This is a genomic window from Nesterenkonia flava, assembly GCF_031432335.1.
GTDB classification, from domain to species: Bacteria; Actinomycetota; Actinomycetes; order Actinomycetales; family Micrococcaceae; genus Nesterenkonia; species Nesterenkonia flava.
Genome location: NZ_JAVKGT010000018.1, coordinates 1 through 57,671, shown reverse-complemented (window position 1 = coordinate 57,671; position 57,671 = coordinate 1). Strand labels below are relative to the sequence as shown.

At 66.5% G+C, this 57,671-nt stretch carries 49 protein-coding genes (1 of these 49 running past the window's edge); 28 read left to right on the top strand and 21 right to left on the bottom strand.

Annotated elements, in window-relative coordinates; genetic code table 11:
• Together RH857_RS08235 and RH857_RS08230 are read right to left on the bottom strand one after the other, a co-directional pair.
• Nucleotides 1-326, bottom strand: partial view of a GNAT family N-acetyltransferase gene (locus RH857_RS08235; RefSeq protein ID WP_310537497.1) — the 5' portion only. The gene continues 307 nt to the left of window position 1, outside the view; 326 of the gene's 633 nt are visible here — the first part of the coding sequence; the start codon lies at nt 324-326; its stop codon lies beyond the left edge, outside the window.
• A 71-nt stretch (nt 327-397) separates the two neighbouring features.
• Nucleotides 398-1,531 (bottom strand): DNA alkylation repair protein, encoded by a 1,134-nt coding sequence (locus RH857_RS08230; RefSeq protein ID WP_310537496.1) that lies wholly within the window; start codon nt 1,529-1,531, stop codon nt 398-400.
• Between the two features lie 111 nt (nt 1,532-1,642).
• On the opposite strand from RH857_RS08230, the gene RH857_RS08225 reads away from it, so the two are divergent.
• The 7 genes from RH857_RS08225 (at nt 1,643) to RH857_RS08195 (ending at nt 8,343) form a co-directional block, all read left to right on the top strand.
• Entirely contained in the window at nt 1,643-2,515 is an 873-nt protein-coding gene (locus RH857_RS08225) for a helix-turn-helix transcriptional regulator (RefSeq protein ID WP_310537495.1), read from the top strand.
• Nucleotides 2,512-3,969: a Fe-S cluster assembly protein SufB gene (sufB, locus tag RH857_RS08220; RefSeq protein ID WP_310537494.1), complete on the top strand. Its 1,458-nt coding sequence runs from the start codon at nt 2,512-2,514 to the stop codon at nt 3,967-3,969. The genes RH857_RS08225 and sufB overlap by 4 nt, the downstream gene beginning before the upstream one ends.
• Before the next feature lie 241 nt (nt 3,970-4,210).
• A complete protein-coding gene (gene sufD / locus RH857_RS08215) occupies nt 4,211-5,422 on the top strand; it encodes a Fe-S cluster assembly protein SufD (RefSeq protein ID WP_374761141.1) in 1,212 nt (403 codons plus the stop codon).
• Nucleotides 5,423-5,502: 80 nt separating this feature from the next.
• Entirely contained in the window at nt 5,503-6,264 is a 762-nt protein-coding gene (gene sufC / locus RH857_RS08210; RefSeq protein WP_310537492.1) for a Fe-S cluster assembly ATPase SufC, read from the top strand.
• 8 nt (nt 6,265-6,272) lie between these two features.
• A complete protein-coding gene (locus RH857_RS08205; RefSeq protein ID WP_310537491.1) occupies nt 6,273-7,553 on the top strand; it encodes a SufS family cysteine desulfurase in 1,281 nt (426 codons plus the stop codon).
• Between the two features lie 8 nt (nt 7,554-7,561).
• Complete coding sequence (gene sufU, locus RH857_RS08200) at nt 7,562-8,020, top strand: Fe-S cluster assembly sulfur transfer protein SufU (RefSeq protein WP_310537490.1); 459 nt, start codon at nt 7,562-7,564, stop codon at nt 8,018-8,020.
• Nucleotides 8,017-8,343, top strand: coding sequence for a metal-sulfur cluster assembly factor (locus RH857_RS08195; protein ID WP_310537489.1), 327 nt, complete (start codon nt 8,017-8,019; stop codon nt 8,341-8,343). The genes sufU and RH857_RS08195 overlap by 4 nt, the downstream gene beginning before the upstream one ends.
• Before the next feature lie 148 nt (nt 8,344-8,491).
• Here the strand turns inward: RH857_RS08195 and RH857_RS08190 are convergent, their stop codons facing one another.
• Together RH857_RS08190 and RH857_RS08185 are read right to left on the bottom strand one after the other, a co-directional pair.
• The gene (locus RH857_RS08190; RefSeq protein WP_310537488.1) at nt 8,492-9,172 is read right to left on the bottom strand and encodes an energy-coupling factor ABC transporter ATP-binding protein; all 681 of its coding nucleotides are present in this window, start codon (nt 9,170-9,172) and stop codon (nt 8,492-8,494) included.
• Nucleotides 9,173-9,222: 50 nt separating this feature from the next.
• Nucleotides 9,223-11,193 (bottom strand): ABC1 kinase family protein, encoded by a 1,971-nt coding sequence (locus RH857_RS08185; RefSeq protein ID WP_310537487.1) that lies wholly within the window; start codon nt 11,191-11,193, stop codon nt 9,223-9,225.
• A 68-nt stretch (nt 11,194-11,261) separates the two neighbouring features.
• On the opposite strand from RH857_RS08185, the gene RH857_RS08180 reads away from it, so the two are divergent.
• Both RH857_RS08180 and RH857_RS08175 read left to right on the top strand, forming a co-directional pair.
• Entirely contained in the window at nt 11,262-12,860 is a 1,599-nt protein-coding gene (locus RH857_RS08180) for an ABC-F family ATP-binding cassette domain-containing protein (protein WP_310537486.1), read from the top strand.
• Nucleotides 12,861-12,881: 21 nt separating this feature from the next.
• Nucleotides 12,882-14,027, top strand: a complete 1,146-nt coding sequence (locus RH857_RS08175; protein WP_310537485.1) for a hypothetical protein — start codon at nt 12,882-12,884, stop codon at nt 14,025-14,027.
• 25 nt (nt 14,028-14,052) lie between these two features.
• Here the strand turns inward: RH857_RS08175 and RH857_RS08170 are convergent, their stop codons facing one another.
• From RH857_RS08170 to RH857_RS08160, 3 genes are read right to left on the bottom strand one after another with little or no spacing between them, the layout of a single operon-like run.
• Nucleotides 14,053-14,958, bottom strand: a complete 906-nt coding sequence (locus RH857_RS08170; protein WP_310537484.1) for an SURF1 family cytochrome oxidase biogenesis protein — start codon at nt 14,956-14,958, stop codon at nt 14,053-14,055.
• Nucleotides 14,955-15,218 carry an acetone carboxylase gene (locus RH857_RS08165; RefSeq protein ID WP_310537483.1) on the bottom strand — a complete coding sequence of 88 codons (264 nt, stop codon included), beginning with the start codon at nt 15,216-15,218 and terminating at the stop codon, nt 14,955-14,957. The genes RH857_RS08170 and RH857_RS08165 overlap by 4 nt, the downstream gene beginning before the upstream one ends.
• Nucleotides 15,218-15,694 (bottom strand): DUF3099 domain-containing protein, encoded by a 477-nt coding sequence (locus RH857_RS08160; protein WP_310537482.1) that lies wholly within the window; start codon nt 15,692-15,694, stop codon nt 15,218-15,220. The genes RH857_RS08165 and RH857_RS08160 overlap by 1 nt, the downstream gene beginning before the upstream one ends.
• A gap of 170 nt (nt 15,695-15,864) precedes the next feature.
• Here RH857_RS08160 and fabG point away from each other — a divergent pair, with 170 nt between their 5' ends.
• The gene (fabG, locus tag RH857_RS08155; protein ID WP_310537481.1) at nt 15,865-16,572 is read left to right on the top strand and encodes a 3-oxoacyl-ACP reductase FabG; all 708 of its coding nucleotides are present in this window, start codon (nt 15,865-15,867) and stop codon (nt 16,570-16,572) included.
• Between the two features lie 102 nt (nt 16,573-16,674).
• Nucleotides 16,675-17,430 (top strand): SDR family oxidoreductase, encoded by a 756-nt coding sequence (locus RH857_RS08150; RefSeq protein ID WP_310537480.1) that lies wholly within the window; start codon nt 16,675-16,677, stop codon nt 17,428-17,430.
• Between the two features lie 75 nt (nt 17,431-17,505).
• Here RH857_RS08150 and RH857_RS08145 read toward each other — a convergent pair whose 3' ends face one another.
• From RH857_RS08145 to RH857_RS08135, 3 genes are all read right to left on the bottom strand, one after another.
• On the bottom strand, nt 17,506-18,501 hold the full coding sequence (locus RH857_RS08145) for a M56 family metallopeptidase (RefSeq protein WP_310537479.1): 996 nt from the start codon (nt 18,499-18,501) through the stop codon (nt 17,506-17,508).
• 374 nt (nt 18,502-18,875) lie between these two features.
• Nucleotides 18,876-19,214 (bottom strand): BlaI/MecI/CopY family transcriptional regulator, encoded by a 339-nt coding sequence (locus RH857_RS08140; protein WP_310537478.1) that lies wholly within the window; start codon nt 19,212-19,214, stop codon nt 18,876-18,878.
• A 111-nt stretch (nt 19,215-19,325) separates the two neighbouring features.
• Nucleotides 19,326-21,851 (bottom strand): DNA gyrase/topoisomerase IV subunit A, encoded by a 2,526-nt coding sequence (locus tag RH857_RS08135; protein WP_310537477.1) that lies wholly within the window; start codon nt 21,849-21,851, stop codon nt 19,326-19,328.
• A gap of 82 nt (nt 21,852-21,933) precedes the next feature.
• Between RH857_RS08135 and RH857_RS08130 the strand changes: the two genes are divergently transcribed.
• The 3 genes from RH857_RS08130 (at nt 21,934) to RH857_RS08120 (ending at nt 26,615) form a co-directional block, all read left to right on the top strand.
• Entirely contained in the window at nt 21,934-24,672 is a 2,739-nt protein-coding gene (locus RH857_RS08130) for a GNAT family N-acetyltransferase (RefSeq protein ID WP_310537476.1), read from the top strand.
• Nucleotides 24,673-24,735: 63 nt separating this feature from the next.
• The gene (gene metK, locus RH857_RS08125; RefSeq protein WP_310537475.1) at nt 24,736-25,968 is read left to right on the top strand and encodes a methionine adenosyltransferase; all 1,233 of its coding nucleotides are present in this window, start codon (nt 24,736-24,738) and stop codon (nt 25,966-25,968) included.
• Between the two features lie 41 nt (nt 25,969-26,009).
• The gene (locus tag RH857_RS08120) at nt 26,010-26,615 is read left to right on the top strand and encodes a YybH family protein (protein ID WP_310537474.1); all 606 of its coding nucleotides are present in this window, start codon (nt 26,010-26,012) and stop codon (nt 26,613-26,615) included.
• Here the strand turns inward: RH857_RS08120 and RH857_RS08115 are convergent.
• A complete protein-coding gene (locus RH857_RS08115) occupies nt 26,606-27,493 on the bottom strand; it encodes an ATP-grasp domain-containing protein (protein ID WP_310537473.1) in 888 nt (295 codons plus the stop codon). The two genes, RH857_RS08120 and RH857_RS08115, sit on opposite strands and share 10 nt — an antisense overlap.
• A gap of 134 nt (nt 27,494-27,627) precedes the next feature.
• Between RH857_RS08115 and RH857_RS08110 the strand changes: the two genes are divergently transcribed.
• On the top strand, nt 27,628-29,661 hold the full coding sequence (locus RH857_RS08110; RefSeq protein WP_310537472.1) for a primosomal protein N' family DNA-binding protein: 2,034 nt from the start codon (nt 27,628-27,630) through the stop codon (nt 29,659-29,661).
• Between the two features lie 18 nt (nt 29,662-29,679).
• On the opposite strand, the gene RH857_RS08105 is transcribed toward RH857_RS08110, so the two are convergent.
• Entirely contained in the window at nt 29,680-30,681 is a 1,002-nt protein-coding gene (locus tag RH857_RS08105) for an alpha/beta fold hydrolase (RefSeq protein ID WP_310537471.1), read from the bottom strand.
• Between the two features lie 112 nt (nt 30,682-30,793).
• Here RH857_RS08105 and leuS point away from each other — a divergent pair, with 112 nt between their 5' ends.
• The 4 genes from leuS to RH857_RS08085 all read left to right on the top strand — a co-directional run bounded on the left by leuS (nt 30,794) and on the right by RH857_RS08085 (nt 37,821).
• Nucleotides 30,794-33,292: a leucine--tRNA ligase gene (gene leuS, locus RH857_RS08100; RefSeq protein WP_310537470.1), complete on the top strand. Its 2,499-nt coding sequence runs from the start codon at nt 30,794-30,796 to the stop codon at nt 33,290-33,292.
• The gene (locus RH857_RS08095; protein WP_310537469.1) at nt 33,292-34,335 is read left to right on the top strand and encodes a DegV family protein; all 1,044 of its coding nucleotides are present in this window, start codon (nt 33,292-33,294) and stop codon (nt 34,333-34,335) included. The genes leuS and RH857_RS08095 overlap by 1 nt, the downstream gene beginning before the upstream one ends.
• Before the next feature lie 71 nt (nt 34,336-34,406).
• Nucleotides 34,407-35,258, top strand: coding sequence for a ComEA family DNA-binding protein (locus RH857_RS08090; protein ID WP_310537468.1), 852 nt, complete (start codon nt 34,407-34,409; stop codon nt 35,256-35,258).
• Between the two features lie 94 nt (nt 35,259-35,352).
• Entirely contained in the window at nt 35,353-37,821 is a 2,469-nt protein-coding gene (locus RH857_RS08085; protein ID WP_310537467.1) for a ComEC/Rec2 family competence protein, read from the top strand.
• Here the strand turns inward: RH857_RS08085 and rpf are convergent.
• Nucleotides 37,814-38,560 (bottom strand): resuscitation-promoting factor Rpf, encoded by a 747-nt coding sequence (rpf, locus tag RH857_RS08080; protein ID WP_310537466.1) that lies wholly within the window; start codon nt 38,558-38,560, stop codon nt 37,814-37,816. The two genes, RH857_RS08085 and rpf, sit on opposite strands and share 8 nt — an antisense overlap.
• 400 nt (nt 38,561-38,960) lie before the next feature.
• Complete coding sequence (locus RH857_RS08075) at nt 38,961-40,253, bottom strand: MFS transporter (protein WP_310537465.1); 1,293 nt, start codon at nt 40,251-40,253, stop codon at nt 38,961-38,963.
• A 99-nt stretch (nt 40,254-40,352) separates the two neighbouring features.
• Between RH857_RS08075 and RH857_RS08070 the strand changes: the two genes are divergently transcribed.
• A complete protein-coding gene (locus tag RH857_RS08070) occupies nt 40,353-40,823 on the top strand; it encodes an NUDIX hydrolase (RefSeq protein ID WP_310537464.1) in 471 nt (156 codons plus the stop codon).
• On the opposite strand, the gene RH857_RS08065 is transcribed toward RH857_RS08070, so the two are convergent.
• Nucleotides 40,803-41,714 carry a LysR family transcriptional regulator gene (locus tag RH857_RS08065; protein WP_310537463.1) on the bottom strand — a complete coding sequence of 304 codons (912 nt, stop codon included), beginning with the start codon at nt 41,712-41,714 and terminating at the stop codon, nt 40,803-40,805. The two genes, RH857_RS08070 and RH857_RS08065, sit on opposite strands and share 21 nt — an antisense overlap.
• A gap of 69 nt (nt 41,715-41,783) precedes the next feature.
• On the opposite strand from RH857_RS08065, the gene RH857_RS08060 reads away from it, so the two are divergent.
• Entirely contained in the window at nt 41,784-42,791 is a 1,008-nt protein-coding gene (locus RH857_RS08060) for an EamA family transporter (protein WP_310537462.1), read from the top strand.
• Between the two features lie 33 nt (nt 42,792-42,824).
• Here the strand turns inward: RH857_RS08060 and RH857_RS08055 are convergent, their stop codons facing one another.
• The 4 genes from RH857_RS08055 to RH857_RS08040 all read right to left on the bottom strand — a co-directional run bounded on the left by RH857_RS08055 (nt 42,825) and on the right by RH857_RS08040 (nt 49,186).
• On the bottom strand, nt 42,825-44,210 hold the full coding sequence (locus RH857_RS08055) for a GntP family permease (protein ID WP_310537461.1): 1,386 nt from the start codon (nt 44,208-44,210) through the stop codon (nt 42,825-42,827).
• 88 nt (nt 44,211-44,298) lie between these two features.
• Nucleotides 44,299-45,342, bottom strand: coding sequence for an NAD-dependent epimerase/dehydratase family protein (locus RH857_RS08050; RefSeq protein WP_310537460.1), 1,044 nt, complete (start codon nt 45,340-45,342; stop codon nt 44,299-44,301).
• A gap of 2 nt (nt 45,343-45,344) precedes the next feature.
• Nucleotides 45,345-48,149: an alpha/beta fold hydrolase gene (locus RH857_RS08045; protein ID WP_310537459.1), complete on the bottom strand. Its 2,805-nt coding sequence runs from the start codon at nt 48,147-48,149 to the stop codon at nt 45,345-45,347.
• Nucleotides 48,146-49,186 carry a 3-oxoacyl-ACP synthase III gene (locus RH857_RS08040; RefSeq protein WP_310537458.1) on the bottom strand — a complete coding sequence of 347 codons (1,041 nt, stop codon included), beginning with the start codon at nt 49,184-49,186 and terminating at the stop codon, nt 48,146-48,148. Before RH857_RS08040 ends, RH857_RS08045 begins: the two co-directional genes overlap by 4 nt.
• Before the next feature lie 119 nt (nt 49,187-49,305).
• Here RH857_RS08040 and RH857_RS08035 point away from each other — a divergent pair, with 119 nt between their 5' ends.
• A complete protein-coding gene (locus RH857_RS08035; protein WP_310537457.1) occupies nt 49,306-49,947 on the top strand; it encodes a DUF5998 family protein in 642 nt (213 codons plus the stop codon).
• Nucleotides 49,937-51,184, top strand: a complete 1,248-nt coding sequence (locus RH857_RS08030) for an alkaline phosphatase family protein (protein ID WP_310537456.1) — start codon at nt 49,937-49,939, stop codon at nt 51,182-51,184. Before RH857_RS08035 ends, RH857_RS08030 begins: the two co-directional genes overlap by 11 nt.
• A gap of 134 nt (nt 51,185-51,318) precedes the next feature.
• Here RH857_RS08030 and sepH read toward each other — a convergent pair whose 3' ends face one another.
• Nucleotides 51,319-52,665 carry a septation protein SepH gene (gene sepH, locus RH857_RS08025; RefSeq protein ID WP_310537455.1) on the bottom strand — a complete coding sequence of 449 codons (1,347 nt, stop codon included), beginning with the start codon at nt 52,663-52,665 and terminating at the stop codon, nt 51,319-51,321.
• A 235-nt stretch (nt 52,666-52,900) separates the two neighbouring features.
• On the opposite strand from sepH, the gene RH857_RS08020 reads away from it, so the two are divergent.
• Complete coding sequence (locus tag RH857_RS08020; protein ID WP_310537454.1) at nt 52,901-53,197, top strand: DUF4193 domain-containing protein; 297 nt, start codon at nt 52,901-52,903, stop codon at nt 53,195-53,197.
• 162 nt (nt 53,198-53,359) lie between these two features.
• Here RH857_RS08020 and RH857_RS08015 read toward each other — a convergent pair whose 3' ends face one another.
• The gene (locus tag RH857_RS08015) at nt 53,360-53,866 is read right to left on the bottom strand and encodes a DUF3093 domain-containing protein (protein WP_310537453.1); all 507 of its coding nucleotides are present in this window, start codon (nt 53,864-53,866) and stop codon (nt 53,360-53,362) included.
• Between the two features lie 32 nt (nt 53,867-53,898).
• Here RH857_RS08015 and dut point away from each other — a divergent pair, with 32 nt between their 5' ends.
• Genes dut through RH857_RS07995 form a run of 4 tightly spaced genes read left to right on the top strand, consistent with a single transcriptional unit; the run spans nt 53,899 to nt 57,584 of the window.
• Nucleotides 53,899-54,351: a dUTP diphosphatase gene (dut, locus tag RH857_RS08010; RefSeq protein ID WP_374761139.1), complete on the top strand. Its 453-nt coding sequence runs from the start codon at nt 53,899-53,901 to the stop codon at nt 54,349-54,351.
• A gap of 31 nt (nt 54,352-54,382) precedes the next feature.
• The gene (locus tag RH857_RS08005) at nt 54,383-55,240 is read left to right on the top strand and encodes a DUF3710 domain-containing protein (protein ID WP_310537451.1); all 858 of its coding nucleotides are present in this window, start codon (nt 54,383-54,385) and stop codon (nt 55,238-55,240) included.
• The gene (locus tag RH857_RS08000) at nt 55,237-56,073 is read left to right on the top strand and encodes a DUF3159 domain-containing protein (RefSeq protein ID WP_310537450.1); all 837 of its coding nucleotides are present in this window, start codon (nt 55,237-55,239) and stop codon (nt 56,071-56,073) included. The genes RH857_RS08005 and RH857_RS08000 overlap by 4 nt, the downstream gene beginning before the upstream one ends.
• Complete coding sequence (locus RH857_RS07995; RefSeq protein WP_310537449.1) at nt 56,070-57,584, top strand: class I SAM-dependent RNA methyltransferase; 1,515 nt, start codon at nt 56,070-56,072, stop codon at nt 57,582-57,584. Before RH857_RS08000 ends, RH857_RS07995 begins: the two co-directional genes overlap by 4 nt.
• Nucleotides 57,585-57,671: the final 87 nt, after the last annotated feature.

Sequence of the window (57,671 nt, the reverse complement as noted above, 5' to 3'; positions counted from 1 at the left end):
TAGACACGCGCCTGAGTGACCAGGTGCGTCAGAGCAGACAGCGGCGGCGTCTTAGACGTCGGAGGCTCCCATACCGCCACACCCAGGGGCGGGACACTGCTGTCCTCAGAATCCACCGCCAAATACACGTGGCCGCTGCCGCGCAGGGCGCTGCGCACGCCGGAGCCGAACAGGCGCCGCAGCTGCCCTGCGGTGTCGCCCGTGGGCAACGACCCGGTCATATGAGGATCAGCAAGGAACGCCTGCACCAGGGTTTCGGCGGCGCCGTCAGCGTCGGCCGGTGCCGCAGGTGTGATCAGAACATCGGAAGAAGGTGAACTGCCCATAGTCCGACCCTACCGGTGGGGGTTCAGCGATGTCAGGGGTGAGGATGAGTCCACCGCAGCCATTTCTCGCGTCAGGGAGCGCGCAGCTGGAACGGCGCCGGTTCACTCGGCACGCCATTGATCTGCAGGGAGACGGCATGCTCCCCGGGGTAGTAGCGTCGCGTGGAGATCTGCCGGAAGGAATGGGCCTTCTCCATGCGCAGCTCCTCCCCGGGTGACAGGGTCCGCGTGGTGAGCTTGAAGGTCTTGGCGCTGAGGCTCCCGTTGGCCCGCTGGTGGTGGATCACGTAATCCACCACCAGCTGCGCGGGCTCGCTGCCCGTATTGCGTACTGCCGCCCGCAGGGTGACGACGCCGCCCCACGGCACCTCATCCGTTGACAGATGAGGTCCGTCCACCTCCACCTCAGCGGGCCCGTAGCCCAGCAGTTCCAGCGCCCCCGGGTGCCCCTTCTTGATCAGGGTGCGAAGGCCGTGGCGGACTACCCAGGCCGTGTTCTCATCCGGTTCCGCAAGCCAACGACGTGCGGTACCGACCACCAGCTCCGGGACATCCCGGCTGAGATCGTTGAGATGGTTGGCCACCGAGCGCCGCACGTAGTCGCTGGAATCCCTGTACAGAGCGTCCAGGAGCGGAACGGTCACCCCGGGGCTGTCCGTGATGCCGGCCACCTTTACCGCCCAGGGCAGGTACGGCCGGGTGCCTTCGCTGGCTAAGCGGCGAACGTGCTCATCTGGCGAGGTCGTCCAGTCAAAGACGATCTCCAGCGCCCGCGCCAGATCGTGGCGCAACAGCGTCCGGATGGCGAACTCAGAGGTGAGCCGACCCGTGAGCTCGGCCAGGAGCGCCAGCGCGTCATCGAACGCCGCCGGCTGTAGTCCTGAGGCGTCGTCGTCCACTGCGCGCAGTGCCAGAGCGCTGGTCACGGGCCAGACCATCCACCCTGTGAGGCTCGAAGGATCGCTCACGCCGGTGCGCACTACTGAGGCTAGCTCCCAGTAGTCTCCGGGAATATCGGCCAGGAGTGCATCTCTCAGATGATCCGCACGCTCCCGCAGGGAGAGACCCTCTAAGGTCAGCGCGGCGCGGGGGAGCGCGGTCAGTTCAATGTTCTCCGCGGCTTCCCCTACGACACTCACCAGGCGTTCTGCCACCTCGGAGCCCAGCAGCTCATCGGCGGAGGGCATGTGCGCCTCGGTGGTCAACAGTGATCATGGAAGAATCCTAAGTCCAGGGCGGTGAGGCGCTCGTCACAGGGGCGTCGACTTAGGTGCGCCTTGCTGGCGGCTTAATTCTGAATAGGTCAGAATAGAGTCATGAAATTGGACGCCGGAACCCCTGGTGCGACTGCCGAGGCAGCCCGCGAGTCAGACGGCTCCACCCGCGAGCGAGTGCTGCAGCTCGTGGTCGAGGAAGGCCCTATCAGCGCCGCGGCGCTGGGCCGCAAGCTCAACCTCACCGCCGCAGCAGTGCGCCGACACTTGGATGCGATGACCGATCAGGGCATCGTTGAGGTGAAGAACGTCACCACTCGCAAGCGCGGGGCCGGACGGCCTTCCCGCCGCTATGTGCTGTCCTCGCGTGGTCAGCGCGTGCTGGGCGACGACTACCTGAACCTCGTCCGCTCCGCACTCTCGGTGCTTGAGCAGCACACCGTCGGAGCCACCGAGGTGGAGAACGACGGCGTGGGCGCTGGAGACGAGGGCAGTCGCGACTCCGAGGCTGCCCGCGCCCTGGCGCGCGAGTACTTTGCGCGATTCGAGGCTCGGCACGAGTCTGAGCTGAAAGGCCTCGAGGACCTCGATGATCGCACAGAGAAGCTGGCGGCCCTCTTCAACGCCGAGGGATTCGCCGGATTCACACGTTTGGTCGGCCGGGACAACCCCCTGCTGGCCATGCAGTCCACCCAGCTGTGCCAAGGCCATTGCCCCATCCGGGAAATAGCTGCGGCCCATCCGGTGTTCTGCGAGGAAGAGACCGCGATGATCTCCCGACTGCTGGAAGTTGATGTGCGGCGGCTCTCCACCCAGGCGGCAGGAGCACATGTGTGCACCACGCACGTCCCCGTCGGACGCGAGAAGCTCGCCGCAGAACGTCGAGCACGTGCCGCCGGCCGCACCCCACAGACCACCGGCCCAGGCCGGAAGAGAATCGTCATTTCCCCCCGTCAACAAGAGAGGTTGTCATGACCGAGCAGATCCAGAAGACAGAGGACCCGGGGGTCATCCAGGAAGTCCTCGATGCCAACCCCGAGCTGAACGCCATCGGCGCCTATGAGTACGGGTGGGCCGACAAGGACGACGCCGGCGCCAACGCCAAGCGCGGACTCGACGTAGAAGTCGTCGAGGATATCTCCGCCAAGAAGAGCGAGCCCGAGTGGATGCTGAAGCTGCGCAAGAAGGGACTGAAGTACTTCGAGCGCAAGCCCATGCCCACCTGGGGCCCCGATCTCTCCGAGATCGACTTCGACAACATCAAGTACTTTGTGCGCTCCACCGAGAAGCAGGCCCAGACCTGGGAAGACCTGCCCGAGGACATTCGCAACACCTACGAGCGGCTGGGTATCCCGGAGGCTGAGCGCGAGCGCCTGGTGGCCGGTGTGGCCGCCCAGTACGAGTCCGAGGTTGTCTACCACCAGATCCGCGAGGACCTGGAGGAGCAGGGTGTCATCTTCATGGACACCGACACCGCGCTGAAGGAGCACCCCGAGTTCTTCGAAGAGTACTTCGGCTCCGTGATCCCGGTCGGCGACAACAAGTTCGCCGCGCTGAACACCGCAGTGTGGTCCGGAGGCTCCTTCGTGTACGTGCCCAAGGGCGTCCACGTCGAGATCCCGCTGCAGGCCTACTTCCGCATCAACACGGAGAACATGGGTCAGTTCGAGCGGACCCTGATTATCGCCGACGAGGACTCCTACGTCCACTACATCGAAGGCTGCACCGCGCCCATCTACAACACCGACTCCCTGCACTCCGCTGTGGTGGAGATCGTGGTGAAGAAGAACGCCCGCGTGCGCTACACCACCATTCAGAACTGGTCCACCAACGTCTACAACCTGGTGACCAAGCGCGCCGTGGTCGACGCCGGCGGCACCATGGAGTGGATCGACGGCAACATCGGCTCGAAGGTCACCATGAAGTACCCGGCCGTCTACCTCACCGGTGAGCACGCCAAGGGCGAGACTCTCTCCGTGGCCTTCGCCGGGGAGAACCAGCACCAGGACACCGGCTCCAAGATGGTGCACATGGCCCCGAACACCTCCTCCTCGATCGTGTCGAAGTCTGTGGCCCGCTCCGGCGGCCGCGCCTCCTACCGAGGTCTGGTTCAGGTCAACGCAGAGGCCAAGAACTCCGCTAACTCGGTGGTCTGTGATGCTCTGCTGGTGGACACGATCTCCAAGACAGACACCTACCCCTACATCGACATCCGCGAGGATGACGTGACCCTGGGGCACGAGGCCACCGTCTCCAAGGTGTCCGAGGAGCAGCTGTTCTACCTGATGTCCCGCGGCCTGGCCGAGGACGAGGCCATGGCCATGATCGTGCGCGGCTTCATCGAGCCGATCGCTCGTGAGCTGCCCATGGAGTACGCCCTGGAGCTCAACCGCCTCATCGAACTGCAGATGGAAGGCTCGGTCGGCTAAGTCCGACAGGCCTCACCGCACGACGACGACGTCGCCTCCCCGGTCTGTGTCAGGTCAGCCACCGCTGGCCGGCACAGAGCGGGGAGAGCGTGCGTGTCTCCGCGGTGCCCGCGACCCGCATACTTCACCGAAATCTCACAGACAGATAAGGGACGAGAAACTGATGACGAATACTCCCGCTGAGCAGGCGGAGAAGGTTGCCGGAGTAGAGGTCGGCGAACGCCGCATCTCCATTCCGGGCATGACCGAGGAGGGCGAGAACCTCGCCGCCGCAACCAACGCCGCCGCTGATCACTCCCACGGCGGGCTGGGCGAGTCCAAGGACCTGAAGTCCGGCTCGGGATCCCGCGCCAACCGCCGCACCGGCTTCGACCTCGAGAGCTTCCCCGAGCCGACCGGACGCGAGGAGGAGTGGCGCTTCACGCCGCTGAAGAAGCTGGCCGGCGTGCTCAGCGACGCCCCCACCGTGGACGAGACGGTCACCTACGAGGTCACCGCCGAGGACGCCGTCGTCGTCTCCTCCCTCGCTGAGGGCACCGCGCCGCGCAACTCTGTGCTGCAGCCGGCCGACCGGGCCGCCGTCGTCGCCTCCAAGAACGCCCCGGAGGCGCTCTACGTGCAGGTACCCGCAGACGCCGAGGTGGCAGACCCCATCCGTGTTGACATCACCGGAAACGCTGCCGGACAGCGCGCCAACAGCCACATCGTGCTGGAGGCCGGTCCCCACTCCAAGGCTGTCTTCGTCATCGAACACCGCGGCAGCGCCGACTTCAACGGCAACGTCGAGGTCATCGTGCGCGACGGTGCCGATGTGAAGGTCATCTCCCTGCAGCGCTGGGAGGACGACGCGATTCACGTGGGCCAGCACGACGCCGAAGTCGGCCGCGACGCCAGCTACAAGCACGTCGCAGTGACCCTGGGCGGCTCCGTAGTGCGCCTGAACGCCAACTTCCGCTACGCCGCCGAGGGCGCCGAGGCAGAGATGTACGGCCTGTACTTCGCCGACTCCGGCCAGCACCTGGAGCACCGGACCTTCGTGGACCACAACTCCCCGCGCAACACCTCCAACGTGCTCTACAAGGGCGCCCTGCAGGGAGAGTCCGCGCGCACCGTGTGGATCGGTGACGTTCTGATCCGCAAGGCGGCTGAAGGCACCGACTCCTACGAGAAGAACCAGAACCTGGTGCTCACCGACGGTGCCCGTGCTGACTCGGTGCCCAACCTGGAGATCGAGACCGGTGTCATTGAGGGTGCCGGACACGCCTCCTCGACTGGCCGGTTCGACGAGAACCACCTGTTCTACCTCATGGCACGCGGCATCCCCGAGAAGGAGGCCCGCCAGCTGGTGGTCCGCGGCTTCCTCAACGAGATCATCCAGAAGATCGGCGTGGAGTCCATCGAGGAGTCCCTGCAGGAAGCTCTCGAAAACGAGCTGCAAATCCACGGCCACTAAGCCCGCATCCTTCGCCGGGCTGGACGGCTCGGCACCCCACGACCTGACTGACGAATTTTCAAGCAAAGGACACGCGAAGAATGTCTACTCTCGAGATCAAGGACCTGCACGTCTCCATCGAGACCGACCAGGGCACCAAGGAGATCCTCAAGGGCGTCTCCCTGACCATCAACTCCGGGGAGAAGCACGCCATCATGGGCCCCAACGGCTCCGGCAAGTCCACTCTGGCCTCCACCATCGCGGGCCACCCCCGCTACGAGGTGACCTCTGGCTCCATCACCCTGGACGGCGAGGACGTCCTGGAGATGGAGGTCGACGAGCGCGCACAGGCCGGCCTGTTCCTGGCGATGCAGTACCCCGTCGAGGTTCCCGGCGTCACCATGACCAACTTCCTGCGCACGGCTAAGACCGCGCTGGATGGCGAAGCTCCCAAGCTGCGCACCTGGACCAAGGAGGTCAAGGACGCGATGGAGCAGCTCAAGATCGACGCCGACTTCGCCAGCCGCAACGTCAACGAGGGCTTCTCCGGCGGTGAGAAGAAGCGCGTGGAGATCCTGCAGCTGGAGCTGTTCAAGCCCAAGTTCGCCGTGCTGGATGAGACCGACTCCGGCCTGGACATCGATGCCCTGCGCATCGTCTCCGAGGGTGTGAACCGCGCACACGATGCCAACAACATGGGCACCCTGCTGATCACCCACTACACCCGCATCCTCAACTACATCAAGCCCGACTACGTCCACGTGTTCGTGGACGGCAAGGTCGCTGAACAGGGCGGACCCGAGCTGGCCGATGAGCTCGAGGCCAACGGATACGACCGCTTCCTGGCCGCAGCAAAGGCCTGATCGCCCACGTGTTTGATCCGCAGAGCATCCGGGCTGACTTCCCGCTCCTGAACCGCAGCGTCAGGGGCGGGAAGCGCCTGGTGTACTTGGACACCGGCGCCACTTCGCAGAAGCCTGCCGCTGTGCTGGAGGCCGAGAAGCGCTTCTACGAGTGCTCCAACGCTGCCGTGCACCGTGGCGCCCACGAGGTTGCCGAGGAAGCCACCGAGGCCTACGAGGCCGCTCGGGGTGCCGTAGCCGAGTTCGTCGGCGCCGACTTCGGTGAGATCGTCTGGGCTAAGAACGCCACCGAGGCCCTGAACCTTGTGGCCTACGGGTTCCTCAATGCGACTCTGAACCATCGAGCTGGCCGCGGCGACGCCGAAGCCAGGCGTTTTGTGCTTCAGCCCGGTGACGAGATCGTGGTGACCGAACTGGAGCACCACGCCAACCTCGTGCCCTGGCAGGAGCTTGCCGCGAAGACCGGTGCGACGCTCCGTTGGATCTCCGTGACCCCGGAGGGACGCCTGGCCCCCGAGACCTTCAGCGTCATCAATGCGCGGACTCGGATCGTGGCCTTCACCCACGCCTCTAATGTGACCGGCGCGGTGTCCCCGGTGGCCGAGATTGTGCGGCTCGCAGCAGAGCACGGGGCCTACACCGTGCTCGATGCCTGCCAGTCCGCCGCGCATATGCCGGTGAACTTCCGAGAACTGGGCGTGGACTTCGCCGCGTTCTCCGGGCACAAAATGCTCGCACCCACCGGAGTGGGCGCCCTCTACGGACGCCGTGAGCTCCTGGAGGCGCTGCCCCCGTTCCTCACCGGCGGGTCCATGGTGGAGATCGTCACCATGGAGGAGACCACCTTCATGCCCCCGCCGCAGCGGTTTGAGGCCGGAACACAAATGGTGGCGCAGACAGTCGGCATGCACGCCGCGGTCGACTACCTCAGCGGACTGGGAATGCAGAACCTCGCCGCCCATGAAGACACCCTCGCCCAGCAGATGCTGGACGGGATGGCTGACATCCCCGGAGTGCGCGTGCTGGGTCCCCTGGACGCCACAGACCGGCTTGCCGTGGTCGCCTTCGACGTTGACGGTGTCCATCCCCACGACGTCGGGCAAGTGCTGGATGACCAGGGGGTAGCCGTGCGAGTGGGTCACCACTGCGCCCAACCCGTTCACCGGGCCTTCGGCGTCCACGCCTCCACCCGAGCATCCGCGGGGATCTACACCAGCGCGGACGACGTGGAGGCGTTCCTCGCCGGTCTGCACACAGTCATCGAGTTCTTCGGGGTGAGTGGCCGATGAGCAGCGCCATGGAACAGCTCTACCAGCAGGTCATCCTTGACCACTCCCGGCAGCGCTCCGGCGAGGGCGAGCTGGAACATCCCGACGGGGAGTCCTTTCAGGTCAACCCCACCTGTGGTGACGAGTGCCGGGTCAAGGTTGCTCTGGAGGGTGACACCATCACCACGCTGGCATGGTCCGGCCGCGGATGCTCCATCTCCCAGGCCTCCCTATCGATCATGCACGAGATGCTCGAAGGACACAGTCTCACCGAGGCGGAGGACCTGGGAGAGACCTTCCGGGAACTCATGCACGGCCGCGGCAAAGAGCTGTCGGCACCGAAGCAGGAGAAGCTTGAAGATCTCAGCGCCTTCACAGGCGTGGCTCGCTACCCGGCTCGCATCAAATGTGCTCTGCTGGGATGGATGGCCTTGCGAGATGCGTTACTCCAAGCGCAGTATGGACACAAGGAAGGAGCGGCCGAATGACTGACACCGCGACACAGACTCCACTGGAGGACATCGAAGAGGCCCTGAAGGAGGTCATTGACCCCGAACTGGGCATCAACGTGGTCGACCTGGGGCTGCTCTACGGCCTGAACTACGCCGAGGACGGAGCGCTCATCATCGATATGACGCTCACCACGGCAGCCTGCCCGCTCACTGACGTGCTCGAGGAGCAGGTTGGTCAGCACATCGGCACCATGGTCGACGAGTGGCGCCTCAACTGGGTGTGGATGCCGCCGTGGGGCCCCGAGAAGATCACCGACGACGGCAAGGAGCAGATGCGAGCCCTGGGCTTCAACATCTGAGTTCTCCCGGACGCGGGCAAAGCCCGGGTCCTCTCGGCCGACTAACGTCGGCCTTTACGCCTGAAGTACTCCCGGACGCGGGCAAAGCCCGGGTCCTCTCGGCCGACTAACGTCGGCCTTCACACCTGATGAAGTGAGCCCCTTCGGCTCACGAGCGCAGGGCGAGCCTGCGGTAGCGAGCAATCGCCGCCGCGGGCTCGTCGTCTTCTACGAGCCTGCCGTGGTCGAAGACCAGTACGCGCTGGGCCGCGGCGGCGAATTCCAAGTCGTGCGTGGCGTAGACCAACGGCACCTCTAATTGGAGGAGCCGACGCTGAAACTCCGCCGCATTGCGCAGGTCCAGAAGCGTCGTGGGCTCATCGGCGAGCACCAGCTCCGGCTCCGCCGCGAGGACCCCGGCCAGCGCGACCTTCTGCCGTTCACCGGATGAGAGCTCATAGACGCTGGAGTCAACGCGATCCGCCAACTCAAGGGACTCCAGGATCTGCATGACCCGGGCTCTGCGCTCCCGGCGTCCCGACGTCGTCGTGCGCAGGGAGAAGTCAATGTCCTCGCCCACGACCGGCATGATCAGCTGAGCCGTGGGATTGGCGAAGATGAAACCCGATGTGGGTGCCTCCGGGGAGAAGGACACCGTGCCAGAGGTCGGCTCAGCCAAACCAGCGATGAGCCGCAGCAACGTTGACTTTCCGGACCCGTTGGCTCCGACGACCGCCACCACCCTCTCCGAGATGCTCACACTGGTGGGGTGCAGGATCCTGCGCCGCTCACCGGTGGGCGTGTCTACGTCGAGGCATACGTTGCTGAGGGAAATGCGTAAGCTCTTCACGCCGGTCAGCGTAGCGGAGCGACCGCTGCAGCGCCCTTGTGCACTGTGTACTAGGGTCGGATGGTTCGCTGATAGACCCTGAGGATCGGGCGCAGCGCCAGAACCACGCCGCTGAAGGCGAAGACAGCCCCGGTGACGTCGTAGAGCGACAACGCGCCCACCACAGGCTCCCCCTGACCTGCCGTGAGCAGAATCGCGGCCGTGATCAGGGAGGCTACGGCCACCGCGGTGCTGATGGCGTCGTCCACCAGGCTCCTCAGCCAGTGCCGGTCCGAATCGTGCCCGAAAGGACGCGCATCGATGGTCAGGCGCCCTTGTGCCAACGCCGAGCTGACCTCCTCAACGCGCATGGGCAGGCGCCTGGCTACGGCCGTGGCCACCGCGGAGGACCCCAGCGCCTGTGCGGCCAGGCGCCCCGGGGAGTTCAAGCGCCGCATCATCGAGTGCATCCGGGACCGGGCAGCCTCCAGCAGCGACATGTCCGGGTTCAGCAGCTGCAGCGAGGACTCCACGGCGCCGAGACTGCGGAAGGCCGCCGTGACACCCAGGGGAATACCCACACCGAAGTCCCTCGCCAGCTCGAACAACCGGGCAAAAAGGCCGGCGTCCAGCTCGGCGGTCCCCTGAACCAGGGCGATCTCCCGGCCGATGGCCCGCTGCAGCTGCGCCTGATCCACCTCGTCCGGCACGTCGAAGGCGAGGATGAAGGCGTTGGTGGCCGTGACGGCGTCGTCGTGGACGATCGCGTAGATCAGGGTAGCCAGCACCTGGCGAGCCTCGGAGTCCAGAACCCCGATGGAGCCGAAGTCCAGCAGTCCCAGGCGCCCGTCCTCCAGCAGCATGATGTTGCCGGGGTGAAGATCCGAGTGGAAGACGCCTTTGATGAAGATGCCCTCGATCAGCACATCCACCAGGTTCTCGGCCAGCCGAGCGCGGTGCTCGGCCGACAGGGCTTCTACCCGCTCCCGAGCCGAAGTCAGGGGCACCCCGTCGAGCTTAGTGACCACCAGCACCCGGGAGGTGCTCAGTTCAGGCACCGGGGTGGGGGTGACGATATTCCGCACTCCTGACAGCGCAGCCTCCACTGCCCGGGTGTTGCTGAGCTCCTGCCGGTAGTCCAGCTCCTGCCGCACGGACTCCATGAGCTCATCGATGATGGAGGTCACCGACATGTTCCGGGCCCAGTCGAAGCGGTCCTCGGCGATGAGTGCTGCCTGGTGCAGTACCTCGATGTCATCGCGAACCTGCCGACGCGCCTCGGGACGCTGTACCTTGACGACCACGTGCTGGCCCTCCTGAGTCACGGCCTCGTGGACCTGAGCCACGGATGCCGCGGCCAGCGGCGTATGGGAGAAGCTGCGGAAGAGAGACTCCGGCTCGGCGCCGAGCTCCGAGCGCACCACCTCGGTGACGACCTCGTCGGAGAGGGGAGCAGCATGGGTTTGGAGCCGGGACAGGGCGGTGGTGAGATTTTCCGGCAGCAGATCGTGCCGGGTGGAGAGCATCTGACCGAGCTTCACGTAGGTCACGCCCGCGCGGTTGATGGCCGTCACCAGGGATTCGCTGAACTCCTGGTGTCGAGGACCCGTCCGCAGCACATGGGAAAGACCTGAGGAGGACATGATTCTGGTCAGCTGTGCCAGTCGGCGAGCCCGCCGCGCCCGGTGATAGCTGCCGCGGACCAACTGGGTCAGCGAGGGAACCGAGGCGGTAGGAGCCAGGGCCTCCATCACCACGAGCATCAGCACCGCGGCCACGTGCAGCCACAGCACCATCAGCAGCGCCGTGACGAAAAGCGGTCCGGGAGCGCTGACGAGACTGCCGTCGTCGTCGAGGATCCCGAACCGGTCAGCGAACAACAGGCCCAGGGGCCAGAGGCTCCCTACGGCCACCACACTGGCCACTACGGTTCGCGGCAGGCTCGTGCGGGCGCCCAGCACCCGCCGGGCCGAGAGCGTCAGCACACCGGTCATCACCAGTGCGGCGAGGATCACGGTCACCACCACCACGGGCTGCGGCATGTCTGACTCCTTAAGTTCGGTAGGCTTGTCCGGTCCCCGTCAGCCTATGGAGAGAAGCTGAACCTCCCGTGATTAATGTGTCCAATCTGGAACTGCGAGTCGGCGCGCGCCTGCTGATGGATGAGGTGAACTTCCGCGTCGACTCCGGGGACAAGATCGGTCTGGTGGGCCGCAACGGCGCCGGCAAGACCACCATGACCAAAGTGCTGGCGGGGGAGACCCAGCCCACCGCAGGCACCGTGGAGCGCCGGGGGACCATCGGCTATCTGCCCCAGGACCCCAAGGTCGCCAACATGGAGCAGCTGGCGCGCGAGAGGATCCTCTCCGCGCGTGACCTCGACCAGGTGATCACTCAGATGCGCCGGGCCGAGGAGGATATGGCCAGCGACGACGACGCCGTACGCAGCAAAGCCGTGAACCGCTACAGCCGCCTGGAGGCCGAGTTTCAGGCAGGTGGCGGCTACGCCGCGGAGTCTGAAGCCGCCACCATCTGCGCGAACCTGGATCTGCCCGACCGGATTCTCAACCAGCCTCTGCATACGCTCTCAGGTGGTCAGCGCCGACGGGTGGAGCTGGCCCGGATTCTGTTCTCCCAGGCCGATACTTTGCTGCTGGATGAGCCCACCAACCACCTCGACGCCGACTCCATCACCTGGCTCCGCGAACATCTGAAGACCTTCCCCGGCGGGGTGCTGATGATCTCCCACGATGTGGAGCTGGTGGAGCAGACGGTGAACAAGGTGCTCTACCTGGATGCCATGCGCCAGACCGTGGACGTCTACAACATGACGTGGAAGAAGTACCTGGCCCAGCGCGAGCAGGACGAGGCTCGTCGCAAGCGCGAGTTCGCCAACGCGGAGAAGAAAGCCTCGGCCCTGCGCGCCCAGGCGGAGAAGATGAAGGCGACCGCCACCAAGGCGACGGCGGCCCAGTCCATGCTCAAGCGCGCCGAGCGCATGATGCGCGGAGTGGAGGGCGAACGTCAGGCCGACCGCGTGGCGAACATCCGCTTCCCCTCCCCGCAGCCCTGCGGCAAGACGCCGCTCATGGCCGAGGGGCTGTCAAAGTCCTATGGCAGCCTCGAGCTGTTCACAGGTCTGGACTTGGCGATCGACCGCGGTTCGCGGGTGGTCATCCTGGGCTTCAACGGTGCGGGCAAGACCACGCTGCTGCGGATGCTTGCCGGGGTGACTCAGCCGGATTCCGGAACGGTGATTCACGGTCATGGCCTGAAGCTGGGCTACTTCGCCCAGGAGCACGACACCCTGGACACCGAACGGTCGGTGCTGGAGAACATGAAGACTGCGGCGCCGTTCCTCAACGACACCGACCAGCGCAAGATTCTGGGCAGCTTCCTGTTCTCCGGCGACGACGTCAACAAGCCTGCGGGTGTACTCTCCGGCGGTGAGAAGACCCGACTCGCGCTGGCCACCCTGGTGGCATCCAGTGCGAACGTCCTGCTGCTGGATGAGCCCACCAACAACCTCGACCCCGCCAGCCGCGAGGAGATCCTGGCCGCTCTGCGGACGTACGAGGGTGCCGTCGTGCTGGTCTCCCACGACCCCGGCGCGGTAGAGGCGCTGGATCCGGAGCGAGTCCTGCTGCTGCCCGACGGCGTCGAGGATCTTTACACCAAGGACTACGAGGACCTCATCACGCTGGAATAGCCGCCGGTATAGGGTGCGGTCATGAAGCCCCTCACAGCATGGCACCTGCTCTCCGGTCCCCGCGGGCGCCGGTTTCTGATGGAGTTCGCGCGCACGTCCGAACAGCTCCTTCGCAACCCAGATGACCGGCCCTTTCACGAGGCGGAGTTCTGGGGCTCTTATCGGATGCAACCCCCAGGGGCCGCGGGGATGCTGTTCGGCACGGGCTCGGAGTCTCCGCCGACCGTCACCCCCGCAGAGGTGGCCCGCGCCCTGGACGCTGTCCCGCTGCTGGAGGCCAATGAAGAGAACCTGCGTCCCGGCCTGGCGGATGCGGCGGCGCTTGCGCGGTACTGGCAAGTACCGGACGGGACCGATGCTCTGGCTGCCACCGACGAGCTGCGCGAGGCATTGCACCGCGTAGCCGAGCACGTGGTCTCCTCGCCCGAGGCCCAGCGCTGGGTACAACCGGTGCAGCTGCAGGACCAGCATGTCGTCCACTGGGAGGGGGAGCGCGCACCCTCCGTGCTGGCCGACGTCCCGGCCGCCCTCGAGGCCTGGCGCCACGAGGCGCTGAAGGCGGAGGTGCGGGACAACCAGCCGCAGTACCGGAAGATCACGGCCGGTGTCAGCGGCGAATGGTGGTCCTTCCCCTTGACTCAAGGCCATTCGCTGCTGACAAGCACCGCGAGCTTCAGCGACGGGAGCCCTGCCGGGCTGTGGTGGGTCGAGGACCCCTTCGACTGGGAGGCGGCCACCACACGGGGTCTCGAGCTTCCCAGCGCAGCTGCTGGCCTCAGGATCCTGGAGATCACCGGACCAGAGGTCTGGGCGGGACTGTGCTGGCGATATCCCCTGGAGGTGACCTACCAGAAGCGGCACGACTGGTACCGGACCACAGGCCGCGAAGGTCGCTGGATCATCCCCGACTGGTACCAGGTAGCTCAGGACTACGATGCGGTGCACCTGACCACAGCCTGCTATGTCCAGGCGGCGGGCACGGCGATCCCAGTGGAAGTCTCGGGCGCATCAGCCCAGGCAGAGGGCGCCGAGTACGCCAGCGTCATCGCCGGGTGGCACCCTGACCAGACCTACTGGTTCACCTCACAGCTCGCCCTCAGCGATCGGGTACGATCCTGGGTGCTGGACGGCGATGGCCCAGTGACGCGCTGGCTTCCCTCATCGTAGAGGCGAGGCAGCTTTGCCGCGGGGCTCACCGGGAGCGGGTCAGGTGCTCCTCGACCCAGGCGTCTTCGAGGTCCTCATCGTTGAGCTTGCCCTCCCGCAGCCGCTGTGCGCGCTTGGCTTCGCGCAGGCGGTCACGGTGGGCGGTGCCGGCAGCCTCGTGCTGGCCCTCGGTCTGCTCTTCCAGGGCCTCCAGGTCGCGATTGCGGGCATGCAGCCGGGCCGCGTAGCCCCACCCGACAAAGCCCAGCAGGCCAAAGGCGATCCACTGCATGGAGTAGGAAAGATGCGGTCCCTCGTCCAGGGAGGGGCGTGGCAGCTGGCTGGGGGCCTCCGCGGGTGCAGGGCTCTCCTCCGCCATGAGTCCGTAGGCGCCCGGGACCAGGTCGTAGCCCACCTGCGAGGAGTACTCTTGCAGGTCGATCGAGGCGAGCTGCCCCTCAGGAGCGTCACGGTTGATATCGGGCTCGCCGAGCTTCAGCCGCATGACCAGCTCCACCTCGCCGCTGGGAGGCTCCGGGTTGAAGGCGGGCTGGCCGCCGTCAGTGCTGCTGGTGGGCAGCCATCCGCGGGACACCGCCAGGACGTCGCCGGTGCTGGCCTCACGGAAGGGGACAACTTGCTCGTAGCCTACGCGACCGCTGTGCGGTCGGTTGCGCGCGAGACGGTAGTCCTCGGAGAGGTACTCACCACGCAGACTCACCACGGTCCACTCATCGGCGGCGTCGGGTGCGCGGAACTGCTCCCGGGCCTCGGCGTAGGGCACGGGATCCTCGTCGTAGTTGGCCACGACGCGGTTGATCTCCTCCAGAGCGTGTTCGCGCCGGTCCAGCTGCCACTGGCCCAGGAAGTAGCAGGCCACAGCGAACAGAGCGCACACGGCGAGCCAGCCCATCCACGTGGGGGACTTCAGGAAGCTGTACCGCTGCCTCATCCGTGGTCTCCTTCAGAAGGTGCTGACTGCGCAGGCTCTAGGGGCTCAGTGCTGCGCCAGAACAGGCGTTGGCGCAGGAAGTTCTCCAGCCACTGCCGGTGCTCGGGACACCCTAACCAAATTTTTCGACGCTCGGGGGTGTGGATTTTCGGGTTGTTCCACAGAATCTGCCACTGGGCGGGCGCACGGCAGCCCTTGCGTGAGCATTCGGGGACCTCCGGGCCGGAGGACTGGGCGCCGAGTGAGCCGAGAAGATCCATCAGTGCTCCCTCCTACTCGTCTTGGGCTCGTCTGGACCGTCTCCGGGTTCTGTCCCGGCCGGCGGCGGCTGCGCCGACTGGTCCTCGGCGATGACTTCACCAGAGATGACTTCCGGTGCCTGCGGGGTGGGGGAGTCGACGTCGTCGTCCTCCTCCCACCATTGGCGTGGCTCGTCCGCGGGCTCTTCGTGCCCGGTGGTCAACTGAGTGCGGGCCTCAAGTCCCTCGGCCTCGCGCTTGAGCGTGTAGCGCTCACCGCCTGCGTTGGCGTCGACCACCGCGACATAGGGCAGCACCACCGCCCCGACGATGAAGGCAAGAGCCCACCAGGACTCCCACACCACACCGACGACGACGGCAAGGATGAAGCAGACCAGGCGGATAGACATGGAGACGGTGTAGCGCACCATGCGTCCGCGCTGTTCGTCACTGTGCTTCACGGGGGCGTCCGTGATGGAGTGAACCTGCTCGGCCATCACTACATTCTACGCCCCCGAGAGTGACTTCTACGCTTGGTAGAAGTGGGCTTCGTCGCGTGGTGACGCGCGGGTAGAGACCCGGCTCGCGTAGGGTGGTGGGCGAGCAAGCGGCCCCCAAAGCGCGGGCCTGCGCAGACCTTTTAGTCCTTGAGACCACAGGAGAAGCATTGAGCGGACGATCAGTTCTGATCACCGGCGGCAACCGCGGCATCGGCCGCGCGATCGCCGAGGAGTTTCTGGCCAACGGCGACAAGGTCGCCGTCACCACCCGCAACGGAGAGGCGCCGGAGGGTGCGCTGGGCGTTGCTGCCGACGTCACCGACTCTGCCTCAGTTGATGCGGCCTTCAAGCAGGTGGAGGAGGCCCACGGGCCGGTTGAAGTTCTTGTGGCCAACGCTGGGATCACCCGCGACACTCTGCTGCTGCGCATGAGCGAGCACGATTTCACCGATGTTCTCGATACCAACCTGACGGGCGCCTTCCGCGTGCTTAAGCGCGCCTCCAAGGGAATGCTGCGCCTGAAGAAGGGCCGCGTGGTGCTCATCGGTTCGGTGGTGGGTCTCTACGGCTCCCCGGGGCAGATCAACTACTCCGCCTCGAAATCCGCGCTGGTGGGCATGGCCCGCTCCCTGACCCGCGAGCTGGGCGGACGCGGCATTACCGCCAACGTGGTGGCTCCGGGCTTCGTGCGGTCGGACATGACCGATGCTCTGGATGAGGACACCCAGAAGAAGTACCTGGAAAACATTCCCGCCGGACGCTTCGCCGAAACCGATGAGGTGGCCCGCGTGGTCCGCTGGATCGCCTCCGAGGAGGCCGGCTACATCTCTGGTGCCGTCATCCCGGTGGACGGCGGCCTCGGCATGGGTCACTGACCCCCCCCCAGAACTCCCATTGATCTGGTACGTCCGGGGACTCCCGGCGCTGAGGCGCCGGTGCTCGCCGGCCCGCGTGCCGCACGCAGAAAGAGGACACACATGACTAAGGATCTTGAGGGCAAGGGCGCGGTCATCACCGGCTCATCCCGGGGAATCGGTGCCGCGACCGCTCAGCTCATCGCAGCCCGTGGTGCCGGCGTCGTCGTCAACTATCGGGCCAAGGCACCCCGCGCCAACAAAGTGGTCAAGGGCATCGAGGAGGCCGGCGGCCGGGCGGTGGCCGTAGGAGCCGACCTCACCGAGGACACCGGAGCTAAAACGCTGGTGGACGCTGCTGTGGAAAACTTCGGCTCGCTGGACCTGCTGATCCTCAACGCCTCCGGCGGCATGGAGGCTGACCGGGGTGAGGACTACGCGCTCAAGCTCAACCGCGACGCTCAGGTCAACATGGTCAAGGCCGCGCTGGAAGTGATGCCCGCTGGCTCGCAGATCGTCTTCGTCACCAGCCACCAGGCACACTTCATCAATCAGACGGCCACGATGGACGCCTATGAGCCCGTGGCGCGCTCCAAGCGTGCCGGCGAGGACGCCCTGCGCGAGATGGTCCCACAATTTGACGAGAAGGGCATCACCCTCACTGTCGTCTCCGGCGACATGATCGAGGGGACGATCACCGCAACCCTGCTGGACCGTGCGCAGCCGGGCGCGATCGAAGCGCGGCGTGAAGCCGCAGGCAAGCTCTACACCGTCGAGGAGTTCGCCGCGGAGATTGCCTCGCTAGTGAATAAGCCCGGCCTGGAACAGGCCCATACCGAGCTGGTGGGCGGTGCCGAGGACTTCCTCAGCCGCCAGTAGCCGATGTGTTCATCCGCGACCGTTCGCTGACGAAGCCCCGGGATCCTGGTAAAGGCCCGGGGCTTCGCCATGCGGTCAGCTCAGCAGGATGAGACCGGTGGGGACGGCCAGCAGCCCCAGGGCCAGAAGAACGACGCCGGCGAGGGAGCTTCTGCTCAGCCCTGGTCTGGGAACCAGAAGCCGCTGCAGTCGCGCGGTGGTGATCAGTACCCCGGTGGCGCCTGGGGTGGCGGCGAGCGTCTCGGCGGGAGCGGACTGCGAGGCGCTCTCAGTGCTGCTCTCCGGGGTGCTCAGGGCCAGGGATCGTAAGAGGTCATCGCGGGTGTGCTCACGTAGGGCGCCGTCGTCGGCGAGCATCTCCGTCAGTTCCAGCACGGCCTCGCGTCCGTAGCGGGTGGTGGGCAGCCACGGCAGGGCCCGGTACCAGGCTTCGAAGGCCATGGTCAACAGATGGTGGCGCTGCTGCAGATGGGTCCGTTCATGGGCGACGACGGCCGCCAGCTCCTCGCGCGTGAGCTGCTCCAGCAGCCCGCGGGAGAGCACCGTGACCGAACTGGCGTGGGTGCGCCCCGGAAGGCAGTAGGCCAACGGTGCATCGTGCTCGATGATATGAGCCTCGGTCAGCGGGCCGAGCTGGCGCACGTCTGCGCCTGATTCAGGGGGAGTGGAGAGCAGGTGCACCAGCTGACGGTGGCGTCGTCGTGCCGAGAGCACCCGGAGGTAGGTGCGGGCCAGGGTCAGCAGCAGATGGCCGGCGAGAAGCACGGCCAAGCAGAGGGCGAAGAGATGCACGGGGTGGACATTGTGCTCGTCCAGCGCCGAGAGGTCTTCCGTGGTGACGAGCGAGACTGCGGTGATGGTCGCATCCAGGGGTGAGTCGCCGAAGGGGGAGAGGCCGAATATCAGGGGCGCCCCGATGAGGGAGAGGCCACCAGCCAGAGCGATCGCCTGCCAGAGCAGCATGGCAGCCCAGGGCGAGCGTGCCCGGAAACGTGCCTGGTGCAGCAGCTTGGGCACCGGCACGGCGAGGGCCGCAGCGAGAATGGCGAGAAAGAGTGCGAGGGGTTCCACTGGAGCACCAGCTTACCGCTCGCCCGGGCGGGTGTGCCGACAGAGAGTGTGCCGAAACTGTAACGAGCAGCGCCGATCCTGCCCTTTTGCTGCAGTTTGAGCACACTCTGCCGTGGGCGGGCTTCAGGCGTGAAGGTCCGCGTCAGCGGATCGGGAGCCGCGGGGTCAGGGCCCCGTGCGGCCGCGTGAGCCGGGGTGCGGGCCACCTCGGGGAGAGCGGGTGCTACATGTCCGCGCCGCGGAACTAACGCTTCAAGGCGTGAAGGTCCGCACCAGCGGACTGGGAGCCGCGAGGTCAGGGACCCGTGCGGCGGCGTGAGCGGGGGTGCGGGCCACCTCGGGGAGAGGGGGCGCGACATGTGCGCGCCGCGGAACTAGCGCAGAATCTTGCGGAGTGCGGCGGCCTCGGAGTCGGAGACCCCGCCGATGAAACGTGCCAGGACGGCCTCACGATCAAGAGCGGTGCCGAGGACCTCATTGAGCATCTCGACCGTGTGCTCCTCACGGGAGGCGGTGGCTGAGTAGCGGTGGGGGCGGGTCGAACGCTCGCGGCGGACCATGCCCTTCTTCTCCAGACGGGACAGGACGGTGAGCACCGTGGTCACGGCCAGGCCCTCATCGAGCTGGTCGCGCACCTCATTGGCGCTCAAAGACGCTCCGCCGTCCCACAGCAGAGTCATCACCGAACGCTCAAGATCGCCGAGACTGGCCATCGCGCCTACTCCTTCACACTCACTAACGATGCTCCGGTATCACCCGGTGCATTACTACGATACGCCGATCAGCGCAGTTCTTCTACGTTGTGTAGTAAAGCGTGTCGGAGATTACGGGCGTGTGACGAGCGTCTGCGAGAGCACCTCCGGACTGGAGGCCACCGCGTCGATGCCCTGCTCCAGCGGCACGCCGGAGGCGTCACGACGTGACATCTCAGCGGGCACCGTGCGGGCGGAGCCGTTCTTGGCGGCAGCCATAGGCGGTGCGAGGACTGCCCGGCCCAGGCTCAGGTGGTCTTCACCGCGCAGGAAGCGGTGGGCCCGGACGCCTCCGGTCGCCCGGCCTTTGGACGGGAATTCCGAGAGGTCGCTCACTTTGATGCTGCCGGCTTCGAGGCCTTCCAGGGCTTCGCTTCCTGCCGCTACGGTGACGACGACGGCCCCGGCCTCCTGTTCCGCTGCGGCTGCTGGGATGACGGAGAACCCAATCACCGCGTCGTCCTCGGAGAGCTTCATGCCCGCCACACCCGAGCCGGTCCGGCCTTGGGGGCGAACGAGGGCAGCGTCGTAGCGCAGCAGCTGGGCGCCGCGGGAGACGAAGACCAGCTGGTCGGCGTCGTGCGCGGCAATCTCTACGGCGATCACCGCGTCCTTGTCCTTGAGCGTGATGACCTCCCAATCGTCACGGTTCAGGGGGTACTCCGGGTTCACGCGCTTGACGCGTCCCTCCCTGGTGGCCAGAGCGATCACCGTGTCTAGGGGGACGAAGCCCACGAGCTCCTCGCGCTTGTCCAGGGTGAGGAAGTCCTTGACCTTGGTGCCCTGATTGAGGTTCACGCTACCTGAGGCGACCACCAGGGCGGGCATATCGACTACCGGTACGCGGATCATGCGTCCGGCGGAGGTGACCGCGCCGATCTCGCCGCGGGCAGTGGTTGCCACCAGCGACTGCAGAGCGTCATGGCGGGAGCGGCGCCCCGGGTGCACCAGCCCGGAGCGATCAGTGGTTCTGGCGAGCATGCCGGAGGTCGACAGCAGTGCCCAGCAGGGGGCATCAGGGATCTGGAGAGAGGTGCCGGCGTCGTCGGCCTTGGCGGCCGCGGCAGGCGCCGTCGGCTCTACAGCTTCGGAGTCCAGCAGCTCGGTCCGGCGGTCGTCTCCGTACTTCTCCGCGACGTCGCCGAGCTCATCCGCGACCACCTCACGCAGGCGGGACTCCGACTCCAGGATCGCGGTGAGCTCCGCGATCTCCTCCTCCAGGCGCTGCTTCTCCTGTTCCAGCTCAATGGTGGAGTAACGGGTCAGCTGCCGCAGGCGCAGCTCCAGAATGTGCTCGGCCTGGGGGTGGGAGAGGTCAAAGATGCTCATCAGCCGCTCGCGCGCCGTGGCGGTGTCCTCGGCGGCACGGATGATCTGGATGACTTCGTCGATGTCGAGGATCGCCACGAGCAGACCTTCGACCAGGTGCAGCCGGTCGCGGCGCTTACCCAGCCGGTAGGAGGTGCGGCGTCGCACCACATCGATCCGGTGGTCGACGTAGACCTGCAGCATCTCCAGCAGACCCATGGTGCGCGGCTGGCCGTCGACCAGAGCCACATTGTTGATGCCGAAGGAGTCCTCCAACGGTGTGAGGCGGTAGAGCTGGGCGAGCACCGCTTGTGGATTGAAGCCGGCCTTGAGCTCGATGATCATCCGCAGACCATGCTTACGGTCGGTCAGATCCAGGACGTCGGCGACGCCGGTCAGCTTCTTGGACTGCGCTGCGTCCTTGATCTTCTCAATGACCTTCTCCGGCCCCACCATGTAGGGAAGCTCCGTGACCACAATGCCGGTGCGCCGGGGCGAGACCTGTTCGATGCTCACCTTGGCCCGGGTCTTGAAGCTGCCGCGACCGGTGCGGTACGCGTCCCGGACACCGTCCAGCCCCACGATCCGGCCGCCGGAGGGCAGGTCCGGACCCGGGATGTGGACCATGATGTCCTCGAGTGTGGCCTCAGGATTCAGGATCAGATGCCGGGCCCCGGCTACGACCTCGCGCAGATTGTGCGGGGCCATGTTGGTGGCCATGCCCACCGCGATCCCGGAAGCGCCATTGACCAGGAGGTTCGGGAACGCGCTGGGCAGGACGGAGGGCTGGGTGAGCTGGTTGTCATAGTTGGCTTCGAAGTCGACGACGTCCTCGTCCAGGTCCGCGGTCATGGCCGTCGCAGCGGCGGTCATGCGTGCCTCGGTGTAACGCGGGGCCGCCGGGCCGTCGTCGAGTGAGCCGAAGTTCCCATGTCCGTCGACCAGTGGCAGCCGCAGCGCGAAGGGCTGAGCCATACGCACCAGAGCGTCATAGATGGCCGCATCACCGTGAGGGTGCAGCTTGCCCATCACCTCGCCCACGACGCGGGCGGACTTCACATGCCCCTTCTCCGGGCGCAGACCCATCTGCGACATCATGTAGAGGATGCGTCGCTGCACCGGCTTGAGGCCGTCGCGAGCATCGGGCAGCGCCCGCGAGTAGATCACCGAATACGCGTACTCCAGGAACGAGGTCTCCATCTCCGCGGAGACGTCGATGTCGATGATGTTCTCCTCCGGAGTCACCGGAGGAGCTGAGTCGCTGGAGCGGGAGCTGGATCGGCGGGCCATAGTTGGTGGGTCAGGTCCTTGTCATCCGGGCACGATGCCACGGGGGTGGGTTGCGGGCGGAACTGCGGCTACCCTGAATCCTATGGGTGGAAGAGCCGAAGTCAGCGGATATCCGGCCCACTGGGAGGCCGATGTCGTCCTGCGAGACGGTGCAGCAGCGCAGCTGAGGCCCGTGGCGCCCGAGGATGCCGAGAGGCTTGCGCGCATGCACGCCGGGCAGTCGGAGTCCTCCATCTATCTGCGCTACTTCACCTACAAGTCCACCCTCACGGAGAAGGAGCTCGAGCGCTTCACCCACGTGGACCACGTGGATCGGGTGTCGCTGGTGATCCTGCTGGCCAGCCCCTCGGGGGAGCAGGAGATTATCGGCGTCGGCGGCTACGACCGCATCGAAGGCACGAATGAGGCGGAGGTGGCCTTCAATATCGCCGACGCCCACCAGGGGCGCGGGCTCGGGTCCATTCTGCTGGAGCACCTGGCTGCCGCCGGACGTGAGCGCGGCATCGAGCTGTTCTCCGCGGAGGTGCTCCCGCAGAACCGCAAGATGCTCGCAGTCTTCAGTGAGGCCGGCTATGAGATCCAGCGAAGCTTCGAGGATGACGTCATCTTTGTGAAGTTCTCGATTGACCCCACTGAGAAGTCCCGAGCCGTGATGGAAGCTCGGGAGCACCGCGCTGAGGCGCGCAGCGTAGGTGAGCTGCTGGCTCCCGCGCAGGTCGCCGTCATCGGTGCGTCCCGTGAGTACGGATCCGTGGGCTACCACCTGCTGCAGAACCTCGTGGAGGGTCGGTTCACCGGCGGTATCCATTCGGTCAATCCCGAGGCGTTCGAGGTCGGCGGCACCCCCGCCTACTCCTCCCTGGAGCATATTCGGCAGGAGATCGACCTGGCCGTTATCGCCGTGCCCGCGGACCAGCTGGCGCAGGTGGTTCGGGACTGCGGGCGCCACGGGGTCAAGGGGATTCTGGTGGTCACCGACGGGATCGCCCGCGACGCCGGCTCCGGTCCGATCGACCAGCGCGAACTGGTCAGCCTGGCCCGAAGCTGGGGCATGCGGGTCATCGGCCCGGCGTCAGTGGGGCTGATCAACACCGATCCGGACGTTTCGCTCAACGCCTCGCTGTCCCCTCAGATGCCCTTGCGCGGGGGAGTGGGACTCTTCACCCAGTCCGCCTCGGTAGGCGTCTCCCTCTACGCCCAGGCCTACCGGCGCGAGCTCGGGCTGAGCGCCGTCATCTCCGCAGGTAATCGCGCCGACCTCTCGGGCAATGACGCCATGCAGTACTTCGAGGACGACGCCGCCACACGCGCCGTGGGGGTCTACCTCGAGTCCTTTGGCAACCCCCGAAAGTTCTCCCGGATCGCGCGACGGCTGTCGCTGACCAAACCGGTCGTGGTGGGCAAGACCGACGTGATGGGCCGACGACTGCCGCCCGGTCACGAGGTGCGCACCACACGCGCACCTCGTGGAGCGGTGGACTCCATGCTGGACAATTCCGGCGTTATCCAGGCCGGCAACCATGACTCTCTGATGGACGTGCTGCAGGTGCTGGCCACCCAGCCTCTGCCCGCCGGCAATCGCCTAGGCGTCCTCTCCAACTCTCCGTCGATGAGTCGCGTTCTGGTCGACGCCGCGGAGTCCTACGGCCTGGAGACCACCCGGCTGGACGATGCCCTCGACCTCGAGGGCTCTCAGCGGGAGGCAGCTGGACGGTTGACAGCGGCGCTTCAGTCACTGTTCATGGACGAGGACGTTGATGCGCTGGCGGTGTGCCTGCAGCCGACCATCACGGGAGAGCACCATGACCACGCGCGGGCCATCTCCGAGACCGCCCGCGGTCACACCAAGCCGATGGTGATGTCGCTAATCGGCATCCTGGACTCGAAGGTGCCGCAGAACTTCATCGGCAATGCGGGACCCGTCATTGAAAACGGGGCGCTGCAGCAGGGCGTGCCCATCTTCTCCTCGCCGACGCGCTCTGTGGCGGCTCTGTCCAAGGTGGTCCGCTACCAGCGGTGGCGAGCCGAAGGGATCGGTGAGACCTTCACGCCCCAGGGGCTGGAGGGGACGGCTACCGCACGCACAGCAGATGCCCTGCTGGAGGAGTGGCTGAGCGATGTGTCCGGTGCTGAGCTCAGACGTCTCACTCAGACCCAGACCTCGCAGCTGCTGGGCCTCTACGGTGTGGAGCTGATGCCCTCGATCGCGTTCGACACTCCTGAGCAGGCCGTCGAGGCGGCCGAGGAGCTCGGGTACCCCGTGGTGGTGAAGTCCACCAACACCTACCTGCGGCACCGCCTGGACCTCGGCGGCGTCAAGCTGAACATCGACTCCCCGGAGGCCCTCAGGAGGGTCATCACCGAAATGCGGCGAGAACTTGCCCGATACGGCACGCCCGGTCTGGAAGTCCAGTCCATGGCGCCGACCGGTCAGGGCTGCATCCTGCGAGCCATCGAAGATCCCATGATGGGACCGGTGGTCTCCTTCGGAGTCTCAGGCGACGCCGTCGACCTCCTCGACGACTGGTCCCACGCGGTGCCCCCCATGACCGACAAGGATGTGCGCCGGCTCATCCGCGCTCCGCGCGCGGCGAAAAAGCTCTTCGGCTACCAATCGCTGCCCAGCGTCGACATCGCGGCGCTGGAGGAGACGGTCCAGCGCATCGCGATCCTCAAGGACAACCACCCCCAGGTCGCGTTCCTTCAGCTGACCCCACTGCTGGCCTCACCCGACGGCGTCAGCGTCCTGCATGCCACCGTGGACATCGCCAATCCTGAGCAGCGCACTGATTCTGCCCGGCGCGCCATTTCTCGGTACTGAGGAGCTCTTACGCCGTATGACGTCGTCGTGCTGGTCCAGGCGGTGCGGCGGTAGGATAACGGGGTGACTACCAGCAGCGCAGCAGCATCCGCTCACCGTCCGGCGCAGGCTCTGCGTCTGTTCTCCTCCGAGTCGGTGACGATCGGGCATCCGGACAAGATCTGTGACCAGGTCTCCGACGCCATTCTTGACGCGCTGCTGAGCGTGGATCCTGACTCCCGTGTGGCGGTGGAAGCGCTGACCACGACCGGCCTGGTGCACGTCGCCGGAGAGGTCACGACCTCGGGCTATGTCGAGATCCCCCAGATCGTCCGCTCCACGCTGCTGGACATCGGCTATGACTCCTCTGCCAACGGGTTCGACGGCGCTCGCTGCGGTGTCTCGGTGAGCATCGGCCAGCAGTCGGCAGAGATCGCCGGCGGCGTTTTCAACTCCCTGGAAAAGCGTCAGGGTGAGGCCGAGGACCCCCGGGACGCCCAAGGTGCAGGCGACCAGGGCATCATGTTCGGCTACGCCACCAATGAGACCGACGAATACATGCCCACCCCAATCGCTCTGGCCCACCGTCTGTCGGCGCGCCTCACGGAGGTGCGGCAGAACGGTCAGCTGGAGTATCTGAGGCCCGACGGCAAGACTCAGGTCACCATCGGCTACGACGGGGACCGGCCCGTGAACCTGGACACGGTGGTGGTCTCGACCCAACACACTGCAGAGACCCAGCAGGCTCAGCTCCACGACGATATCTCTTCTCTGGTCATCGCCCCGGTCATCGAAGCCTCGGGCCTGGACGTCTCCGCAGTCTCGGAGATCATCAATCCCTCCGGGCCATTCGTCATCGGCGGCCCGGTGGGAGATGCGGGACTGACCGGTCGCAAGATCATCGTGGACACCTACGGCGGGTTCGCCCGCCACGGCGGTGGGGCCTTCTCCGGAAAGGATCCGTCCAAGGTGGATCGTTCGGCGGCCTACGCGATGCGCTGGGTCGCCAAGAACGTCGTGGCCGCCGGGCTGGCGGATCGAGCGGAGATCCAGATCGCCTATGCCATCGGCCGGGCCCAGCCCGTGGGTATCTACGTGGAGACTTTCGGCACCGAGCACGTTGACCCCGTCCGGATCTCCGAAGCCATTGGTGAGGTTTTTGATCTCCGTCCACTGGGCATCATCGAAGATCTTGACCTGAAGCGACCCATCTACCGCGAGACGGCGAAGAACGGTCACTTCGGTCGCAAGGGCGTGGACTTCCCCTGGGAGCGTCTTGACCGGGTTGAAGCGCTGAAGTCCTTCTTCGGGGCCTAAGGTCCCAGGGGGTCGGACAGTGTCAGTCCCAGGGGGTCATCATGACTGAGGGACCGGAACAGACGGAGACGACGTCGCCTGCCTCAGAACCCCGGGCCGGGACCTCGCGTGACCCCAAGCTTCACAAGCCCGGAGAGATCGCCTGCCGCTTCGCCGAAGCTTGGAACGCCGCCGACGCCGGGGCGCTAGCGGAGCTGTTCGCCCCGGACGCGGACTTTGTCAATGTTGTGGGTCTGTGGTTTGAGAACCGACGCCGAATCCGGGCGGCGCACGACTACGGCTTTCGCAGGATCTTCGGGGCTTCCAGAATGAGCCTGGAGCGGATCAAGACACGCGACCTCGGCCCGGACGTCGCCGTGGTCCACGCGTTGTGGACGCTGACCGGACAGACACTGCCGGGTCATGACTCCGGCAGCAGTGACCCTGAGTCTGTCGGAACCACCCGCGAGGGTGCCCCCGAGGCGCACCTCCCGGCGGGTACTCAGTCTGAGGCGGGTGAGCGCCGGGGCGTCTTCACCTTCGTGATGCACCGACATGGTGCCGGTGACTGGCAGTGCGTCGCCGCTCAGAACACCGATCGGATTCCCGGCGCCGAGACGTTGACCTCCGATGACGGCGGGCTCCGGCCCGCCACCTATCAGAGCTGACGTGCAATGGCCCGGGCGAGTACGGCTGCCGCTGCCGGTGCCCGGTGAAGATTCAGCGCCGGCTCGAACAGCTCGGCCTCCAGCAGCACGGTGCCCCATCGGCCTGAGGTGACAATGTCGATCCGCCCATAGAGGGGAAGCGGCTGGCCCGTGGCCCTGGCGACAGCGTCGAGGACTTTGGCCCCGAAGGCGCGTTCGGTCTCCGCCGCGGTGACGAGCTGGGGGTTCTCCTGATATGAGCCGCCGCGGAAACCACCGCCCCGTTCGAGCAGGGCTCCCTTGGAGATCGCATGGGTGAACTCGCCGTCGAAGAAGTACAGGGCCTTCTCCAGCCCCTCGGACAGCTCGGGGACCTCCGGTTGGACCATCACGGTGCGGCCGAGAGTGAGAATCTGTCGTCCCAGCTCCTCTGCCTCGGCGGAGTTAGCGCGCATCAACCCGGTGTTCAGTGCCCCGGCTGAGACCGAAGGCTTCAGCACAACCCAGTCACCGCCGTGGGAAGAGAGCGCGGCCGCCAGCTCCGCAGGACTGGTGACCCACTGCGTAGGCACCACCTCCACGCCCAGGCGCTGCAGGTCCTGCAGGTAGAGCTTGTCGAGGTTCCACTCCACCAGAGCGGGCGGGTTCAGCACCGGTACGGCATCGGCCGCACGGGCAAGCCACGCGCGGAACTCGGCCTCTCTCTCGGAATAGTCCCAGGGAGAACGCAGCACCAGCAGGTCATAGCCGGCGTCGGAGCGGGGTTCCCAGGCATGCCAGATCACTGGTTCCGCGGCAATGTCCAGTGCCGAGAGGGCTGCGATCAGCGGCGCGGTGTCGTTGTCACCGTCTCCGGGACGATAGGTATCGGTGACGACGATCCCCACGGTCGAACTCATCTGCTGCTCCTGACGGTCAAATCTCAATGGTCGGCTGCACCCGCTGGGCTGTGTTCAGCGGGTGCAGCCGGTTCATTCTGTCAGAGCCCGGCCGGCAGAGAGCGCCGTCCGAGGCGACCGATAGCATCGAGGGTATGAATCAGCACGGCGGGGCCGAGTCTCACGGCAGTGATCAGGGGCACCAGCCCGCGCTGCTCGATGCCCTCGCGCCGCCGCCGGCCCCCAAGCTGCCGGCGGGCAGTGCGGAGGATCTTCCGGTGGCGCAGGTGCTGCTGGAGACCCCGGTGCCTCACCTGGACAGACCCTTCGACTATGCGGTGCCGATCGATCTCAGTGCCAAGGTGGTGCCCGGCGGTCGCGTCAAAGTGCGATTCTCCGGTCGCGAGATGGCCGGGTGGGTCCTGAGCCGCACGGAGAAGCCGGGCACTGTTTCGCGCCTGAGCCTCATCTCCAGCGTCGTCTCCGCTCTTCCGGTGCTCTCGGAGGATGTTCGGCTGCTGGCCGAACGGGTAGCCGAGCGCTATGCAGGGGCCACGACTGACGTGCTGCGGGCTGCGGTCCCGCCGCGCGTTGCCCGCGTGGAGAAGGAGTTCGCCGAGTTCCCTTCTCCTGGCCCAGAGGTGCGGCGCCCGGAGGCGGGGACGGTCGGAGCGCGCCAGGCTGACACTGCTCTGAAGTCCTACGGTCCTGACGGATGGGATCACAAGATCCTGACGGCGGTGCAAGAGTGCCGCGCGGCGGGCGGCGGGGCGGTCGTCGTCCTGCCGGATCAGCGGGATACGGACCGGGTGGCCGAGCTGCTGGAGCGCGAACTTGGAACGGATGAGGTGGCCCGGCTTACCTCCGATATGGGACCCACCCCGCGCTACCGCTCGTACCTGCGGTTGCGTTACGGTCAGGCCAGCATTGCCGTAGGCACCCGCTCAGCAGTCTTTGCGCCCGTGCAGAACCTGCGGCTGATCGTCATGCTCGACGACGATGCCTCCACCCATGCAGAGCCGCGCGCCCCCTATCACCACGCCCGTGAGGTCGCCCTGCTGCGCAGCGTTCAGAGCGACGCCGGCATCCTGTTCCTCTCCACCCACCGGAGTCTGGAGGTGCAGCGCCTCGTTGAGCGCGGCTGGCTTGAGGACCGTTCGGCGACGCGCGAGGCGCGCCGGGCCGCCTCCCCTCTGATGGTCTCCACCGCAGACTCCTATCAGCAGGAGCGTGACCCTGCCTTCCGGCAGGCACGACTGCCGGCTGCTGCCTACCGTGCCGCCCGGGAAGGGCTGCGTCATGGCCCGGTGCTGGTGCAGGTGGGGCGTTCCGGATTTGTCCCTGCCGTGCTGTGCGAGCGATGCAGGACTCGCCAGACCTGCCCGGACTGCCACGGCCCGTTGGCGCTGCCGGCCCATCACGGGCAGACCCGGGCGTTGCGCTGCCGCTGGTGCGGATTGCATCACCGACAGCATCGCTGCGCGGAATGCGGCCATACCGTGTTCCGGGCGGGTGCACGGGGTGCGGACCGGACTGCGCAGGAACTGGGCCGAGCATTTCCCAACACCACCGTGATCTCGTCAACCGCAGATCATCCCGTCACGGACGTGGGGGACCAGCCCGCTCTGGTGGTCAGCACCCCCGGAGTGGAGCCGACGGCGGTCTCCGGATACGCCGCCGCGCTGCTGCTGGACGGGGATGCGCAGCTGAACCGCGAGGGGCTCGATGTCCCGCGGCAGGTTCTGGCCCGCTGGTTCCGGGCCGCGTCTTTGGTGCGACCTCACGGCCGGGATGGCAGCTCCTCGGGGACGGTGGTGGTGACAGCCGACCATGAGGAGCTCACGGCCGCCCTGGTGCGGTGGGATCCCGTGGGCTACGCACGTAAGGAGCTCTATAGTCGCTTGGAGCTGAGCCTACCCCCGGCCGTGCGCATGCTCTCGCTGACGGGCGCGGCTACGGAGGCCGAGACGTTCCTGCAGCGTCTGAACCTTCCGAAGAACCTGGAGTGGATCGGCCCGGCCCCCATGGAGGATGGCCGGCACCGCTGGCTGCTGTTCTTCAGCTACGCGCAGGCCGCAGACGTCGTCGCCGAGATACGGCGCGTTCGCCGCACCGCCAGTGCTGGCCCGTCTGGGGAGGGGCGGGCCCTGCGCATAGCGGTTGACGACGTCGCGTCGCTGCAGTTCTGAGCTGCCTCCAAGGTCCGCTCAGCGACTCTCGACTTCAGCGACGAACCGACGGATGGAGCGAGCGATTTGGGCGGGCTTCTCGTAGTGCACCAAATGGCCTCCGCCGCGAATCACCTCCAGACGTCCGTCGGGCAGCTGGTCTCGCAGGCGGCGTCGGCCCTCTTCAGTGCTGAGCTTATCCTTGGCCCCGGGCAGCAGCAGCACTGGCAGGTGAAGATCCGACGCATAGTCCATGACCGTGTGGCGGCTGGAGCAGTGGTAGGCCTCCAGCAGTGTCTGGCGGTCCGTGTAGCCGCCGAAGTGCTGGCTGTGCTGGTCCCGGACGTAAGAACTCACCAGGGGGTCGTGATCCGCTCCCATCGTGAGGTTCGTCACGGAGAGAATGGTCCGCGAGCGGAGGAACTCGTTGCCGTAGCGTTCCGGCAGAAGCTGGCTGAGCCGGTAGTAGAGCTCAACCACTGCGGCCCCGGGCAGCAGTCTGCCCCGGAACACCTCATTGCTGATGGGTGCTGAGAGGACGAGTCCGGCCCAGCGGCGCCCCCGGCGGGGCCGGGCACAGTGTGCTGCGGTGACGATCGTGCCGAAGGAATGACCGGACAGCACGTCGGACTCGCTGAGGCCCAGCTCAGAGGCGAGGGCCTCGACCAGGTCCGCGTACACCCTGAGCGTGTGCTCAACCCGCCGGCCCGCAGCGTCGGAGACGGGCTCGGTTTCCCCGAAACCGGGGAGATCCGGCACCAGCACTTCGAACTCCGGCAGGGCGTCCACGATCAACTGCATACCGTGGTGATCTCCGCGTAAGCCGTGGATCAGCAGAAGCCGAGGTCGCGATCCGCCGGGACCTACGGGGGCGTAGCGCCACAGGGCCACCTCAGCGCTCAGTGGTGTGCCGTCGTCGTCCCACCGGACCGGAACACGGTGGCGCTCACCTTCTCGGTGCGGGTACCCCACCCACGGGCGGAGAGTCTCTGAAGAGGAGCTCAAGGGAGCCTGGCGTCTCGACTGGTCTGTGGTGTGCACGAACCTCAGCCTAACCAGGGATGGAAAGGAACTAGACTAAGGCGAGTTGAATTTTCCGTGAAGGCACATCCGTGTGCCGAGAACCCGACGAGTGACCCGAGGTGCCCCACTGGTGAGCGAGACCCGCGCAGCTGCCGAGAAGAAGGCCTACGATTTCCGCGAGATCGAGGCCCGCTGGCTTCCGTTCTGGGAGCAGAACGGGACCTTCACCGTGGATCAGAGTGATCCTCGGCCCAAGAAGTACGTGTGCGACATGTTCCCCTATCCCTCGGGTGACCTGCATATGGGCCACGCGGAGGCCTTCGCGATCGGCGACGTTCCCGCGCGCTACTGGAGGCTGCGCGGCTACAACGTTCTGCATCCCATCGGCTGGGACTCGTTCGGTCTGCCGGCGGAGAACGCCGCCATCAAGAACAACGCTCATCCGGCGGAGTGGACCTACAACAACATCGAGACGCAGGCCGCCAGCTTCAAGCGCTACGCGATCAGCGCTGACTGGAGCCGGCGCCTGCACACCTCCGATCCCATCTACTACCGGTGGACCCAGTGGCTGTTCCTGCAGTTCTACAAGCAGGGCCTGGCGTACCGGAAGGATTCGCCGGTCAACTGGTGCCCCTCCTGCCAGACCGTGCTGGCCAATGAGCAGGTGGTAGGGGAGGGCGTCTGCGAGCGCTGCGGAACCGCAGTCATCAAGAAGGCCCTGAACCAGTGGTACTTCAAGATCACCGACTACGCCGACCGGCTCCTCGATGACATGAAGGACCTCGAGGGCACCTGGCCCGAACGCGTCCTGGCGATGCAGCGCAACTGGATCGGACGCTCCACGGGTGCCTCGGTGCGCTACACCGTGGAAGCGGCCGACAGCGACGGCGCACGCGAGCTGGAGGTGTTCACGACTCGTCCGGATACCCTCTACGGTGTGACCTTCATGGTCGTCGCCGCCGATGCCGATCTGGCGCTGGAGCTGGTCACCGACGCCCAGCGAGCCGAGCTGGAGGCCTACCGGGAGAAGCTCGGCAGCGTCTCAGAGATCGAGCGCCAGTCCGCCGATCGTGAGCGTACCGGTGTCTTCCTCGGCCGCTGGGCCGTGCATCCCCTCACCGGTGAGCGAATCCCCGTGTGGGCCTCTGACTACGTCCTCGCGGACTACGGCACCGGTGCAGTGATGGGCGTGCCCGCTCACGATCAGCGAGACCTCGAGTTCGCCCTGGCGATGGGGATCCCCGTCAACGTGGTGGTCGACACCGGGGAGAAGAATCCCGCAGAGACCGGCACCGCCACCGCCGGCGACGGTGTAGCCGTCAACTCTCCGAAGTGGGACGGACTGTCCAAGACCGAGGCCATCGCCAAGTCCATCGAGATTCTCGAGGCGGAAGGCTTGGGCGAATCGAAGGTCAATTATCGACTCCGCGACTGGCTGCTCTCGCGTCAGCGGTTCTGGGGCGCACCCATCCCCATCATCCACTGCGCGGCGTGCGGTGAGGTGCCGGTGCCGGAGGACCAGCTGCCCGTGCAGCTGCCGACCGACCTGCGCGGCGAACAGCTGGCGCCCAAGGGCAAATCACCTCTGGCCGGAGCCGAGGAGTGGGTCAATGTGACCTGCCCCGCCTGCGGTGGACCGGGTACCCGGGACACTGACACGATGGACACCTTCGTGGACTCCTCCTGGTACTACATTCGGTATATCGACCCGACGAACGAGTCGCAGGTCTTTCCCACCGAGCAGGTCAACCAGTGGCTGCCGGTGGATCAGTACGTCGGGGGCGTCGAGCACGCCATTCTCCACCTGCTCTACTCCCGCTTCTTCACCAAGGTCCTCTACGACCTGGGTCTGGTGAACTTCACGGAGCCGTTCAAGGCGCTGATGAATCAGGGACAGGTCCTCAACGGTGGCAAAGCGATGTCCAAGTCGCTGGGCAACGGGGTCAACCTGGGCGAGCAGCTGGACCACTTCGGCGTCGACGCTGTGCGCCTGACCATGGTCTTCGCATCTCCGCCGGAGGACGACGTCGACTGGGCTGACGTCTCCCCGGGGGGCTCCGCGAAGTTCCTGGCGCGCGCCTGGCGGCTGGCTCAGGACGTCACCTCTGAGCGCGGCGTAGACCCCGCCGCAGGCTCGTCAGCCCTGCGCGCGGTCACTCACCGCACCATCTCAGAGGCTCAGCAGCTCCTGGATGACCAGAAGTACAACGTGGTCGTGGCCCGCGTGATGGAGCTGGTCAACGCGGCGCGCAAGGAGATCGACACCGGCGCCGGCGGCTCCGACCCGGCGGTGCGCGAAGCCGTGGAGGTCATTGCGCAGATCCTCTCTCTGGTGGCTCCCTACACCGCGGAAGACATGTGGGCGATGCTGGGACATGAGGCCTCGGTCGCCAATAGCACCTGGCCTGCCTTCGATGAAGCACTCCTGGTGGAGGACACCGTCACTGCGGTGGTGCAGGTCAAGGGCAAACTGCGCGACAAGCTCGAGGTTCCCGCTGACATCTCGGCCGAGGATCTGGAAGCTCAGGCGCTGGCTCTGCCGAAGATTCAGAAGTATGTCGAAGAGGGCGGCGGTGTGCGCAAGGTGATTGTGCGTGCACCCAAGCTGGTCAACGTCGTCACCGGCTGATGTCCGCACAGGCTGAGGCCGAGGCCCGTACCGAGGCATGGTTGGCTTCGGTCGAGGCTCGGCTGGAGGCTCGCCGCTCCGCTATCCGCGGTCCCAAGCCGAGCCGGCGTCGTCGGCGGGGGCGGATCGCCGTCGTCACCGACTCCGCTGCGGCGCTGCCGCAGGACGACGCCGGGGGAGTTCGGCTCGGACGGCTTGCCCGCACCGTGGTGCAGGTGCCGATTCCGGTGATGATCGAGCGTTCTCACCACGAGACCCAGATCTACCCGGAGGCCTCCGAGGAGCTGCGGCGTGATCTTCCCCTCGCCTTGGCGCAGGGGGCTGCAGTGCGGACCTCCCGTCCATCGCCGGGTCGCCTGGCTGAGACATACCGGGCCCTGGCCAAAGAGGGGTTCGCGGGGATCGTGTCTGTGCACCTCTCGAGCCGGCTCTCCGGCACGGTGGACGCCGCACGGCTGGCCGCGGAGGAGGTTCCGGTGCCTGTGCACGTCGTGGACTCGAAGCAGGCCGGACTGGCGCTGGGCCACGCAGTCATCGAAGCAGCCATCACCGCCCAGCTTGGCGGCACGTTGGCGCAGACCTCGGAGGTGGCCGAGCGAACCGCGGCTGCGAGCACGGCATTTGTGACCGTCCCGAGTCTCGAGCAGCTGCGGCGGGGCGGGCGTATCACCGCGCTGGCGTCGCTTCTGGGAAGTCTGCTGTGGGTGAAGCCCCTACTGGAACTCAAGGACGGAGAGCTGCACCTGTTGGAGCGCCCCCGGACGTGGCCGAGGGCCGTTGAGCGCCTTCTCGCCGTCTCCCGTACCGCAGCACAGCAGGAGCACGCTGCCGCAGCCGGCCAGGTGCAGCTGGGTGTGCACTGCTTCGGGGAGTATCAGCAGGCGCTTCGCCTGGCAGAGTCGCTGCAGCCGGCCGTCTCCGGGCCGGTGCCCGTTCTGGACCTTCCTCCCGCACTGGGGGCCCACTTGGGGCTGGGCGCCATGGCGGTGACCGTCTCCCGACCTGCCTCCTACTCTTTCCCCAGCTCCGCAGCCCCCCGCTGAGACACGCCGTAGGTTTGCGCCTGGCCCGGGAGCCGTCGGGCTTCCTGCGGTGCTGCTCCTAGCGTGAAGCCATGGCGCGTGAGACGGCAGAGCCCACGGGTGCTGGGCGACTCAGACGACGGGACCAGCCGAGCTGGGATGAGATCATGCACCCCCGCACCCCGACAGACGCGGATGAGGAGGAGCAGCAGCTCGGCCGACGCGAGCGAATGCGCACGGCACGGCGGGAACGTTATGCGTCACCCACCCGATTTCGGGTGGGAGCAGCGGCTGTCGTCCTGCCCGTCATCACCGTGCTCGCGTGGCTGGTGGTGTCTTGGGTGACAGGTGCCCACAACCCATTGTCCAGCTCGTCCTCCCAGGACCTCCCGGAGGCTCCGACACTTCACGGGGTGCCTGCGGAGACTGCCCAGCCGGCGGAAACCCATCACCGCCTGGTTGAGGAACGGGAGCCCGGGCAGGAGCACGGGCCGGTACTGGTCCATGTGGCGGGTGCGGTCAAAGACCCGCAGGTGGTTGAGCTGGAGACGGGAGCTCGGGTGTATGAGGCCATCGACAGTGCCGGTGGGCTCCGGCTGGACGCAGCGCAGGAGGGCGTGAATCTCGCTGCTGAGGTGACCGACGGCAGTCTCATCTGGGTGCCGACGCGTGATGAGCTGGATGAGGGATTCGTTCCGCCTGGCGGCGGGGGAGACGTAACGGCACCTGCCTCACCCACCGAGGGGGAATCCAGTCTCATCAACATCAACACCGCAGATGCTGCCGAGCTTGAACAGCTGCCCGGCATCGGTCCGGCCCTATCCCAACGGATCGTGACCTATCGCGAAGATCACGGACCCTTCCAGGCGCTTGAGGAGCTGGCCGCAGTCAGCGGGATCGGCCCTGCAATCCTAGAGAATGTCGCCGACATGGTGACGTGGTGAGGCTCTCCCCATGGGGTTCAGAACGCCGGGGTTCAGAACAGCAGGGTTCAGAACACCGCCTTCCCAGCCGGATCAGCCCGAGACACTTCACACGTTGAGCCCAGCACAGGACGCCTCTAAGCCTCTGGACCTGAGGCTGCTGCCGGCGGCACTTGCAGCAGCCGCGGCGGCCCTCTGCGGCGTGCACCTGGAATGGGACCAGTCACGAATACTCGCAGCCGCCTGCGGTGTCGTGTTGTGCCTGGGCCTGCTGCTCGTGTCGATGGTCGGCTGGCCGTTCACTGCCCGAGCTGCAGTGAGGCGGAGTGCGGGGTTTGCGGTGCAGATGGTGCTGTGCGGCACGGTGCTGGTCGCCGTCGCTTGCAGCGTGACCATGACGCAGCGGGGCCATGAGACCAGCGGGTGGAGCGAAGCGGTGAAGAACGCTGGACCCGCGGACATCTCCTTCCGCGTGCTTCATGACCCGCAACCGCTGGCCACATCGGACTTCCAGGGACGCCTGCGTGAGCGGGTGACGGTCCGTGTGGACTCGCTGCACGCTCCCGGAAGTGCCTCGCAGACCCGCACGAACGCGGAAGCGGTGCTCATTCTGCATGAGGATCGACCGGCCCTGCGTCCGGGTCACCGCTACCGAGGCCGCATGAACACACAGGCGACCGAGGCTGGGGACAGTGCCACGGCGGTGCTGCACCCGTGGGGAGATGAGGAGATCGTGCCCCTACCGGCTGACCGGCTCAGCGCGGTGATGGACGTCTTCTCCGATCTGCGCGCATCGACGGTTCAGGCTGCACAGTCGACGGTGGGTGATGCCCCCGCGGTCCTGCCCGGAGTCATACTCGGGGACCGAACGCAAATGAGCACTGACCTGAAGAAGGCCATCTATGACTCCGGGCTCTCTCACCTCACGGTCGTCAGCGGCACCCACTGCGGGCTTCTGATGGGGGCACTGCTGATGCTGCTGCGTCTGCTCAGAGCACCTCGGTGGAGCACGCTGCCGACGCTGATCGGGGCACTGATTCTTTTCGTGCTGCTCGTACAGCCAGCGCCTAGTGTGATCCGTGCAGCGGTGATGGGCTCCATCGGAGCTCTGGCGGTCTTCGCCGGTCGGGGCAGAGCGTCATCAGCCCTGTTGTGCACCACCGTGGTGGTGCTGCTGATAGGAAACCCGTGGTATATCACGCAGCCGGCCTTCCAGCTCTCGGTCTGCGCTACGGCGGGCATTGTTCTTGTCGGGCATCGTCTGCGTCAGGTCCTGCAGAGGGTCATGCCGGGCATAGTTGCTGCGCCACTTGCGCTGGCCGCCTCAGCCCAGGTGTTCGTGACACCGGTGCTGCTTCCCCTGGTGGAGGGGATCAACACGTACAGTGTCCCGGCGAATCTGGTGGCGGCTCCGCTGTTGCCTTTCGCTACGGTGCCCGGGACCCTTGCTGCAGTGCTCTCAGCGGCCGTGCCTCCGCTGGCGGGCGGGTTGCTCTGGATAGCGGGATGGCCAGCGGCCGGGATCGGGGCGATCGCTCGAGCCACAGACGCTTTGCCACAGACAGTCGCACCCTGGCCACAGGGAAGCGTGGGGATGGTCCTGGTGGCGATCTATCTGACCGCCGCGCTGCTGGTGTGCCGCCTGCTGGTGCTGAAGAGGAGGCCCGGCCGGGTTCAGCTGATGCTCATCTGCACGGCAGGGGCCGCTGTGGCGGCACTGGTGATCCCCGCGGGAGCATTTCCCCTGGCCCCAACGGCTTCCAGCGTGCACGCGGGGTGGCGTGTAGCCCTGTGCGATGTTGGTCAGGGAGACATGCTCGCGGTGCGGACCGGGGAGCGCGCTGCCGTGGTGATCGATGCGGGGGAGGATCCGGACACTGCTCGAGACTGTTTGATCAATCTGCGGATTGAGACTGTGGAGGTGCTCATGATCACTCACGACCATGCAGACCATTACGGCGGGACTCCTGGTGTGCTGGAGGCAGCAGAGACCCAGCTGATTCTCTACTCCGGTGCTCGGGGGTGGAGCCCCTCGGACTCCGTGGCGGAGCTGGAGGGAAGTCCCGTCCTGCACCGAGCCGAGCCTGGCCAGACAGGGAGTCATCCGGGTCAATACGATGCCTGCCCGTGGCCCGCCTGTGAGGTCACCTGGAAGGTGTGGGCCGCAGCGGACTATCACCGCAACACCAACAACAACTCCCTGGTGGTCGAGTTCACCGTGGGCGGACACGCGTCAGCAGGCGCAGACGGACCCGCGAACGATCCGCTGCGCCTGCTGACCACTGGCGATCTGGAGGAGGAGCTCACCGGATTTCTGCTGAGCACCGGTGGGCTGCCCTCCGAGACCGACATCCTGAAGGTCGCCCACCACGGGGCGGCCAATGGAGGTACTGCGCTGATTGCGGAGACCGGCCCGGACATCGCGCTCATCGGAGTCGGTGAGGACAACTCCTATGGACATCCGGCCCCTGCCATCCTGGAGGCGCTGGACGAGGCCGGCGCCGTGGTCTACCGGACCGACCAGCACGGCACCGTAGTGCTCAGCCAGATGCAGGCCCGGTGGACCGTCAGCAGCATCAGTTGATGACGGGCAGCTTCAGCTCGTCACCGACGTAGATGAGGTTGGGATCCTCGATGAGGTCCTTGTTGGCGCCCCACAGGTCGGTCCACTCCACGCCGAGCTCGTTGGCGATGGAGGTCAGGGAGTCTCCGGAAGCCACGGTGTAGGTCTCCTCCGAGACCTCGACGTTGGTGTTGGGCTGAGCAGTGTAGGCAGGAGTGGTCTGCTGCTGAGGTGCCGGCGCGGGAGCGGGTGCGCTCTGCTGCTGGGGAGCAGGCTGCGGGGCCGGCTGGGGTGCCGGCGCGGGAGCGGGTGCACTCTGCTGCTGGGGAGCAGGCTGCGGGGCCGGCTCCGGTGCAGGAGCAGGTGCCGGTGCACTCTGCTGCTGGGGAGCAGGCTGCGGGGCCGGGGTGGAGCCCGCGGTGCTGGGGCTGCCGGAGAGGCCCAGTCGAGCGGAGCATGCGGGCCATGCGCCCCAGCCCTGAATCGACTGAAGCTTGGTGGCGCGGTTGATCTGCTCTTCCTTGGACGCCTGGTGGGGGTAGCCGGAGCCTCCCACAGCCTGCCAGGACTGCAAGGAGAACTGCAGGCCACCGTAGTAGCCGTTGCCGGTGTTGATGGACCAGTTGCCGCCGGACTCGCACTCAGCGAGACGGTCCCAGTCGCTGGCTGCGCTGGCGACGGGTGCCTGAGCCACAACTGCGGCGCCGGCGAGGGTAGCTGCGGCCATGGAGCCGCCGAGGATCTTCTTGAAAGTCTGCATAGTCATTCAGTGTGCGAAGCTCCCGCCGCTCGGATCCTCCCGGATCCTTCTCACGTCACCGCCCTGGCTTCTTTTCCTCACTTCTTGCTGGTCAATGTCGCCGGTTGCCGACGGGCGGACGGTGTACGGGAGGTGTCGGCTTCCGGCGCTTCTGCGACGTGGCCCTGAGGCTCAGGGCCGATGTGACGGGGCCGGGGAAGAGGGAGCCCAGAAATCACATCAACATCACAGAAGATGTCCGCCATCAAGTAAATGGTCTCGTTTCGATTGCGTCAACCCAGCTCTCGCGCCCCTTTTGAGCCCAAAAACCCCGGAATTACGCGGATCGGAGGCCGTTATCGTCCTGTGATCTTAGTTTCTGTGAGTTTTATGTGAATCCATCCTGCGGAAGCCGAGAAGCTTACGGGACGGGGTTGCGGGCGTCGTACTTCCAGAAGCCGGGAGTCAGGCGCAGCAGGAGTGTAGCGATGAGGATGCACGCTAATCCGCCCGCGATGGAGGTCCAATGCTCCCCTATCACGCTCGCGGCACCGCCCGAAAGCATCTCGCCGAGTCGGGGCCCGCCCGCCACGACGACGATGAATACGCCCTGAAGGCGCCCCCTCAGATGATCCGGGGTTGCGGACTGCAGAATGGTGGTGCGGAAGATCGCCGAGACAGAATCGGCAACCCCTGCCAGCATCAGGCACGCCGCAGCCGGCCACACCCACCAGGTCACCGAGCCGTCCGCGGGGACCGGTTCGCGAGAGGCCAGCAGCACCACGAGGCCGAAGGCGGCAATGCACAGTCCCCAGGCCACTACGGACCAGTAAACAGCCACACCCTGGCGCATGATGGTGGTCAGCGGACCCGAGAACAGGCCGGTGAGGAGTGCTCCCAGCGCCATGGCCGCCAGCAGCACGCCGACTGTCAGCTCGCCCCCGCCGAGCATTACGGCTCCGATAGCCGGCAGCAGGGCCCGCGGCATCGCCATGACCATCGCATTGATGTCGATAAGGAAGGTCATCCGCACATTGCGACGTGTGGTCAGGAACCCGAATCCCTCGATGACAGAGCGCAGCCCGACCCGCTTGGGGCCGGCGTCCTCCTCTCGTTCGGGAGGAAGCGAGGGCAGGCGCCAGAGCGCCCACAGTGCGGCCAGGTAGAGGACGACGTCGATCGTGTATGTCCAGGCGAAACCGATGGAGGCTACAAGAACACCGCCCAGGAGCGGTCCGGCCATCATGGAAACAGACATGGTGACCATGTTCAGCGCGTTGGCCGCAGGAAGGAGCTCCTTTCCGACCAACGCCGGAATGATGGCCCCGCGGGTCGGCTGGTTGACCCCCTGTGCGCCGGAATGCAGTGCGATGAGGCCGTAGAGGACCCAGAGACTCTCCACCCCGAGCCACGCGTGCAGGCAGATTCCGATGGCGGACCCCCACAGCGCAACCGCGGAGACCAGAGCCACTCGCCGACGGTCGTAGTTGTCTGCCAAGGCTCCGCCGTACAGACCGGCCAGAATCAGCGGCACCAAGGCGAAGAACCCTACGAGTCCTACGTAGAAGCTGGACTCCGTGAGCGCATAGACCTCAAGGCTCACGGCGATGAGCGTCAGCTGGGTGCCGACGGCGGCCAGCGTATTGCCGAACCACAGCCGCCGGTAGGCGGGCGAAACCTTCAGGGGAGTGATATCGGCAAGAAATTTCGGCACTGATGAAGTCTATGACTCTAGACTCATGGGTGTGAGTCACCCCAGGACCGTTGAACAGGACAGTCGACGTGCACAGGCCGAGCCCGCCGAGTCAGCCCGATGAACGGGGAGGCAGCAGGTCGCAATGCCGCCGAGAAGGTGATCCGGGTGGCCGCGCTGGTCATTCTTGACGGGCAGCAGAGGGTGCTGACCGTGCGCAAACGAGGAACCAGCCGGTTCATGCAGCCCGGCGGCAAGCCGGAACCGGGCGAGGACGGGCAGCAGACCGCACTGCGCGAGACCCAGGAGGAGATCGGCCTGGTGCTCGAACCGACACAGCTGATCCCTATGGGAACGTTCAGGGCTGCGGCAGCCAACGAGAGCGGCTTCCAGGTGGTCTGCGAGAACTATCTGGTGACCCTAGGAGAGCAAGCGCCGGAGGGTTTGGCGGAACTGCGCCCCGCCGCGGAGATCGAAGAGATCCGCTGGGTGGGCCTGCAGGAGCTGACGCCGGCTCCGGACCTTGCGCCGCTGCTGACGGAGCAGGTCGCGCCCGCAGTGCGCCGTCTCTTAGACCTGCCTGCGCTCTGAAGCCGAGGTGGCACTGGGGTGCTCGGAATCGGGCAGTGCGGTGCGGCTGTACAAGCCGCTGAGAATTTCACGCAGAGGGCTCAGGCGCTGCGGTGGTTCACCCCGGTGCCAGACCAGCCAAACTCCCACGGGCGGAGCATCGGTGATTACCGTATAGCGAATACCGTCGCGCCGATGCTGGTGGGCGGTGGCTTCAGCGCTGACGCCGACACCGTGTCCGGCGCCTAGGGCGTCCAGCCAGGCGTCGACAGAGTCCACATCCATGACCTGCCGGGGACGCTGTCCCTCGGGCCATAGCTGCGGCGTCGTCGTGCCAGCACGTGTGTCCACGATCAGAGGCTGGTCCGCGAAATCCGCCATCTGCAGTCGGTGTCGGCGTGCCCAGGGGTGGTCAGAGGCGAAACCAGCCACGCGACGCTCGGTGCCCACTAGAACGGCATCCCAGTGGCCGCCAACGGGCTCGGTGCGGACCACCGCGACGTCGACCAATCCTTCAGCGAGTCCAGCCAGGGGGCCGGTGCCGCGGACCAGGTCCAACGCCGTCTCCGGGACACGATCTCGCCACTGACGCTGCAGTGCCGCGGTGTGTCGTCCCGCAGCCGCCCAGGCATAGCCGAGCCGCAGGCGCTTCTGCCCGCGTGCCTCGGCCTCCAGACTCTCTGCCAGGCGAAGCAGGTGTCTGCCGCGGATCACGACCTGCTGCCCAACAGGGGTGAGAACTGCTTCGCGCGGCAGACGCCGCACGAGGCGTACGCCCCAGGCATCCTCGAGCGCGCGCAGCGTGCGGGAGACCTGAGCCTGGGAGACGCCCAGCTGGAGGCCCGCATCGGTGAGCGTGCCGTTCTCAGCAATCGCCACGAGGGTGCGGATATGACGGATCTCCCACTGCATACGCCGAGCGTATACGAGCGTGCTTGTATGCATTAGGTGTATGCCATCAAGCGGGTGAGAATCGAGGCTATGGACCACCACAAGTCGCCGTCGGGCACGGGCACCGTCGGACAGAGTCCTGGAGACGTCAGGTCGCGGCTGGATAGTGCCCCCGCGCGGGGCGTAGGCCTCATCGCCATCTCTGCGCTGAGCACGCAGTCTGGGGCTGCCGTGGGCTCTCACGCCTTCGCCACCATGACCCCTGTGGGGGTGGTGGCGGCGCGACAGCTGGTGGCCACAATCGTCCTCTCGGCCCTTGCTCGGCCCCGGTTCTGGCGGTACACCCACCGTCAATGGGGCCCGCTCGTTCTCCTGGCGATTTTCTTCGCCGGCATGAACACCGCCCTCTATGCGGCGGTAGACCGTATCGGGTTAGGCACGGCGGTCACGCTGGAGTTCCTGGGACCGCTGGCTGTTGCGCTGGCCGCGTCGCGGAAGTTGCGCGATGGACTCTGCGCCGCACTCGCTCTGGGAGGCGTGGTGCTGCTGACACGTCCAGGTCCCTCCAGCGACCTCCTGGGTATTTCCTTCGGGCTCATTGCTGCCGGGTGCTGGGCCGGGTACATCCTGACCAATCGTGTGGTGGGCCGCCGGGTCCAAGGGATCGAGGGGGCAGCGGTCGCCACGGGACTCTCAACGTGCGTGATGGTCCCGATCGCCGCCGTCATCGTCTGGCACGCGCAACCCCCGTGGGAGGCTTTCGCGTTCGCCATGGCCTCCGGGCTGCTCTCCTCAGCGGTGCCCTACGCACTGGATCTGATCGTGCTTCGCCACATCAGCCCCCTGGTGTTTGGCCTGGGCATGTCACTGCACCCTTTCTTCGCCGCATTGCTCGGTGCGCTCTTCCTCGCCCAGCATCTGCCGGCGATCGCCTGGGCCGGCATCGGACTGGTCATCGCGGCCAATGCCCTGACGCTGATGGGGCTGCAGCCTGCCCGCAGGCGGCGTCGTGTTGCCCGCTCGACGGCCACCGCTGCGGCGGAACCTCCGGACACCGGCGCCATCGACCTGCAGGCTGATTCGGCCGCCGTGAAATAGCGGCAGCGGGTTGGGCTGGAGCCCCCGCCCGGCCTACAGCAGTGGGCTCAGCGCCCATACCGTGCCGAATGCAGTGAGGCCGAGGATGGTCTGCATGGCCGTCCAAGTCATCAGAGTCTGCTTCTCGCTAAGCCCCAGATAGCGGTTGACCAGCCAGAAGCCTGAGTCGTTGACGTGGGAGAGTACCGTTGCGCCTGCCCCGATCGCCACAACGACCGCACCGATCATCGCCGGGGAGTGTTCTCCGCCTTCCAGCAGGGGCGCCACCATGGCGGCCGCAGTCACGGTGGCGACCGTGCCCGAGCCGAGGGCGATGCGCAGCAGGGCAGCCGCGATGAACGCCAGCACGATGACCGGAATGCCCAGATCCCCGAGGGTGGTTTCGAGGGCGTCGCCCACCCCCGAGTCCTCGAGCACCTGACCGAAGACACCGCCCGCACCAGTGACCAGCAGAATCAGACCCACCGGGGCCAGCGCCTTGGAGGCGACGCTCTGCAGCTGATCCCGCCCCAGGCCGTGCTTCATGCCCAGGACGTAGAAGGCCAGCAGCACGGCGATGATGAGTGCGACGATCGGATCACCGACGAGCGCCAGGATCTCGGCGACCAGGGTGCCCTCTTCCAGCACTGCCTCCGCGACGGTGTTGCCCAGGATCAGGACCAGTGGCACGGCCAGGATCGTGAGGATCAGCCCAAAGTGTGGGGTGGTCTCGGTCGAGGGTGAGTCATCGTCGTCGTCGCCGTCCATGTCTTCGGGCACACCGACATCGACGTAGCGGGCAATGAAGCGACCGTAGAAGACGCCGCTGAGCACGACGGCGGGAATGCCGGCGAGGACGCCCATGGCGATCACCCAGCCCAGGTCGGCTCCCAGGACCCCCGCCGCGGCCACGGGGCCGGGGGTGGGCGGCACCAGACTGTGTCCGGCGCTGATGCCGGCCAGCAGCGGCAGCGCCAGCCCTACCAGCGCCACCTGTGCCTTGCGGGCCAGGCTGTAGACCAGCGGCATGAGCATGACCAGCAGCACATCGAAGAACACCGGTATCGCCAGAATGAAACCTGTCAGACCCAACGACCACGGCAGTCGCTTCTCCCCGAAGGCTTCGACCAGTGTGTCCGCGATTTTCTCGGCGGCGCCAGTGACTTTCAGCACGTGACCGAACATGGCTCCGAGGCCCACGATGATGGCGACGAAGCCGAGCACACCGCCCATGCCCTCTTCGACGGTGTCAATGACCTCGCTCAGAGGGATGCCCACCACTATTGCGGTGATGATGCTCGTCACCAGGAGCGCGACAAAGGCGTGCAGCTTGAGCTGCATGATCAGCAGGAAGAGGATGACGACGGCGCCGAGGACGGAGATGAGCAGGGCGGCAGTGGTTACGGAGGGCTCCCTGAACGCGCGGGTATCTGTTCCCACGTCACCGTAGAGGGGCCAAGTCAATGTGCGCGCAACGACACCTGGGTATGACGTGTGCGCATGGTGTACGCGTTCTGCAGAGGCGGACTTACAGAACGCGGCCGGTGCGGCGCACGTGACGTGCCAGGCGCAACAGTCCCTCGTCGATGCTGACGGCCGGCGTCCACTCCAGCAGCTCACGCGTGCGTCGCTGGTCGAACCAGTGCGCCGTGGAAAGCTGCTCAGCCAAGAACTTGGTCATGGGTGGCTCATCCGCGTGGGGGCCCGTCCACGCCCACGCCTTCTCGATGGCTAGTCCTGCAGCTTTGGCCACGGCCGGCGGCACGCGCAGGCGGGGCTGTTTGGCACCGCCAGCTTCGGCGATGCCCATGATGAGCTCTCCGATGGGGCGCGGTTCACCATTGGTCAGTACGAGACGCTCACCGGCGATGAGCGGCAGCCGTCGCAGACCAGCCACGAATGCCTCCACCGCGTTGTCGATGTACAGGGTGTCGACCAGAGGTGCACCAGTGCCCAGCAGGGGGAGCCGCCCCGAGCGAGCTCTGTCGATGATGCGTTTGGTCAGCTGTCTGTCGCCGGGGCCCCAGACCAGGTGAGGACGCATAATCACAACGTTCACTCCCGCGGAGCCGCGAGCCTCGGCGATGAGCTCCGCCTCCGCCTTGGTCTGGGCATAGTTGCCCTCCGCGTGAGCGGGATCGGCCGGTCCTGCAGCAGCTCCCACCAGGGAGGCGCCGGAGTGCGCGACGGAGGGGGAGGACACGTAGAGAACGCTCTCTACGCCCGCGGCCCACGCGGCGTCGAAGAGGCGCTCGGTGCCGAGGATGTTGACCTGGACGAAGTCCTCCCGGCGGCCTGAGACAGAGACTTTGGCCGCCATGTGGATGATCGCGTCCTGGCCCTGCACCGCATTGGCCACGGCGCCCTCATCTGTCAGCGAACCCCGGACGTCACGCGCGCCGGTCACACCGGAGGCCGACCGCTGGAAGGTGGTGACCTCGTAGCCGAGCTCCACGAGTCGCCGCGCGACGCTGCGACCGAGCAGGCCCGAGGCGCCGGTGACCAGGATCCGAGAAGGGGGGAGGATCTCTGGCCCGTCTTGGTGGGCCGACGTTGCGGGGGCTGCAGTCATGGTCAGAGGCTCGCCTTCTCTCCTGCCAGCACCGACTCGGCCCAGGACGCCAAGCGGCTGCGGTCGATCTTCGAGTTGTGACGGATGTCGGTGGGCAGCTCCTCCACCACGAGCACCGCTGCCACGGGAGCGTCCCCAGCGGCGCGTCGCACGGCGGAGGCGAACTCGGGGCGAGCCAGGGGGGACCGCCCCACCGAGAGGCTGGCGCTCCGGGTTGCGGAGCGTACGGGTTCGACAATGACGACGACGGCTTGGGTGCCTTCGGGCCCCACTCCCACGGCTGCGCTGCGTGATACTTCGGCGAGGGTGTCCACCGGGGTTTCGACGACGCCTGGTCCGATCGGCCCGGCCGGCGTGGTGATGACGTGCTGGAGACGGCCCTGAATCCACAGGCGTCCCTCCGCGTCAATGTGGCCGATGTCTCCGGTGCGGTGCCACAGCAGACCGTCGGCGGTGTCCCGACGCGACTGCCGGTCGGTGTACCAGAGCCGGTCATAGGCAGCCTTCAGGTGCGCTGCGGAGACGACGATCTCGCTAAGGACCCCGGGTGCCTCTTCGGCCGTGAGGAGGTCCTCAGCCGGACGCCCCAGCTCATCGAGGGGAGCCAGCCGGAAGTGCACGCCGTCGACGGGGCGGCCCACGCACACGCCAGGCTGGGCGGTAGACATGGCCTCATGGACCTGCTCACGAGTGATGTCAGCCTGCAGCAGTCCCTCGGTCATGCCGTAGGGGGTGTGAATCTCGGCGTTGGGGAAGAGGTCCTGCACAGCGTCGAGCAAGTCCGGGTGCACGGGGGCACCGGCGGAGAGCACCAGGCGGATCCGCCGCAGCGCCTGGGATTGCTCTTCCGAGAGTGCCCCAGAGGTATCCACGACGTTGCGCAGCGCTGCGGGGGAGCCGAAGAACATGGTCGCTTTGCCCGCCAGAGCGGCTTCAGCCACAGCCTGAGCCGTGAGCGTGGCCGGCTTGGTCACCGACATGTCGGGAGTCACCGACGTGGCACCAATGGCAGGGCCGAGCAGGGCGAAGGGAGCAAAGCCCGCGATCAGAGAGGCGCCCGGCTTCACGTCAAACTGGCGGCGCAGCAGGGCAACCAGCGCACCCAGGCGTTCGTGGGTGTAGATCACGCCCTTGGCGGGACCCGTGGAGCCCGAGGTGAAGAGCACCGCGGCCTCCGCCTCCGGTGCTGGTGCGGGGACGTTCTGCAGGGCGGCGCCCGCGTGACGGCGCAGCAGCCGCTCCACCGAGGCGACGGTGCCGAGCCATGAGACCTGCTTCTGGGAGAGCGCGTCGACGCTGATGCGCTGTCCCGGCCAGCCCAACGTGCGTGCGACCGTGAGGCCGGGAAGCTCTCCGATGACCCAGTCCGGGCGTGCGCTGCGCACCGCGCGCGTCATCCCCTTCAGCCCCAGTCCGGCGTCGGCGACGACCGCGGCGGCGCCCAGACGCAGGCAGGCATAGAGGATGACGGTCAGTGAGTTGCCGGGCTGAACCAGCAGGGAGACGCGGTGGCCCGGACGCACTCCGAGCTCGTAGAGACCCACGGCGAGGGCCTCGACCTGGTCTTTGAGCTCACCCCAGGTCAGGGTCCGATCAGTCTCAGAGGTGGTCATGTCCACCACGGCGGGGGCACCCTTGTGCCACGTCAGCGTCATGGAATCAAGCTGCTCATGGAGTCCAAGGACTTCTGCGGCAGGGGCGGGGGAAGTCAGAGACTGGCGGCCGGCGTCGTCGTCGAACCGGTCGGAGAGCCATGTGAAGAGAACCTCTGAGATGTTGCGGTCCTCGGCCACCAAATGTCCGGCGCCCTCGAAGCGGTGCAGGTCCGCGTGCGGAATCCGGTCCAGCAGATCGGCCAGGTAGCGGTCGCGGAAGACCGGGTCCTTGGGACCCCAGATGAACAGGGCGGGTTTGTCCCAGGCACGCAGCCCGGCGGACACCTCCTCCAGCACGGTGCGGGAAGCGTGCTGGGCTAGCGCGGGAATATCGGCGACAAATCCGCCAATTCCGCCTCGTCCCAAACGGGAGACATAGGGGGAGCGGTAGGCCTGCCGGACGGTCTCATTGAGGCCGCCCTCGGCCAGGGCGAGGGTCACCCTCAGGAAGCCATCGGTCAGCACGGTGGACACCGGCAGAAGTCCGGGCGCCATGGCGGCACGCAGGGCCGGGGGAACCGGTTCCCCGCTGGGATGGTCCACGGCCGTGTTAAGGGAGACCACTGCGTCGACTGCCTGGTTCTGGCGGGTGGCCCATCCTAGGGAGATGATGCCTCCCCAGTCGTGTCCCAGGGTGACCAGGGGCTTGTCGACCTCCACGTCGAGGGCGTCCATCAGCCCGTCGAGGTCGCCGAGGCGCTGCTCCAGGCGGCGATAGCTGGCTGCTTCAGCATGCGGGGCCTCAGGGTGGGCCAGACGATCGGAGTAGCCCATGTCCAACTGGTCCGGTGCGATGACCCGCCAGGCCTGGCCACCCTGGGCTGCGGACTGCTCTGCCCGCTCGACTGCCGCGGCGAGGACACCGCGCCACAGATAGGACCAGGTGGGGTTGCCGTGGACAGCAAGAATCGTGCCGGTGGGGGTGATGCCGCGGGCACGAAGCGCCGGACCGTTGTCCAGCACGTGGAAGGTGTGCTCACCGTCGTCGGTCTTGGCCCTGACCAGTCGCGACCACTCTGGGTCGACGCCGGGAAAGCGGGAGGGCGCATCGGCAAAGACATCGAAAGGACGGCGTGCCGAGGCCGCGGGAATCTCCCGCCACGGGCTTAGGTCCGAAGGAAGTGCGGACAGGGTGCTGCGCAGGGGGTTCACCAGGTGATCTCCAGCATCGCGGTGTTCAGGCCGGATCCCACGCCCATGCACAGCACGCGGGAACCGCGTTGGAGGTTCTCCGCCTCGCGGGCCAGCGTGATCGGCAGCGAGGCGGGGCCCACGTTGCCGAGTTCGGGGTAGGTCACCGGGACCTTCTTCTTGTCGAGTTTGGCGGCCTTGACGATCGAGGAGGTGTGCAGCTGGGAGACCTGGTGGGTGACGTAGGAGTCCATGTTCTCCCAGTCGAACTCCTCCTTGGCGTCCTCCCAGGCGTCCATCACTAGCTCGAGCCCACCTTCAAGAAGGCCGCGCGCATCGGTGAACATCCCGCGGTGGTCGCCGACGCAGAGCTCATGGTGCTGAGTCGCGGCCCGGGTCACTCCACCGTGGATGCGGTGACCTTCAGGATGCTCATCTGCGGGGCCGATGACGGCTGCAGCGGCACCGCAGCCCAGCGTGAGGGAGGCGAATTCCTTCATGAAGTCCTCACGGACCACTTGTTCGAGCGAATTGATGCGCTCCACCGTGGCGTCCTGCACCTTGCGCGCGTCTTCACCGTTGACGATGAGCACATACTTCGCCTGCCCGGAGTCGATCATGCTGCTGGCCAGAGTCATGGCGTTGACGAAGCCGAGGCAGGCGTTGGTGATGTCGAAGTTCATGGCCGAGCTGGGAAGCCCCAACTCGTGATGGACGCCGACGGCTACGGAGGGCTCAAGGTGCTCACGGGTCACCGAGGTGTTGATCATCACGGTCACATCCGCCGGGTCGACGCCGGCCGCGCTCAGGGCTTTGCGCGCTGCCTCTACGGTCGCGGTGCGCACGTCGCCGTCAGCGCGCCAGTTTCGGCGGGCTTTCACGCCGGCCACGCGCTGGAGCAAGCCGGTGGGCAGCTTCAGGCGCTTCAGTGCCTCTGCCAGGCGCTTATCCAAGTCCTTGGACGTGAGCACCTCGGGCGCCTCGACCTCGGCTACCGACAGCAATGCGGCATTGCGGTGGTGAAAAACGGCATTTCCCTGGCGACGATTTGGCAGCACCGCTCCATTATCTCGATTCGCCTCGTCAGCCGCGAATCGCTCGGCTCGTGGTGAAATTGTCCGACCTGGCTCAGCCGGACAGCGTGGGACCACCAGGCTTCGGCGATACCATGGAATCCATGACGCTGAGCCACAACAACCCCTCGGGTGCCCCCACGCTGAGCCTGAAGCAGGCGATCGAGCGCGGCGGGTTCTACCCCTCTCTGGTCCACCACACGGTGACGGAGGCCCTGGACGGGCGGGAGGCCACACACCAGATCGTGCACGTGGACACCCATTTCGATATGGAAGAGGTGCACCGTCACATCACTGTGCTGGCTCTGGCGGAGGATATCGTCGTCGTCGCGCACCTAGATGATCACGATGCCGATGATGAGCCCGGCAGCTACAGCCATGATGAGCCCTCCAGCTCCGCCTCGGCCGAGGTGCATGCCCGCATCTCCACCGAGGTGGTGCCCGTTTCCCGAATCGGCTCCCTCATTCTCTCGGAGGTGCATCGGCGTCCTGACCGCTTCCACCCCGAACGCGGACTGGCTGAGGTCACCCTGAATATGAACTGGACGGGCGGGGCGCGGTTTGACTCCATGCCGGCCGACTGCGGAAACCCGGACTGCATGGCTGACCACGGTGACACCGGAACCGTGGTGCCCGAGGACATCGTGCTGCGTATCGCCGCTACAGCGGAAGGTGATACGGCCGTGGACGAAGCGCGGGGATTCGTTCGCGCGCTGCGCCGCGCCGTCATCAAATATGCTCGCTGAGACCCTTCCCCCGGCGCCCGACTATGACGGTGGGCACCTGCGCCACGTCATGACATCGGCGGCCGCGGCACTGGGTCTCGAGGGTTTCCAGAACCGATTGGGCATTGCGGAGGCGAGCATCGCCGTCGTCGTCCTGGCGGACGGGCTCGGGGACCACCAGCTCGCTGCGCACACCGGACACGCCCGCTTCCTCGCCTCTGCCTGGCGGCGGGCCAGCACGGGACGGACGCTGGATTCCGGAGCGCCGACGACGACGGCATCCTCCCTCTCCTGCCTGGGGACCGGGCTGACTCCGGGGGAGCACGGCATGGTCGGATACGACCTTCGTGACCCTTCCACGGGTCGAGTGGTCAATATGCTCGGCGGATGGGACAGTGCGGTGGATCCGCATGCCTGGCAGCCGCACCCCACCGTCCTGGGTCGGGCTCAGGCGCAGGGAGCCGCGGTGCTGACCGCCTCGCGCGCGGAGTTTGCCGAGAGCGGTCTGACGCAGGCGGTGCTCTCGGGGGGAGAATTCGTCGGGGCCACCAGGATCGACGCCCGCTTCCGCGCGGCGCTTGACTGGATACTGGCCCAGCGCGCAGGAACCGGGGCCTCCCGTCAGGGGCCGCCGCAGCCGATACTGGTCTATCTCTATGTGGATGAGCTGGACAAAACCGGGCATAAATACGGTGTGGACTCTGACCAGTGGCGCGTCATTCTGGAGGCGTTGGATGCCGCCGCGGAACAGTTCTGCGGTGAGCTGAGCAGGCGCTGGGGTCGTCAGGCGTCGGTGCTGTTGAGCGCAGATCACGGCATGGTGACCGTGCCTGAATCCGGCAAGACCGACATCAGTGCCTGGCCTGATCTGATGGCGTCGGTCCACGTGACCGCGGGCGAACCGCGGTTCCTGCACCTCTACACGGAACCTGAGCCGGGTGGTAGTGCCACCACCTCTGCAGCTCACGAGGTGGCTCGCCGGTGGCGCGAGGCGTTGGGGGAGCGGGCCTGGATTCTCACGCGCGAGGAGGCCCTGCGCGCGGGGTGGTTTACCGGCGACGAGAGCGCGGCGGAACCTTGGGTGCTGCCACGCCTCGGCGACGTCATGGTTGCGGCGAAGGAGGGGCAGGCCTTCTACGACCTGGCGCGCACTGGCACCGGACCGCTGACCATGGTGGGCCAGCACGGCTCCTTTACCGAGGCGGAGCGGAGAGTTCCGCTGCTGGAACTTACCGGCCGGCCGTTCGTGAGCGTCTGAGCCGAACTGCCGCGCCCTCGGCACAAAGTGTCGGATTCACCGTGCCCTCCCGGTGGTCTCGCCCAAAGAGGCGCCGCAAATCCGAGAATTCTTGAAGATGCGCGTGGAGGGGTTTCCCCGCCCGCGGAACCAGCTCAGTCTTTGGACCCGAACAGAATGTCGTCCCATTTGGGCATGGAGGGCCGTCGGCTGGTGGAACGTCGTGGTTTCTTAGGGGCTGATACTGGCTGCTCAGCCTCGCGCTGCGGAGCCGACCCGGGTCGACCATCGCCGGCGGAGGGTTCCGCGGCGGAGCCGGAAGCGGCCTCTTCGCTGACTGGCGAATCGTCGTCGTCGGCCCCGTCGGCATAGCTGAATCCCCAGGCGTCGGTGCCGGAGGGCCCCTCCCCTGCAGAGTCGGGGTCGGCTTTGGGGGCCACATCGTGCTCCGCGGCTGCGCCGGACTCGGTGTGCGGAGACTCTGCACCGTCGGAGTCATCTGCTGCGGTCCCGGGGATTCTCAGGCCCGGAATGGGACCGGTGTGGTGTTCCCCGTCATCGACCGGGCGCAGCGGCCGTGGTGCCGCGTGCGGCTGTTCATCTCGGGTGAGGAGGGTCGCGAGCTTGTCATCGCCGTCGGTGTCGGTGCCGAGTCGCTGGCCCCGACGGGCCCTGAGAATATCCAGCAGATCTTCGGCGTCGTGGCCTGCGCCCTCAGCGGTCGCATTCTCCAGCACTGCTCCAGACTCGACTCCCTGTGCTGCGCGTTCAGCGTGCGGTGCCCGGGTCCGCGTGGGGCTCTCGACGTTGAAGGGCTCCTCGACGGCGGTGAGCCGGCGGCCGCTCCGTCTGCTCGCGGTGCCTGAGGCAGAGTGGGGCAGTGAACCCAGGTGTTCGGCCCACTCGTTGGCCGGACGCAGTTGGCGGGCGGCGGGATCGAAGCTCCACTCGGCCGGCGGCTGGGCGCCGATCGTGCGCGTGTGCGCATCAGAGGTCTCGAGACGGAAATCGCAGATCACGGTCCAGAGGCCGTTCTCCTTGCGCCAGGAATCCCACCGCACGGTGGAGAGGTCCACTCCGACGGCCCGAAGGCGCACCTTGACCATGGCCTCCAGCGTGGCTGGCGCATCGCCAAAGGCCAGACGATGATTCTCCGCCGTGGAGGCCGCTGCCACCTGGGTGTCGCGGGCCCGCTGCGTCATATAGAAGCGCTCATCGATGACCGGGCCTGCATACCGCAGCACGTGCTCTTTGGAGAGCCCCGTAGCCTCGACGACCTCTTCGACGGTCGCCCCGTGCCGCAGGGTGGCCTGGATCTCGCGGGGGGAGTGCTGGGCGCTGGAGGCTTCGGGGGCCGAGCGGCCTTCGGTCTGGGATCGCGTGACCGCACGGCGCAGGGCTTCATCCAGGGGCAGGGCGTATTCCGTCCCAGCCTCATCCGAGAGGATCAGCTGCGGGGCCTTCCCCTCGGTGTTGACCCCCACAATCCGCAGGTGGTGCATCTGTTCTGGTTCCTCCAGGCCGCGATCACAATCTTGTTCTGGCCACTGTATCGCGCACCCGCAGGGCCTGTGCCGGCGATGCTCAACCCCGTCTCGAAGGTGGGGCTCCGGTGCCCCTGACGCACCGATTTGTGCAGAACGGTCCGATACGACACAATCTGTGCGACCTGTTTATCCCCTCCCGCTCTGACCTGCGGGTGAGGACTCCCCAGATACGACGAGTGGAGCGCTGACCATGGCTACCGATTACGATGCGCCGCGCAAGAATGACGACGACGTCAACGAGGATTCAATCGAGGAGCTGAAGAACCGCTCTTCCAACCGCCAGTCCGCCGTCGTTGACGAGGATGAGGCCGAAGCGGCCGAGGGCTTTGAGCTTCCCGGAGCGGATCTTTCCGACGAGGAGCTCCAGGTCCGCGTGCTGCCGGCACAGTCCGATGAGTTCACCTGCAGCTCCTGCTTCCTGGTGCGCCACCGCTCTCAGGCCGTGGAGTCCAACGGGCAGCTGGTGTGCCTGGACTGCGAGTCCTAAGGGCTCTGCATTTCCCCTTCTAGAGAACGTGAGGGGCGATGACGGCAACGGCGCCGTCATCGCCCCTCACGTTTTTCGTGCACTTTGGGACCGTCACGCTCTGATTCTCAGACCACGGTGCCCAGGACAGCCGAACTCAGTCGCTCGTCACGAAGCCGCTGCTCACTCCGTGACGGAGACACCCGACTCGACCACGGGCTCCTGTGAGCCCAGCGCTGCCAGAACGCGCTCGGGGTGGCGGGTGGAGAACAGCCAGTAGGGTGTGGCGTCATTCGGGTCAGTGATCTCTGCCGTGATCACCGGGTCGATCCATCCCCGGATGCACTGGTAACTGCGCGCGTCAAAGCCGGGCCCCAGCTGCTCCCTGGCGGCCTGACCGCGGTGTCCGACAACGCGTCCCAGATGCGCGGCTTCGATCTGAGCCCGTCCGACCCGCAGCGTGCCGTCGCGCACCTCAACTGTGGGGGTGGTGACGATGAGGGCGAAGACGCACAGTGCCACGCCGACCACCAGCGCCAGCACTCCGAAGGTGACATCAATGGGGAAGAACATCACAGAGATCGAGGCACCCACAATGACGGCGGTGACCCACAGCCACCACGCTGGCCAGAGCTTCTCCTGATACACCTGGTGCTCATTGACGTTCTCAGGGGAGACGACAGAATCCATACCCCCATCCTCTCACTAGTAGACTCGTGAGCGTGAACGAGATAGAGGTCCCGATCAGGCGGCTCGACCCTGATCTTCCGCCGCCCGGATACGCTCACCCAGGAGACGCCGGAGCAGACCTTGTCGCCGCCGAAGACGTGGAGCTGGCTCCCGGCGAACGTCGCTTGGTTCCCACCGGAATCGCCGTCGCCATACCGCAGGGATGGGTCGGGCTGATCCACCCTCGTAGCGGACTGGCCGTGAAGCACGGGATCAGCATGGTCAACACCCCCGGAACGATCGACGCCGGATATCGCGGCGAGATCAAGGTGCTCCTGATCAACACCGATCCCGCCGAGACCGCTCGGTTCAGCCGCGGCGATCGCATCGCTCAACTGCTCTTCCAGCGCGTCGACCAGGCGCGCTTCGTCGAAGTCGAAGAACTGCCCGAGAGCGTCCGGGGCGCCGGAGGATTCGGATCCAGCGGCCTGAGCACGCTCGGCTGAGACGACCACCTAACATCAGAGAAGGAGAGGCATGCTCTTCGGGAGAAAGAAGAAGGACCAGCCCAAGAAGCCGGCCACCATCAAAGAGGCTCTGGCCCAGGAGGCTGACGACGCCGAGGTGGAGGTCACCGAGTCCGAGGTTGGGGACCAGCAGGAGCTTGTGAACGAGGAGGCGGATTTCGCCGTCCAGGAGGCCGCCGCGGTGGAAGGCTCCCCGCAGGAGGGCGCGACTGCTGCACCAGACCCGGCGGTCGGGCCGAAGGACGCCTCAGAGGTGGAATCCACCCAGGGATACCTCGACTTCGGTGCGATTCTGGTTCCGGCAGCCAAAGAGCAGAAGGTCCGACTGGACATTGACCAGAAGACCAAGCGGGTGGTCTCCCTCACGATCGCCGTCGGGGAAGCCAGTATTCAGCTCCAGGCCTTCTCCGCTCCGAAATCGGGAGGAATCTGGGACGACGTGCGTCACCAGATCGAAGAGTCGGTGGTCAAGCAGAAGGGCCGCGTGAAGCACCTGGACGGGCGTTTCGGCAAAGAGCTGCACGCGCGGGTTCCGACCGTGCTGAAGGACGGGCGCCAGGGATGGCGCGCTGCCCGGTTCATCGGGTTCGAGGGCAACCGCTGGTTCCTGCGGGGAGTCATCGGCGGCCGCGGTGCCATCGATCGCAAGGCTTCCGAAGGCGTCGAAGACCTGTTCTCCCGTCTGGTGGTTGCCCGCGGCAGCGAGCCCCTGCCTCCGCGTGAGTTACTTCCGCTGCGTCCGCCCAAGGGAGCCAAGCGCGTGGTGGTGCCACGCCAGGGTCAGCAGGGCTCGGGCAACGGCGTCGCAGGCAACGGAGTCCCTCCGCAGGCGCAGGGCAACAACGGTGCACAGTCTGGAGGGCAATGACTCCTGAGTCCCGCGCAGCGGAGGAAGAGAACCGTGAGGGCGCCTCGGACCGGGTAGGGCGGCAGCTTTCCGGCTCCGCTGCACAGAAACTCACTACCCGCGACGACGGGTCCCTGGACGTGATGTCCTCCATCGGGGGGTGGCGCGGGCTGGTCGAGGCATCGCTGCCCGCGGCGGCCTTCATCACGGCCTACCTCATTGTTGACGAGCTGAGCCTAGCTCTGCTGATTGCGCTGGGCATCGGTGCGGCGTTCACCGTGATGCGGCTGCTTCAGCGCGGCAATCTCGTTCAGTCCTTCTCGGGACTGGTCGGCGTCGCCATCTGTGCTGCGTTCGCCTATTTCTCCGGCGAGGCGCGCGACTACTTCCTGCCGGGGTTCTTCATCAACGCCGGCTACCTCATACTCTTCGCGGGCTCGGTGCTGCTGAAGTGGCCGCTCATGGGCCTCATCTTCGGTTTCGTCCGAGGCGAAGGCATCGAATGGCGCCACGACCGAGCCCGACGACGCCGCTACGCCATGGCCACAGGGATTGTGGCCGCTGTGCTGGCGACCCGTCTGGCCGTGCAGCTGCCGATGTACCTGGCCGACGCCACCGGGCCCCTGGGCACTGCCCGGGTCGTGATGGGTGTCCCGCTATACGCCTTGGCGCTGTGGCTGGGCTGGATGATCACGCGAGACCCCCACGCGCAGGCCCAGCTGCAGGAGAAGGCTATTCAGGAGGAGTCGCGCGAGGAGTCCGACGCCGACGCCGGCGACGTCCGTCCTGGCGGTCAATCGGTCGCGGAGACGAGCGGCGGCGGTGCCCCGGCCTCGGAACGGACCACCCCATGACCTCTGCGCAGATGCTGACCCTGCAGATCGGGCCCATGGCCCACGGCGGGCACTGCATTGCGCGCCACGAGGGGCGAGTAGTCTTCGTCCGGCACGCAGTGCCGGGCGAGACCGTACGGGCGGCCGTCACCGAAGGCGGCGAGGGCGCCAAGTTCTGGCGGGCCGATGTTGTGGAGGTCCTGCGTCCCTCAGACCACCGCCGCAGGCATGTGTGGAAGCAGGCGGATGCCCTGCGGGCCCACGAACTGGGCCGGGTCCCGGTGGGCGGAGCCGACTACGGGCACATCACTGACGCACACCAGCGACGCCTCAAGGGGCATGTCTTCCGGGACGCTCTCGCGCGCATCGGCGGTATTGATCTAGCTGACATGAGACTGCCCGGTCTTCCGGCAGACGGCGAGCTGCACGTGGAACCCGTGGAGCCGATCTCGCCCGGAGGCCTGCACTGGCGGACCCGCGTCAGCTTCGGCGTCACCGGTTCGGGCGGTCTGGGCATGAAACCATTCCGCAGCCATGACCTCGTGGAGCTGCGCAGCATGCCTCTGGCCGTCGAGGCACTGGGCGAATCCACCCTCTTCAGCTGGGACTTCCAGCACGCGACCACCGTGGATGTGGTGGCACCCGGCGGTGCGGGTCCGCTGGCCCTGATCGTCCATGTCGAGGTCACTGAGGGCGAGGAGGCGGACTCTGCGGTGGCAGAGCTCACCGAGCGCCTTCGGCGCCAGGCGGGCCAGGCCTCTGGTGTGCAGAGCATCACGCTGGCCCTGCGGCACGCACCGCCGGCATCCACTGCTCGCCCCCCGGGCAGCGCTGGCGGCTCACGAGCCGCCGTGGCGCGTCGCTCGGGGCGCAGGGGCAAAGCGCTGGGGACACCGACTCCCACGCGCGTGGAGTACCGCTGCATCGTGGGGGAGCGGACCGTCAGGGAACCGCTCCCGTCGGGGTTCGCTGCTCCGGAAGGTCAGCGAGAGAGTGTGCAGATCGCGCCGGAAGGCTTCTGGCAGATACATCGGGGAGCACCCCGGGCCCTAGTCTCTGCCGCGGTCGAGATGTCCCAGGTGGCACCGGGAGACAGCGCAGCAGACCTCTACGCAGGAGCCGGGCTGTTCACGGCCTGGCTGGCTGGTTCAGTCGGGTCCGCCGGGCACGTACTGTCGGTGGAAGCCGCCGGGGTCTCGCATGAGGCGGCCGTTGAGCTGTTCCAGGGCGTGTCTCACGTCCACCCGGTGGGGCAGCCCGTGGAGCGCACGCTGCAACGGCTGACGGAGATGCCAGGCCGGCCCCGGCTGGTTCTCCTGGATCCGCCGCGTGCCGGAGCCGGGCAACGAGTCATTGCGGGACTGGACGCTGTTGCTCCCGAGCAGATTCTCTACGTCTCCTGTGACCCGGCCTCCTTCGCCAGAGACGCCAAGCAGCTGCTGAGTCTCGGGTGGCGCCTGCGGCGGCTGCGCGTCCTGGACATGTACCCCAATACCCATCACATGGAATCAGTGGCGCTCTTCACCCACTAAGTGCCGTTCATAGGCTGGACCGTGTCACCTGTCCCCGAATTTTATTTTGAGGTGCAACACTGATTGGTCTGTTCTGATTGTAGGTGT

Coding starts and splice junctions, on each gene's coding strand:
- RH857_RS08225 (WP_310537495.1), top strand. CDS start 1,643: ATGAAATTGGACGCCGGAACCCCTGGTGCGACTGCCGAGGCAGCCCGC.
- sufB (WP_310537494.1), top strand. CDS start 2,512: ATGACCGAGCAGATCCAGAAGACAGAGGACCCGGGGGTCATCCAGGAA.
- sufD (WP_374761141.1), top strand. CDS start 4,211: ATGACCGAGGAGGGCGAGAACCTCGCCGCCGCAACCAACGCCGCCGCT.
- sufC (WP_310537492.1), top strand. CDS start 5,503: ATGTCTACTCTCGAGATCAAGGACCTGCACGTCTCCATCGAGACCGAC.
- sufU (WP_310537490.1), top strand. CDS start 7,562: ATGGAACAGCTCTACCAGCAGGTCATCCTTGACCACTCCCGGCAGCGC.
- RH857_RS08195 (WP_310537489.1), top strand. CDS start 8,017: ATGACTGACACCGCGACACAGACTCCACTGGAGGACATCGAAGAGGCC.
- RH857_RS08185 (WP_310537487.1), bottom strand. CDS start 11,193: ATGCCGCAGCCCGTGGTGGTGGTGACCGTGATCCTCGCCGCACTGGTG.
- RH857_RS08175 (WP_310537485.1), top strand. CDS start 12,882: ATGAAGCCCCTCACAGCATGGCACCTGCTCTCCGGTCCCCGCGGGCGC.
- RH857_RS08170 (WP_310537484.1), bottom strand. CDS start 14,958: ATGAGGCAGCGGTACAGCTTCCTGAAGTCCCCCACGTGGATGGGCTGG.
- RH857_RS08165 (WP_310537483.1), bottom strand. CDS start 15,218: ATGGATCTTCTCGGCTCACTCGGCGCCCAGTCCTCCGGCCCGGAGGTC.
- RH857_RS08160 (WP_310537482.1), bottom strand. CDS start 15,694: ATGGCCGAGCAGGTTCACTCCATCACGGACGCCCCCGTGAAGCACAGT.
- RH857_RS08150 (WP_310537480.1), top strand. CDS start 16,675: ATGACTAAGGATCTTGAGGGCAAGGGCGCGGTCATCACCGGCTCATCC.
- RH857_RS08140 (WP_310537478.1), bottom strand. CDS start 19,214: ATGGCCAGTCTCGGCGATCTTGAGCGTTCGGTGATGACTCTGCTGTGG.
- RH857_RS08135 (WP_310537477.1), bottom strand. CDS start 21,851: ATGGCCCGCCGATCCAGCTCCCGCTCCAGCGACTCAGCTCCTCCGGTG.
- RH857_RS08130 (WP_310537476.1), top strand. CDS start 21,934: ATGGGTGGAAGAGCCGAAGTCAGCGGATATCCGGCCCACTGGGAGGCC.
- RH857_RS08120 (WP_310537474.1), top strand. CDS start 26,010: ATGACTGAGGGACCGGAACAGACGGAGACGACGTCGCCTGCCTCAGAA.
- RH857_RS08115 (WP_310537473.1), bottom strand. CDS start 27,493: ATGAGTTCGACCGTGGGGATCGTCGTCACCGATACCTATCGTCCCGGA.
- RH857_RS08110 (WP_310537472.1), top strand. CDS start 27,628: ATGAATCAGCACGGCGGGGCCGAGTCTCACGGCAGTGATCAGGGGCAC.
- RH857_RS08095 (WP_310537469.1), top strand. CDS start 33,292: ATGTCCGCACAGGCTGAGGCCGAGGCCCGTACCGAGGCATGGTTGGCT.
- RH857_RS08090 (WP_310537468.1), top strand. CDS start 34,407: ATGGCGCGTGAGACGGCAGAGCCCACGGGTGCTGGGCGACTCAGACGA.
- rpf (WP_310537466.1), bottom strand. CDS start 38,560: ATGCAGACTTTCAAGAAGATCCTCGGCGGCTCCATGGCCGCAGCTACC.
- RH857_RS08070 (WP_310537464.1), top strand. CDS start 40,353: ATGAACGGGGAGGCAGCAGGTCGCAATGCCGCCGAGAAGGTGATCCGG.
- RH857_RS08065 (WP_310537463.1), bottom strand. CDS start 41,714: ATGCAGTGGGAGATCCGTCATATCCGCACCCTCGTGGCGATTGCTGAG.
- RH857_RS08060 (WP_310537462.1), top strand. CDS start 41,784: ATGGACCACCACAAGTCGCCGTCGGGCACGGGCACCGTCGGACAGAGT.
- RH857_RS08050 (WP_310537460.1), bottom strand. CDS start 45,342: ATGACTGCAGCCCCCGCAACGTCGGCCCACCAAGACGGGCCAGAGATC.
- RH857_RS08035 (WP_310537457.1), top strand. CDS start 49,306: ATGACGCTGAGCCACAACAACCCCTCGGGTGCCCCCACGCTGAGCCTG.
- RH857_RS08030 (WP_310537456.1), top strand. CDS start 49,937: ATGCTCGCTGAGACCCTTCCCCCGGCGCCCGACTATGACGGTGGGCAC.
- sepH (WP_310537455.1), bottom strand. CDS start 52,665: ATGCACCACCTGCGGATTGTGGGGGTCAACACCGAGGGGAAGGCCCCG.
- RH857_RS08020 (WP_310537454.1), top strand. CDS start 52,901: ATGGCTACCGATTACGATGCGCCGCGCAAGAATGACGACGACGTCAAC.
- RH857_RS08015 (WP_310537453.1), bottom strand. CDS start 53,866: ATGGATTCTGTCGTCTCCCCTGAGAACGTCAATGAGCACCAGGTGTAT.
- RH857_RS08005 (WP_310537451.1), top strand. CDS start 54,383: ATGCTCTTCGGGAGAAAGAAGAAGGACCAGCCCAAGAAGCCGGCCACC.
- RH857_RS08000 (WP_310537450.1), top strand. CDS start 55,237: ATGACTCCTGAGTCCCGCGCAGCGGAGGAAGAGAACCGTGAGGGCGCC.
- RH857_RS07995 (WP_310537449.1), top strand. CDS start 56,070: ATGACCTCTGCGCAGATGCTGACCCTGCAGATCGGGCCCATGGCCCAC.